The organism is Klebsiella sp. Q11 (assembly GCF_964241505.1).
GTDB lineage: Bacteria > Pseudomonadota > Gammaproteobacteria > Enterobacterales > Enterobacteriaceae > Klebsiella > Klebsiella michiganensis.
Map to the genome: position 1 here is coordinate 1 of NZ_CAXSXW010000009.1, position 56,433 is coordinate 56,433.

57 protein-coding genes, 1 tRNA gene and 2 pseudogenes (1 of these 60 only partly in view) are annotated in these 56,433 nt (G+C 55.6%); 38 read left to right on the forward strand and 22 right to left on the reverse strand.

From position 1 onward, the window contains the following. From ACESQ2_RS15890 to epd, 4 genes are all read right to left on the reverse strand, one after another. A partial coding sequence (locus tag ACESQ2_RS15890; RefSeq protein WP_373170976.1) for a transposase domain-containing protein occupies positions 1–176 on the reverse strand: 176 nt, incomplete at its 3' end. Between the two features lie 162 nt (positions 177–338). Continuing rightward, a complete protein-coding gene (gene fbaA / locus ACESQ2_RS15895; RefSeq protein WP_009654956.1) occupies positions 339–1,418 on the reverse strand; it encodes a class II fructose-bisphosphate aldolase in 1,080 nt (359 codons plus the stop codon). 97 nt (positions 1,419–1,515) lie between these two features. After that, a complete protein-coding gene (pgk, locus tag ACESQ2_RS15900) occupies positions 1,516–2,679 on the reverse strand; it encodes a phosphoglycerate kinase (RefSeq protein ID WP_014226818.1) in 1,164 nt (387 codons plus the stop codon). A gap of 51 nt (positions 2,680–2,730) precedes the next feature. After that, positions 2,731–3,750, reverse strand: coding sequence for an erythrose-4-phosphate dehydrogenase (epd, locus tag ACESQ2_RS15905; RefSeq protein ID WP_345911989.1), 1,020 nt, complete (start codon positions 3,748–3,750; stop codon positions 2,731–2,733). 376 nt (positions 3,751–4,126) lie between these two features. On the opposite strand from epd, the gene ACESQ2_RS15910 reads away from it, so the two are divergent. The 5 genes from ACESQ2_RS15910 to ACESQ2_RS15930 are packed head-to-tail and all read left to right on the forward strand — an operon-like array spanning position 4,127 to position 7,176. Continuing rightward, entirely contained in the window at positions 4,127–4,552 is a 426-nt protein-coding gene (locus tag ACESQ2_RS15910; RefSeq protein WP_042934174.1) for a PPC domain-containing DNA-binding protein, read from the forward strand. A 23-nt stretch (positions 4,553–4,575) separates the two neighbouring features. Continuing rightward, a complete protein-coding gene (locus ACESQ2_RS15915) occupies positions 4,576–5,154 on the forward strand; it encodes an ECF transporter S component (RefSeq protein WP_014226821.1) in 579 nt (192 codons plus the stop codon). Further along, positions 5,154–5,861, forward strand: coding sequence for an energy-coupling factor transporter transmembrane component T (locus ACESQ2_RS15920; RefSeq protein ID WP_046878340.1), 708 nt, complete (start codon positions 5,154–5,156; stop codon positions 5,859–5,861). Before ACESQ2_RS15915 ends, ACESQ2_RS15920 begins: the two co-directional genes overlap by 1 nt. Continuing rightward, positions 5,849–6,526, forward strand: coding sequence for an ABC transporter ATP-binding protein (locus ACESQ2_RS15925; RefSeq protein ID WP_046878339.1), 678 nt, complete (start codon positions 5,849–5,851; stop codon positions 6,524–6,526). Before ACESQ2_RS15920 ends, ACESQ2_RS15925 begins: the two co-directional genes overlap by 13 nt. Next, positions 6,520–7,176 (forward strand): ABC transporter ATP-binding protein, encoded by a 657-nt coding sequence (locus ACESQ2_RS15930; protein WP_046878338.1) that lies wholly within the window; start codon positions 6,520–6,522, stop codon positions 7,174–7,176. The genes ACESQ2_RS15925 and ACESQ2_RS15930 overlap by 7 nt, the downstream gene beginning before the upstream one ends. Positions 7,177–7,305: 129 nt before the next feature. Here the strand turns inward: ACESQ2_RS15930 and tkt are convergent, their stop codons facing one another. Next, the gene (gene tkt / locus ACESQ2_RS15935) at positions 7,306–9,297 is read right to left on the reverse strand and encodes a transketolase (protein ID WP_154924424.1); all 1,992 of its coding nucleotides are present in this window, start codon (positions 9,295–9,297) and stop codon (positions 7,306–7,308) included. Positions 9,298–9,575: 278 nt separating this feature from the next. On the opposite strand from tkt, the gene ACESQ2_RS15940 reads away from it, so the two are divergent. Next, positions 9,576–10,334, forward strand: coding sequence for a M48 family metallopeptidase (locus tag ACESQ2_RS15940; protein WP_014226826.1), 759 nt, complete (start codon positions 9,576–9,578; stop codon positions 10,332–10,334). A gap of 167 nt (positions 10,335–10,501) precedes the next feature. On the opposite strand, the gene speB is transcribed toward ACESQ2_RS15940, so the two are convergent. The 4 genes from speB to ACESQ2_RS15960 all read right to left on the reverse strand — a co-directional run bounded on the left by speB (position 10,502) and on the right by ACESQ2_RS15960 (position 13,984). Next, entirely contained in the window at positions 10,502–11,422 is a 921-nt protein-coding gene (gene speB / locus ACESQ2_RS15945) for an agmatinase (RefSeq protein WP_004205166.1), read from the reverse strand. Positions 11,423–11,633: 211 nt separating this feature from the next. Beyond that, positions 11,634–13,610, reverse strand: coding sequence for a biosynthetic arginine decarboxylase (gene speA / locus ACESQ2_RS15950; RefSeq protein WP_014226827.1), 1,977 nt, complete (start codon positions 13,608–13,610; stop codon positions 11,634–11,636). After that, positions 13,603–13,749, reverse strand: a complete 147-nt coding sequence (gene yqgB / locus ACESQ2_RS15955; protein ID WP_014226828.1) for an acid stress response protein YqgB — start codon at positions 13,747–13,749, stop codon at positions 13,603–13,605. Before yqgB ends, speA begins: the two co-directional genes overlap by 8 nt. An 85-nt stretch (positions 13,750–13,834) precedes the next feature. Next, positions 13,835–13,984, reverse strand: coding sequence for a hypothetical protein (locus ACESQ2_RS15960; RefSeq protein ID WP_155774231.1), 150 nt, complete (start codon positions 13,982–13,984; stop codon positions 13,835–13,837). A gap of 467 nt (positions 13,985–14,451) precedes the next feature. On the opposite strand from ACESQ2_RS15960, the gene metK reads away from it, so the two are divergent. The 8 genes from metK to ruvX all read left to right on the forward strand — a co-directional run bounded on the left by metK (position 14,452) and on the right by ruvX (position 21,704). Further along, positions 14,452–15,606 (forward strand): methionine adenosyltransferase, encoded by a 1,155-nt coding sequence (gene metK / locus ACESQ2_RS15965; RefSeq protein WP_014226830.1) that lies wholly within the window; start codon positions 14,452–14,454, stop codon positions 15,604–15,606. A 378-nt stretch (positions 15,607–15,984) separates the two neighbouring features. Beyond that, positions 15,985–17,379, forward strand: a complete 1,395-nt coding sequence (locus ACESQ2_RS15970) for a sugar porter family MFS transporter (RefSeq protein ID WP_004854145.1) — start codon at positions 15,985–15,987, stop codon at positions 17,377–17,379. Positions 17,380–17,454: 75 nt separating this feature from the next. After that, on the forward strand, positions 17,455–17,955 hold the full coding sequence (locus tag ACESQ2_RS15975) for a SprT family zinc-dependent metalloprotease (RefSeq protein ID WP_373170869.1): 501 nt from the start codon (positions 17,455–17,457) through the stop codon (positions 17,953–17,955). Positions 17,956–18,049: 94 nt separating this feature from the next. After that, a complete protein-coding gene (gene endA / locus ACESQ2_RS15980) occupies positions 18,050–18,757 on the forward strand; it encodes a deoxyribonuclease I (RefSeq protein ID WP_014226832.1) in 708 nt (235 codons plus the stop codon). A gap of 91 nt (positions 18,758–18,848) precedes the next feature. Continuing rightward, positions 18,849–19,580, forward strand: coding sequence for a 16S rRNA (uracil(1498)-N(3))-methyltransferase (gene rsmE, locus ACESQ2_RS15985; protein ID WP_046877686.1), 732 nt, complete (start codon positions 18,849–18,851; stop codon positions 19,578–19,580). A gap of 20 nt (positions 19,581–19,600) precedes the next feature. After that, entirely contained in the window at positions 19,601–20,548 is a 948-nt protein-coding gene (gene gshB, locus ACESQ2_RS15990; protein WP_014226834.1) for a glutathione synthase, read from the forward strand. Between the two features lie 176 nt (positions 20,549–20,724). After that, positions 20,725–21,288 (forward strand): YqgE/AlgH family protein, encoded by a 564-nt coding sequence (locus tag ACESQ2_RS15995; RefSeq protein WP_014226835.1) that lies wholly within the window; start codon positions 20,725–20,727, stop codon positions 21,286–21,288. Beyond that, complete coding sequence (gene ruvX, locus ACESQ2_RS16000; protein ID WP_014226836.1) at positions 21,288–21,704, forward strand: Holliday junction resolvase RuvX; 417 nt, start codon at positions 21,288–21,290, stop codon at positions 21,702–21,704. The genes ACESQ2_RS15995 and ruvX overlap by 1 nt, the downstream gene beginning before the upstream one ends. A gap of 55 nt (positions 21,705–21,759) precedes the next feature. Here the strand turns inward: ruvX and ACESQ2_RS16005 are convergent, their stop codons facing one another. Next, complete coding sequence (locus ACESQ2_RS16005; RefSeq protein WP_014226837.1) at positions 21,760–22,413, reverse strand: LuxR C-terminal-related transcriptional regulator; 654 nt, start codon at positions 22,411–22,413, stop codon at positions 21,760–21,762. A gap of 348 nt (positions 22,414–22,761) precedes the next feature. Further along, positions 22,762–23,742: a type IV pilus twitching motility protein PilT gene (locus ACESQ2_RS16010; RefSeq protein ID WP_368762426.1), complete on the reverse strand. Its 981-nt coding sequence runs from the start codon at positions 23,740–23,742 to the stop codon at positions 22,762–22,764. Positions 23,743–23,758: 16 nt separating this feature from the next. On the opposite strand from ACESQ2_RS16010, the gene ACESQ2_RS16015 reads away from it, so the two are divergent. The 8 genes from ACESQ2_RS16015 (at position 23,759) to ACESQ2_RS16050 (ending at position 30,211) form a co-directional block, all read left to right on the forward strand. Beyond that, positions 23,759–24,463: a YggS family pyridoxal phosphate-dependent enzyme gene (locus ACESQ2_RS16015; protein ID WP_014226839.1), complete on the forward strand. Its 705-nt coding sequence runs from the start codon at positions 23,759–23,761 to the stop codon at positions 24,461–24,463. 17 nt (positions 24,464–24,480) lie between these two features. After that, positions 24,481–25,047: a YggT family protein gene (locus ACESQ2_RS16020; RefSeq protein WP_004105714.1), complete on the forward strand. Its 567-nt coding sequence runs from the start codon at positions 24,481–24,483 to the stop codon at positions 25,045–25,047. Next, positions 25,044–25,334 carry a DUF167 family protein YggU gene (gene yggU / locus ACESQ2_RS16025; RefSeq protein ID WP_004854155.1) on the forward strand — a complete coding sequence of 97 codons (291 nt, stop codon included), beginning with the start codon at positions 25,044–25,046 and terminating at the stop codon, positions 25,332–25,334. Before ACESQ2_RS16020 ends, yggU begins: the two co-directional genes overlap by 4 nt. Before the next feature lie 12 nt (positions 25,335–25,346). Then, the gene (locus ACESQ2_RS16030) at positions 25,347–25,940 is read left to right on the forward strand and encodes an XTP/dITP diphosphatase (RefSeq protein ID WP_004854157.1); all 594 of its coding nucleotides are present in this window, start codon (positions 25,347–25,349) and stop codon (positions 25,938–25,940) included. Next, positions 25,933–27,069 carry a radical SAM family heme chaperone HemW gene (gene hemW, locus ACESQ2_RS16035; protein ID WP_014226840.1) on the forward strand — a complete coding sequence of 379 codons (1,137 nt, stop codon included), beginning with the start codon at positions 25,933–25,935 and terminating at the stop codon, positions 27,067–27,069. Before ACESQ2_RS16030 ends, hemW begins: the two co-directional genes overlap by 8 nt. 304 nt (positions 27,070–27,373) lie before the next feature. Then, entirely contained in the window at positions 27,374–28,360 is a 987-nt protein-coding gene (locus tag ACESQ2_RS16040; RefSeq protein WP_014839537.1) for a TRAP transporter substrate-binding protein, read from the forward strand. A 46-nt stretch (positions 28,361–28,406) separates the two neighbouring features. Further along, positions 28,407–28,910, forward strand: a complete 504-nt coding sequence (locus tag ACESQ2_RS16045) for a TRAP transporter small permease (protein ID WP_373170978.1) — start codon at positions 28,407–28,409, stop codon at positions 28,908–28,910. Continuing rightward, positions 28,910–30,211, forward strand: coding sequence for a TRAP transporter large permease (locus ACESQ2_RS16050; RefSeq protein WP_373170873.1), 1,302 nt, complete (start codon positions 28,910–28,912; stop codon positions 30,209–30,211). Before ACESQ2_RS16045 ends, ACESQ2_RS16050 begins: the two co-directional genes overlap by 1 nt. Positions 30,212–30,259: 48 nt before the next feature. On the opposite strand, the gene ACESQ2_RS16055 is transcribed toward ACESQ2_RS16050, so the two are convergent. From ACESQ2_RS16055 to trmB, 3 genes are read right to left on the reverse strand one after another with little or no spacing between them, the layout of a single operon-like run. After that, positions 30,260–30,979 carry a DUF2884 domain-containing protein gene (locus ACESQ2_RS16055; protein WP_009651812.1) on the reverse strand — a complete coding sequence of 240 codons (720 nt, stop codon included), beginning with the start codon at positions 30,977–30,979 and terminating at the stop codon, positions 30,260–30,262. A gap of 50 nt (positions 30,980–31,029) precedes the next feature. Continuing rightward, the gene (locus tag ACESQ2_RS16060) at positions 31,030–31,356 is read right to left on the reverse strand and encodes a YggL family protein (RefSeq protein WP_004854168.1); all 327 of its coding nucleotides are present in this window, start codon (positions 31,354–31,356) and stop codon (positions 31,030–31,032) included. After that, entirely contained in the window at positions 31,356–32,075 is a 720-nt protein-coding gene (gene trmB / locus ACESQ2_RS16065; protein WP_004854170.1) for a tRNA (guanosine(46)-N7)-methyltransferase TrmB, read from the reverse strand. Before trmB ends, ACESQ2_RS16060 begins: the two co-directional genes overlap by 1 nt. Before the next feature lie 136 nt (positions 32,076–32,211). On the opposite strand from trmB, the gene mutY reads away from it, so the two are divergent. From mutY to ACESQ2_RS16085, 4 genes are all read left to right on the forward strand, one after another. Further along, positions 32,212–33,270, forward strand: a complete 1,059-nt coding sequence (gene mutY / locus ACESQ2_RS16070) for an A/G-specific adenine glycosylase (protein WP_004854172.1) — start codon at positions 32,212–32,214, stop codon at positions 33,268–33,270. A gap of 27 nt (positions 33,271–33,297) precedes the next feature. After that, the gene (locus ACESQ2_RS16075; protein WP_004854175.1) at positions 33,298–33,573 is read left to right on the forward strand and encodes an oxidative damage protection protein; all 276 of its coding nucleotides are present in this window, start codon (positions 33,298–33,300) and stop codon (positions 33,571–33,573) included. Positions 33,574–33,623: 50 nt separating this feature from the next. Then, the gene (mltC, locus tag ACESQ2_RS16080; RefSeq protein ID WP_014226844.1) at positions 33,624–34,706 is read left to right on the forward strand and encodes a membrane-bound lytic murein transglycosylase MltC; all 1,083 of its coding nucleotides are present in this window, start codon (positions 33,624–33,626) and stop codon (positions 34,704–34,706) included. 193 nt (positions 34,707–34,899) lie between these two features. Continuing rightward, entirely contained in the window at positions 34,900–36,156 is a 1,257-nt protein-coding gene (locus tag ACESQ2_RS16085) for a nucleoside permease (RefSeq protein ID WP_009651814.1), read from the forward strand. Between the two features lie 67 nt (positions 36,157–36,223). Here ACESQ2_RS16085 and ACESQ2_RS16090 read toward each other — a convergent pair whose 3' ends face one another. After that, positions 36,224–38,362, reverse strand: a complete 2,139-nt coding sequence (locus ACESQ2_RS16090) for an ornithine decarboxylase (protein ID WP_046877684.1) — start codon at positions 38,360–38,362, stop codon at positions 36,224–36,226. A gap of 437 nt (positions 38,363–38,799) precedes the next feature. Here ACESQ2_RS16090 and ACESQ2_RS16095 point away from each other — a divergent pair, with 437 nt between their 5' ends. From ACESQ2_RS16095 to ACESQ2_RS16105, 3 genes are all read left to right on the forward strand, one after another. Continuing rightward, entirely contained in the window at positions 38,800–39,516 is a 717-nt protein-coding gene (locus tag ACESQ2_RS16095; RefSeq protein WP_004135818.1) for a DUF554 domain-containing protein, read from the forward strand. Positions 39,517–39,621: 105 nt separating this feature from the next. Continuing rightward, a tRNA-Phe gene (locus ACESQ2_RS16100) sits at positions 39,622–39,697 on the forward strand. 547 nt (positions 39,698–40,244) lie between these two features. Then, positions 40,245–41,156, forward strand: a complete 912-nt coding sequence (locus ACESQ2_RS16105; RefSeq protein WP_373170875.1) for an alpha/beta hydrolase — start codon at positions 40,245–40,247, stop codon at positions 41,154–41,156. A 21-nt stretch (positions 41,157–41,177) separates the two neighbouring features. Here the strand turns inward: ACESQ2_RS16105 and ACESQ2_RS16110 are convergent. After that, positions 41,178–41,368 (reverse strand): annotated as a pseudogene (locus tag ACESQ2_RS16110) (IS256 family transposase); the annotation flags it as partial. A gap of 52 nt (positions 41,369–41,420) precedes the next feature. On the opposite strand from ACESQ2_RS16110, the pseudogene ACESQ2_RS16115 reads away from it, so the two are divergent. The 3 genes and pseudogenes from ACESQ2_RS16115 to ACESQ2_RS16125 all read left to right on the forward strand — a co-directional run. After that, a pseudogene (locus tag ACESQ2_RS16115) lies at positions 41,421–41,720 on the forward strand (transposase); the annotation flags it as partial. A gap of 184 nt (positions 41,721–41,904) precedes the next feature. Further along, positions 41,905–42,687 carry a type IV toxin-antitoxin system AbiEi family antitoxin domain-containing protein gene (locus ACESQ2_RS16120; protein WP_048260431.1) on the forward strand — a complete coding sequence of 261 codons (783 nt, stop codon included), beginning with the start codon at positions 41,905–41,907 and terminating at the stop codon, positions 42,685–42,687. Continuing rightward, complete coding sequence (locus ACESQ2_RS16125; protein ID WP_373170878.1) at positions 42,674–43,363, forward strand: nucleotidyl transferase AbiEii/AbiGii toxin family protein; 690 nt, start codon at positions 42,674–42,676, stop codon at positions 43,361–43,363. Before ACESQ2_RS16120 ends, ACESQ2_RS16125 begins: the two co-directional genes overlap by 14 nt. Before the next feature lie 37 nt (positions 43,364–43,400). Here ACESQ2_RS16125 and ACESQ2_RS16130 read toward each other — a convergent pair whose 3' ends face one another. Beyond that, positions 43,401–44,789, reverse strand: coding sequence for a DASS family sodium-coupled anion symporter (locus ACESQ2_RS16130; protein WP_373170879.1), 1,389 nt, complete (start codon positions 44,787–44,789; stop codon positions 43,401–43,403). Positions 44,790–45,058: 269 nt separating this feature from the next. Further along, positions 45,059–45,301, reverse strand: coding sequence for a hypothetical protein (locus tag ACESQ2_RS16135; protein WP_014226848.1), 243 nt, complete (start codon positions 45,299–45,301; stop codon positions 45,059–45,061). Between the two features lie 33 nt (positions 45,302–45,334). Between ACESQ2_RS16135 and ACESQ2_RS16140 the strand changes: the two genes are divergently transcribed. Together ACESQ2_RS16140 and ACESQ2_RS16145 are read left to right on the forward strand one after the other, a co-directional pair. Further along, positions 45,335–46,705: a cystathionine beta-synthase gene (locus ACESQ2_RS16140; protein WP_224292955.1), complete on the forward strand. Its 1,371-nt coding sequence runs from the start codon at positions 45,335–45,337 to the stop codon at positions 46,703–46,705. A 10-nt stretch (positions 46,706–46,715) separates the two neighbouring features. Further along, positions 46,716–47,861, forward strand: coding sequence for a PLP-dependent aspartate aminotransferase family protein (locus tag ACESQ2_RS16145; RefSeq protein ID WP_004854188.1), 1,146 nt, complete (start codon positions 46,716–46,718; stop codon positions 47,859–47,861). A gap of 79 nt (positions 47,862–47,940) precedes the next feature. Here the strand turns inward: ACESQ2_RS16145 and ACESQ2_RS16150 are convergent, their stop codons facing one another. After that, positions 47,941–48,840 carry a LysR substrate-binding domain-containing protein gene (locus ACESQ2_RS16150; RefSeq protein ID WP_373170882.1) on the reverse strand — a complete coding sequence of 300 codons (900 nt, stop codon included), beginning with the start codon at positions 48,838–48,840 and terminating at the stop codon, positions 47,941–47,943. 98 nt (positions 48,841–48,938) lie between these two features. Between ACESQ2_RS16150 and ACESQ2_RS16155 the strand changes: the two genes are divergently transcribed. The 4 genes from ACESQ2_RS16155 to ACESQ2_RS16170 all read left to right on the forward strand — a co-directional run bounded on the left by ACESQ2_RS16155 (position 48,939) and on the right by ACESQ2_RS16170 (position 52,627). Beyond that, positions 48,939–49,541 carry a short chain dehydrogenase gene (locus ACESQ2_RS16155; protein WP_025105932.1) on the forward strand — a complete coding sequence of 201 codons (603 nt, stop codon included), beginning with the start codon at positions 48,939–48,941 and terminating at the stop codon, positions 49,539–49,541. 106 nt (positions 49,542–49,647) lie between these two features. Next, entirely contained in the window at positions 49,648–49,986 is a 339-nt protein-coding gene (locus ACESQ2_RS16160) for a hypothetical protein (protein ID WP_046877675.1), read from the forward strand. Positions 49,987–50,248: 262 nt separating this feature from the next. Further along, positions 50,249–52,168, forward strand: coding sequence for a tyrosine-protein phosphatase (locus tag ACESQ2_RS16165; RefSeq protein WP_109240674.1), 1,920 nt, complete (start codon positions 50,249–50,251; stop codon positions 52,166–52,168). Positions 52,169–52,438: 270 nt separating this feature from the next. Continuing rightward, on the forward strand, positions 52,439–52,627 hold the full coding sequence (locus ACESQ2_RS16170; RefSeq protein WP_014226855.1) for a hypothetical protein: 189 nt from the start codon (positions 52,439–52,441) through the stop codon (positions 52,625–52,627). Between the two features lie 334 nt (positions 52,628–52,961). Here the strand turns inward: ACESQ2_RS16170 and ACESQ2_RS16175 are convergent, their stop codons facing one another. The 3 genes from ACESQ2_RS16175 to ACESQ2_RS16185 form a co-directional block, all read right to left on the reverse strand. Next, positions 52,962–54,143 carry a PLP-dependent aminotransferase family protein gene (locus ACESQ2_RS16175; RefSeq protein ID WP_014226856.1) on the reverse strand — a complete coding sequence of 394 codons (1,182 nt, stop codon included), beginning with the start codon at positions 54,141–54,143 and terminating at the stop codon, positions 52,962–52,964. A gap of 240 nt (positions 54,144–54,383) precedes the next feature. After that, positions 54,384–56,255, reverse strand: coding sequence for a bifunctional glutathionylspermidine amidase/synthase (gss, locus tag ACESQ2_RS16180; RefSeq protein WP_009654105.1), 1,872 nt, complete (start codon positions 56,253–56,255; stop codon positions 54,384–54,386). Between the two features lie 76 nt (positions 56,256–56,331). Continuing rightward, positions 56,332–56,433 carry the 3' portion of a hypothetical protein gene (locus tag ACESQ2_RS16185; protein WP_305955792.1) on the reverse strand. Its footprint extends 42 nt past the window's final position, so 102 of the gene's 144 nt are visible here — the last part of the coding sequence; the start codon falls outside the window, past its right edge; the stop codon is at positions 56,332–56,334.

The following is a 56,433-nucleotide window of genomic DNA, read 5'->3' on the forward strand; positions in this document are numbered from 1 at the left end:
ACAATGCACCAGACCATCATTTCCAGAGGAAGGCGCCGTTTGCGTAACGTGACAGTGCCGGACTCTTCAAGGCAGCGGGAAATCAGTTCCGGGTCAAGATAATCGCCCAGAGAAGCCAGAGGGTTACGCAGAGAATCGTAACGGGATACCAGATCAAGAGCCTGTCCAATGTGCATAAAAAAATCCGGAAAAGGGTAAGCATTTCCGGATTTTTACACAGCCACTGGATCGATCAACCGATCCTTAACTGATCGGCATTACTTCCCGTAGGAAGCCATTTTTATACCGGCCAGGAAGGAAAACGCCGTTTTCCTTCCTTACGCTAGCAGCATGCGAAATTACAGAACGTCGATCGCGTTCAGCTCTTTAAATGCCTGCTCCAGACGGGTCACCATGGACGTCTGTGCAGCGCGCAGCCATACGCGCGGATCGTAGTATTTCTTGTTCGGCTGGTCTTCGCCTTTCGGGTTGCCCAGCTGGCCCTGCAGGTAAGCTTCGTTAGTTTTGTAGTACTGCAGGATACCGTCCCAGGTTGCCCATTGGGTATCGGTATCGATGTTCATTTTGATCACGCCGTAGCTTACGGAGTCTTTGATTTCCTGAGCGGAAGAACCGGAACCACCGTGGAATACGAAGTTCAGGCTGTTGTGCGGCAGGTTGTGTTTCTTAGAAACGTATTCCTGAGAGTCGCGCAGGATAGTCGGGGTCAGTACCACGTTGCCCGGCTTGTAAACGCCGTGTACGTTACCGAAGGAAGCGGCGATGGTGAAACGCGGGCTGATTTTGCTCAGCTCGGTGTACGCGTAATCAACGTCTTCCGGCTGGGTGTACAGAGCAGAAGCGTCCATGTGGCTGTTGTCCACGCCGTCTTCTTCGCCGCCGGTGCAGCCCAGTTCGATTTCCAGAGTCATGTCCATTTTGGCCATACGCGCCAGGTACTTAGAACAGATCTCGATGTTTTCGTGCAGGGACTCTTCAGACAGGTCGATCATGTGAGAAGAGAACAGCGGTTTGCCGGTTGCGGCGAAGTGTTTTTCACCCGCGTCGAGCAGACCGTCGATCCACGGCAGCAGTTTCTTAGCGCAGTGGTCAGTGTGCAGGATAACCGGAACACCGTAGTGCTCAGCCATCTGATGCACGTGATGCGCGCCAGAGATAGCGCCCAGGATGGCTGCGCCCTGAGGAACGTCAGTTTTCACGCCTTTGCCCGCGATGAACGCAGCGCCGCCGTTAGAGAACTGAACGATAACCGGAGAACGAACTTTTGCAGCTGCTTCCAGAACGGCGTTGATGGAATCAGTACCCACGCAGTTTACCGCTGGCAGAGCAAAGTTGTTTTCTTTAGCTACCTGGAACACTTTCTGAACGTCGTCGCCAGTGATGACGCCCGGTTTTACGAAATCAAAAATTTTAGACATGTTACGTAGTCCTGTATCTGTATCTTCGACCGTTGAAGAAGGTTCGCGAGCTTTTACGCGCGCTGAAAAACAGGCGGGTCTCCCCGCCTGAACTGAATTACTGCTTAGCGCGCTCTTCGAGCATGGCTACTGCCGGCAGAACTTTACCTTCCACGAATTCGAGGAATGCGCCGCCGCCGGTGGAGATGTAGGAGATTTTGTCAGCAATGCCGAACAGGTCGATTGCTGCCAGGGTGTCGCCGCCGCCTGCGATGGAGAACGCTTCGCTGTCTGCGATGGCGTTAGCCACGATTTCAGTACCTTTGCGGAAGTTCGGGAATTCGAACACGCCGACCGGGCCGTTCCACAGGATGGTTTTCGCGTTTTTCAGAATTTCAGCCAGTTTCTCTGCGGAAGCATCGCCCAGGTCCAGAATCTGCTCTTCATCTTTGATGTCGTTAACAGATTTCAGGGTAGCGGTTGCGGTTTCAGAGAACTCGGTTGCCACGCGAACGTCAGTCGGAACCGGGATATCGCAGGTAGTCAGCAGGCGTTTCGCTTCGTCAACCAGATCGGCTTCGTACAGGGACTTACCGACGTTGTGGCCCTGAGCGGCAACGAAGGTGTTGGCGATGCCGCCGCCGACGATCAGCTGGTCAGCGATTTTAGACAGGGAGTCCAGAACGGTCAGTTTGGTAGAAACTTTAGAACCACCCACGATAGCGACCATCGGACGAGCCGGTTCTTTTAGCGCTTTACCCAGGGCGTCCAGCTCAGCGGCCAGCAGCGGACCTGCACAAGCGACGTCAGCGAATTTGCCGATACCGTGAGTAGAAGCCTGCGCGCGGTGAGCGGTACCGAACGCGTCCATGACGAATACATCGCACAGCGCAGCGTATTTTTTCGCCAGCGCTTCGTCGTCTTTCTTCTCGCCTTTGTTAAAGCGAACGTTTTCCAGAACCACCAGCTCACCGGCAGCGACTTCAACGCCGTCCAGGTAATCTTTAACCAGACGTACCGGGTTAGACAGTTTGTCTTTCAGATAGTTAACAACCGGCAGCAGAGAGAATTCTTCGTTGTACTCGCCTTCGGTAGGACGACCCAGGTGGGAAGTGACCATCACTTTCGCACCCTGTTTCAGGGCCAGTTCGATGGTCGGCAGAGAAGCACGGATACGCGCGTCGCTGGTTACTTTCCCTTCTTTAACCGGTACGTTCAGATCCGCACGGATAAAAACGCGTTTACCAGCCAGATCCAGATCGGTCATCTTAATTACAGACATGGTGAATCCTCTCGTTGATTCTTGATAAAGTTTTGCAGGCGCCGGAGCGCCTTACCTGAAACCTTGTGCGGCCATCGCTAACGTGCTGTCGAGCATCCGGTTAGCAAAGCCCCATTCGTTATCGCACCAGACCAGCGTTTTGATCAAATGCGCGCCACTTACCCGCGTTTGCGTGCCATCGACAATGGCGCTATGGGGATCGTGGTTGAAATCTATCGAGACTAACGGCAATTCCGTATAGTCAACTATACCATGAAATGCACCCAGTGCTGCTTTTTGCAGCAACTGGTTGACTTCACTTGCTTTTACCGGTTTTTTCACCGTTACGCTAAGGTCGATCGCCGTCACATTAATCGTCGGTACACGAACCGCGATCGCTTCAAAGCGATCGTTAAACTGAGGGAAAAAACGCGTGATCCCCGCAGCAAGCTTAGTATCAACCGGGATGATTGATTGGCTGGCCGCTCGCGTCCTGCGTAAATCCGGATGCCAGGAATCAATGACCTGCTGATCGTTCATTGATGAGTGGATCGTGGTTACCGTTCCTGACTCTATGCCGTAGGCATCATCTAACAGCTTAATGACCGGAATAATGCAGTTGGTGGTGCAGGAGGCGTTGGAGACGATACGGTGCTCGGTTCTGAGCTCAGCATGGTTTACGCCAAAAACGATCGTCGCGTCGAGGTCGTTACCGCCAGGGTGTGAAAAAAGCACTTTTCTGGCGCCGGCCTGAAGATGGGCTTCGCCATGCTCGCGGCTGCCGTAAACGCCGGTACAGTCAAGCACCACATCAACCGCCAGTTCCCGCCAGGGCAACGCCTCAAGGGAAGATTCATGCAGAAGACGAATGGCATCGTCGCCAACAAACAGCTGCTCTCTCTCCTGACGTACATCCCAGGCAAAGCGCCCATGGCTGGTGTCATATTTCAATAAATGCGCGATGCCGGCAGCATCCGCCAGTTCATTGATTGCCACCACGGTAATTTCCGCACGACGCCCGGATTCATACAAAGCACGAACCACGTTACGCCCGATGCGACCGAAGCCATTAATCGCAATGCGTATGGTCATAGGTCTCCTGCAAGGCTATCCATGATATGAGGTGGCTGACAGAGTAATGCAGCAACGCTCTAAGGGAAACCTTACCTGTCGCAAACTGCGACTGATTGATTAATTGTCGAACATTTAGACGACTGAAACGCTTCAGCTAGAATAAGCCAAACAAGGAATAAAAGGAATGATTGTCCAGCCGGAGAAACCATTTATCTGACTTACATCACACTTTTACCCTCTCTGCCGCGGAATTTATTCCCTATTCCACAATGACGAATAAGCGTAGCAAAATCTTTTCGTTGCCGGGCGGCAAACACTGATTTATATCAGAAACTATACCGTATAGCGGCGATATGATGACCGTTACGTCCGAGTCTCGGAGTCCCTCGAAAAAATGACAATCCCCCACTTGCAGCCCTCTGCGGCTCGTTACTATGCGCTTCGCTTACTTCCGGGCGATGAGGTTTTTTCACGCCTGCGCGCCTTCATACAAGAGCAACAGATTCAGGCTGCCTGGATAGCCGGCTGTACCGGCAGCTTAAGCCATGCGGCATTACGTTTTGCCGGCCAGGATGAAACCACTTTTTTGACCGGAACCTATGAGGTTATCTCCCTGAACGGCACGCTGGAATGGCAAGGTGAACATCTCCATTTAGCGATATCCGATCCGCAAGGCGCCATGCTCGGCGGCCATATGATGCCCGGCTGTACCGTCCGCACCACCCTTGAGCTGGTGATAGGCGAACTGACCTCCCTGGCGTTTAGCCGTCAGCCGTGCGCGGTTTCCGGCTATGACGAACTGGTCATTTCATCCCGATAAATTTTCCCCTTAAAGAGGTTTCTATGGCTCGTCGCCAATTTACCAGCCAGTCCCTGGTGCTGATTGCGATCGCCGTCGCCATCAATATGATCGGCGGACAGCTCATCAGTCTGTTAAAGCTTCCCATCTTTCTCGATTCGATCGGCACCTTAATCAGCGCGGTTTTACTCGGCCCGGTCATTGGCATGTTGACCGGGTTACTGACCAACCTCCTGTGGGGGCTGCTGACCGATCCGATTGCCGCCGCCTTTGCGCCGGTGGCGATGGTGATTGGTCTGGTCGCCGGATGGCTGGCGCGCGCGGGATGGTTCCGCACCTTACCGAAGGTGGTCATTAGCGGCGTTGTCATTACCCTCGCCGTGACCGCGGTCGCCGTACCGCTGCGTACGGCGCTGTTCGGCGGCGTGACGGGCAGCGGCGCGGATCTGTTCGTCGCCTGGATCCATTCGGCAGGTCAGAATCTGCTGGAATCGGTGGCGATTACCGTCTTAGGCGCTAATCTGGTGGATAAAATCCTTACCGCAATTATCGTCTGGATCCTGCTGCGCCAGCTGCCGCTGCGCACGCTGCGTCAGTTTCCTGCGATGTCTGCCGTACGCTAATGCACCCTTTTACGTCATTAACCCTCTGGGCGCTGGCGGCGGCGACTACGCTGCTGCTGCCCTCAGAGACGGCGCTGCCGGTTTATAGCGCAGCGGCGTTTCTCAGCTTGCTGCTGTTCAGGGCGACGCGGCGGCGGGCAAAATACGTCGCCTGGCTCCTCTTCTCGCTGGGCATTGGCCTGTGGCTGGTCCACGGCGGCTGGTTTACCCAGTGGCTGAGCGGCCACCCCCGCGACCCGCAGCGCTGGGCCAGCGCCATCACGCTGTGGCTGAGAATTCTGGCGATTGTTTCAACGTCACAGCTGTGGATGGAGTACGTACCGGTACAGCGCTTTATTCGCGCCCTGTTTGCTTCACGCCTGCCGCCGGGCGTCGCTTATCTGTTCGCTGGCCCGCTGCTGGTTGTCGAACAGCTAAAGCGCCAGCTGACGATTATCCACGAGGCCCAACGCGCCCGCGGCGTACCGCTGGACGAGAACGGCTATCAGCGGCTGCGCGCTATGCCTGCGCTCATTATCCCTCTGACCCACAACGCGCTTAACGATCTGGCGATACGCGGAGCGGCGCTGGATATGCGGGCATTTCGTTTACATCGTCGGCGCACCACGCTTTGGGCGCCGAAAGACAGCGCCTTACAACGTCTGGCGCGTTACGGCATGCTGCTGGCGATGGTTGCTGAAGCTGGAGCCTGGCTATGGTTACGTTAGAACAATTCCGCTACCACCCGACCCAGGCGGCGCGATCTGCGGCATGCTTTGATTTCCATTATTCGCAGCCCGGCATGGTGGCGATTTTTGGCGATAGCGGCAGCGGGAAAAGCACTCTGGCGCAGATTATGGCGGGCTGGTATCCGGATTTTCTGCCCGGCGATATCGAAGGTAAAGGCACCCTGCTTGGTATCCCCATCGGCCAGCAATCGCTGGTCGAACGGGCGCAGACCATCCAGCTGGTCCAGCAATCACCCTATCTCCAGCTTTCCGGCTGTACCTTCAGCGTCGAAGAAGAGGTCGCTTTTGGCCCTGAAAATCTCTGCCTCAGCGAAGAGGAGATTATGCGCCGTATTGACGAAGCACTGACGCTGACGGCATGCCAGACGTTACGACATCGCCACCCCTCCACCCTATCCGGGGGAGAAACCCAGCGGGTGGCGATCGCCTGCGCGCTGGCTATGCAGCCAACGCTACTGATCCTTGACGAAGCCTTTAGCCGCCTGACGGCACAGGCAAGCGCTATGCTTCTGGAGCGTCTGGGGCACTGGGCGCTGGCGCAGCGTTCGTTGATTATCCTTTTTGAACGCCCCCCTTCGCCTTTTCTTGCCTGGTGTCAGCAAGGATGGCGACTGCACGATGGAGCGCTTTCCCCGCTATGCTAACGTTGAATCAGGTGACCTGGCGCTGGCCCGGCGCGACGGCTGACTGTTTGCAAAATATCTCGCTGGCGCTCGGCCAGGGGGAATGGCTGGCGCTCACCGGCGATAACGGCGCGGGGAAATCCACCCTGCTGCGGGTGATGGCCGGACTGCTACCCGCCACGTCCGGTAGCGTCAATTTGCTGGATAAGCCGATTGCGCAATACAAAAACCGTCAACGCGCCAATATCATCGGCGTGCTGTTTCAGGAGGCCGAAAATCAGCTCTTCCACAGCAAAGTCGCGGAAGAGGTCGCCTTTGGGCTGCGGCTCCAGAAATTGCCTCCTGCGGAGGTTGCGCAACGCACCGCGGCGGCGCTGAAATTATGCCGGCTGGAGAGCGTAGCCGACGCGCATCCGCTGGATTTACATACCGCCCAACGCAGGATGGTCGCCGTCGCCTCTCTGGAAGCCATGGCGCCAGAAATATTGCTGCTTGACGAACCCAGCCGCGATTTTGACCAGCACTGGCTGGCAATATTTGAAGCGTGGCTGGCGGTTTGCCGCAAAAGAGGGACCAGCGTAGTGGCCATCAGCCACGATGAGGCGTTTACACGGCGGCACTTTTCCCGCCGGGTGCTTCTGGAAAAAGGCAGGGTGCTGAGGATGGTCTGAAAAAGAAACGGGCCGCCAGAGCGACCCGTTTTTTACGGCGGTAGCCAGAGTTTTTACCCGGAGGCGGTGCTACGCACCTGTCCGGGCTACCCGACCGCGCTGGCCCGTAGCCCGGAGGCGGTAAAAGAACTACAGCAGTGCTTTCGCTTTCGCGACCACGTTGTCCACGGTGAAGCCAAACTCTTCAAACAGCTGCTCCGCCGGCGCAGACTCACCGAAGGTGGTCATGCCAACGATCGCGCCGTTCAGGCCCACGTATTTGAACCAGTAGTCGGCGATACCCGCTTCGATGGCCACGCGCGCAGAGACGGCTTTCGGCAGCACGGCTTCACGGTAAGCGGCATCCTGCTTGTCGAACGCGTCGGTGGACGGCATGGAAACCACGCGCGCCTTCACGCCTTCGGCAGTCAGTTTTTCGTAAGCGGCAACCGCCAGCTCCACTTCAGAACCGGTGGCGATGAAGATCAGCTCCGGCTGTCCCGCGCAGTCTTTCAGCACGTAGCCGCCGCGGGCGACGTTCGCCAGCTGCTCTTCGGTACGCTCCTGCTGCGCCAGGTTCTGACGGGAGAGGATCAGCGCGGTCGGGCCGTCCTGACGCTCTACGCCGTATTTCCACGCGATGGCGGATTCTACCTGGTCGCACGGACGCCATGTGGACATGTTCGGCGTGACGCGCAGGGAAGCCACCTGCTCAACCGGCTGGTGCGTCGGGCCGTCTTCGCCCAGACCGATGGAGTCGTGGGTGTAGACCATCACCTGACGCTGTTTCATCAGCGCCGCCATACGTACCGCGTTACGCGCGTACTCGACGAACATCAGGAAGGTGGAGGTGTACGGCAGGAAACCGCCGTGCAGGGCGATGCCGTTGGCAATCGCGGTCATACCGAATTCACGCACGCCGTAGTGGATATAGTTACCGGCAGCGTCTTCGTTGATGGCCTTAGAGCCGGACCACAGGGTCAGGTTACTTGGCGCCAGGTCAGCGGAGCCGCCGAGGAACTCAGGCAGCAGCGGGCCGAAAGCTTCAATGGCGTTCTGGGACGCTTTACGGCTGGCGATTTTCGCCGGGTTAGCCTGCAGCTTCGCGATGAATTCGTTCGCTTTCGCGTCGAAATCAGCCGGCATCTCGCCTTTCATACGGCGGGTAAACTCGGCAGCTTCCTGCGGGAAGGCTCTGGCGTAGGCAGCGAATTTCTCGTTCCACGCGGACTCTTTCGCCTGGCCGGCTTCTTTGGCATCCCACTGGGCATAGATTTCAGACGGGATTTCAAACGCCGGGTGTTTCCAGCCGAGCGCTTCGCGGGTCAGCGCGATTTCCGCGTCGCCCAGCGGCGCGCCGTGGGAGTCGTGGGTACCGGCTTTGTTCGGCGAACCGAAACCGATGATGGTTTTGCACATCAGCAGGGACGGTTTGTCGGTGACCGCACGCGCTTCTTCTACCGCGCGTTTAATCGAGTCAGCATCGTGACCGTCAACGCCGCGCACCACGTGCCAGCCGTAGGCTTCAAAACGCTTCGCGGTGTCATCGGTGAACCAGCCTTCCACGTGACCGTCGATAGAGATGCCGTTGTCGTCATAGAACGCCACCAGCTTGCCCAGTTTCAGGGTACCGGCCAGGGAGCATACCTCGTGAGAGATACCTTCCATCATGCAGCCGTCGCCCATGAACGCGTAGGTGAAGTGGTCAACAATGTCGTGGCCCGGGCGGTTGAACTGCGCCGCCAGAGTTTTCTCCGCGATGGCCATACCAACCGCATTCGCAATACCCTGCCCCAGCGGACCGGTGGTGGTTTCCACGCCCGCGGTGTAGCCGACTTCCGGGTGACCCGGGGTTTTAGAGTGCAGCTGACGGAAGTTCTTCAGCTCTTCAATCGGCAGATCATAACCGGTGAGGTGCAGCAGGCTGTAAATCAGCATGGAACCGTGGCCGTTGGACAGGACAAAACGGTCGCGGTCGGCCCAGGACGGGTTCTGCGGGTTATGATTCAGGAAATCACGCCACAGGACTTCGGCAATGTCAGCCATACCCATCGGGGCACCCGGGTGACCGGATTTGGCTTTCTGTACTGCGTCCATGCTCAGCGCACGAATAGCGTTAGCAAGCTCTTTACGTGAGGACATTTTGACTCCAGATCGGATAATGAAGGCCATGCCCGCAACGACTTGACGACAGCGCGTTTTGGGCTACGCCGGAAAAAAGTGTGAACAATGTAACCTAAGCGGCAAAGCATGTACATGGAGCATCCTTTTGCCGTTTAAGAAATCTCTGGAACACGTTGTGCTACGGCGTAATCCTCTCGCCCGCATTCTCATATAGTATTTATAATTTGCACAGGATACGGCAGGCAGCCATCGCCGTTTTTTCGGATAAATAACCATAAGATTGTGGAAGATAAAAAATGAAAATTCGCTCAGCTCTTCTTGCCCTTGGGATCGCAGCCACGCTTACCGGATGCCAGAACATGGATTCCAACGGCCTGCTTAGCTCCGGCGCGGAGGCTTTCCAGGCTTATTCACTCAGCGACGAGCAGGTGAAAGCCTTAAGCGACAAAGCCTGTCAGGAGATGGATGCGAAAGCGACTATCGCGCCTGCCAGCAGTGAATACAGCAAACGCCTGAGTAAAATCGCCGCCGCGCTGGGGGACAACATCAACGGCCAGCCGGTGAACTACAAGGTGTATCAAACTAAAGACGTTAACGCCTTCGCCATGGCTAACGGCTGCATCCGCGTTTACAGCGGGCTGATGGATTTGATGAATGATAATGAAGTCGAAGCGGTTATCGGCCACGAAATGGGTCACGTCGCGCTGGGCCACGTGAAGAAAGGGATGCAGGTAGCGCTGGGCACCAACGCGGTACGCGCGGCGGCGGCCTCCGCGGGCGGCATCGTCGGCAGCCTGTCGCAGTCGCAGCTGGGCGATCTGGGCGAGAAGCTGGTGAACTCGCAGTTCTCCCAGCGTCAGGAATCGGAAGCGGACGACTACTCGTACGATCTGCTGCGCAAGCGCGGCATTAATCCGGCAGGACTTGCCACCAGCTTCGAGAAGCTGGCGCAGCTGGAAGCCGGACGCCAAAGCTCCATGTTTGATGACCACCCGGCATCGGAAGCCCGCGCTCAGCATATCCGCGATCGCATGAAGGCCGACGGGATTAAGTAAGCCCCGGCTCCCCAAGTGGCATAACAAACAGAATTGGGGGAGCTTATCGGTATGCCGGGTAGCGGCTCACACCTTACCCGGCAACACAACCTGCACTTATTCTTAGGCCGGTGCAAGCACTGCGCCTCCAGGTCGTTCGAGGAAAACGCACGCTGTGAGCGACCTGATTACTCGCCTTTTTTCGCCGCCTGAATGTAGAGCATTTCCAGCGCTAGCGTCGCCGCCGCCAGGGCGGTGATTTCGGACTGGTCGTAGGCCGGAGCGACTTCCACCACGTCCATGCCGACGATGTTCAGATCCTTCAGGCCGCGCACCAGCTTGATCGCACGATCGGAAGTCAGGCCGCCAATCACCGGCGTACCGGTACCCGGGGCAAACGCCGGATCCAGGCAGTCGATATCAAAGGTCAGGTACACCGGCATATCGCCGACGATCTGTTTCACCTGCGCAATCACATCGTCAACGCTGCGATCGTTAACCTGGCCCGCATCCAGCACCGTGAAGCCGTTGTCTTTATCAAACTCGGTACGGATACCGATCTGCACCGAATGATTCGGATCGATCAGGCCTTCGTTCGGCGCGGTGTAGAACATGGTGCCGTGGTCAAATTCGCAGCCATTGGCGTAGGTATCGGTATGGGCGTCGAAATGCACCAGCGCCATTTTGCCAAAGTGCTTCGCGTGAGCGCGCAGCAGCGGCAGCGTCACAAAATGGTCGCCGCCAAAAGAGAGCATGCGTTTTCCTGCCGCCAGCAGTTTTTCCGCGTGGGCCTGCAGCTTTTCACTCATTTCACGCGCGTCGCCGAAGGCGTAAACCAGATCGCCGCAGTCCACGACGTTCAGGCGCTCGCGCATGTCAAAATTCCACGGGAAGCGGTTGTGCTCCCACGCAAGGTTCGTCGACACCTGGCGGATTGCCGCCGGGCCATGACGGCCGCCCGCGCGTCCGGAGGTCGCCATATCAAACGGTACGCCGGTGATGACCCAGTCCGCATCGCTGTCGTACGGCATGAAATTCATCGGTAGACGCAGAAAACCAAATGCGTTGGATACCAGGGAGTTATCGTATTGATGACCTAAGGTGCTCATGGGTATGACCTCTTTTACAGTCGTTGTATTGAAATACAAATATAAAAAAACCCTTCCGCGTCGTTAGGCCCGACGAGGAAGGGTTTGAATGAGTTTACTGCTTAGTTGGGCGAATTATCGCCGTAAATGTCTACGCGTTCAAGTGAGTCTGGCAAGTGGTGAACCAGGCCTCTCTCTCCCTCTTCCCTCTCCGCTACGGAGAGGGCATAGATCACTCGTCTTCCAGATAAGTGTAGCCGTATAAACCGGCCTCGAACTCTTCAAGGAACTGCTGCTGCAGGTCAGCGTCGAGATCGGTCTTTTTCACCTGATCGCGGAACTGGGTCAACAGCGTGTTCGGATCGAGCTGCACGTACTGCAGCATATCCGCGACGGTATCCCCTTCATCAGACAGCTCCACTTCGACGCTGCCGTCAGGGAAGACAAACACGTCGACGGCTTCCGTATCGCCGAACAGGTTGTGCATATTGCCGAGGATCTCCTGATAGGCGCCTACCATAAAGAAGCCCAGCATCGGCGGGTTATCCGGATCGTATTCCGGCATCGGCATGGTGGTCGCAATACCGTCGCCATCCACATAGTGGTCAATCGCGCCGTCGGAGTCGCAGGTGATATCCAGCAGCACCGCGCGGCGTTCCGGCACCATATTCAGCCCTTCCAGCGGCATCACCGGGAATAGCTGATCGATACCCCAGGCGTCCGGCATCGACTGGAACAGGGAGAAGTTGACGTAGATCTTATCCGCCATACGCTCCTGCAGTTCGTCGATAATCGGGCGATGCGCGCGGTTGCTGGGATCGAGCTGTTTCTGCACTTCATGGCACATATTGAGATACAGCTGCTCGGCCCAGGCGCGCTCCTGAAGATTAAAGGTGCCGGAGGAGTAGCCGATATGAATATCGTGCAGATCCATCTGGCTGTCGTGCAGCCATTCGCGCAGCGAGCGGCGATTGCCGGTTTCCTGCATCTCCTGCCAGGTTTCCCACATGCTTTGCAGCGGACGCGCGGCGTCTTCCGCGGGCGGGGTCGCCTCGGTATATTCGTTACGCTCAACGCCGATAATATTCGATACCAGCACGGTGTGGTGCGCCGTGACCGCGCGGCCGGATTCGGTGATCACCGTCGGGTGCGGCAGGCCGTTCTCTTCACAGGCATCGCCAATCGCCCAGATGATGTTGTTGGCGTATTCGTTCAGGCCATAGTTCACCGAGCAGTCGGACTGCGAACGGGTCCCTTCATAGTCGACGCCGAGACCGCCGCCAACGTCGAAGCACTGAATATTCACGCCCAGCTTGTGCAGCTCAACGTAGAAACGCGACGATTCACGCACGCCGGTGGCGATATCGCGAATATTGGCCATCTGCGAGCCAAGGTGGAAGTGCAGCAGCTGCAGGCTGTCCAGATGCCCGGCTGAGCGCAGAATTTCAACCAGCTGCAGAACCTGGGTCGCCGCGAGGCCAAATTTGGACTTTTCGCCGCCGGAGGACTGCCACTTACCGGAGCCCTGCGAAGCCAGACGCGCGCGCACGCCGAGACGCGGCACCACGTTCAGCCGCTCGGCCTCTTCCAGCACGATGGCGATTTCGGACATTTTCTCGATGACCAGATAGACCTTGTGGCCCATCTTTTCGCCCACCAGCGCCAGGCGGATATATTCACGGTCTTTATAACCGTTACAGACAATCACGCTGCGGGTCATACCGGCGTGCGCCAGTACCGCCATCAGCTCGGCCTTGGAGCCGGCTTCCAGGCCCAGCGGCTCGCCGGAGTGGATCAGCGATTCAATCACGCGACGATGCTGGTTAACCTTGATCGGATAAACCAGGAAGTAGTCACCGTTATAGCCATAAGATTCGCGCGCGCGTTTAAAGGCGGCGTTAATCGAACGCAGGCGGTGCTGCAAAATCTGCGGGAAGCAGAACAGCGCAGGCAGGCGCTGCCCCTGAGCTTCACGCGCTTTCACCAGCTCGGCAAGGTCAACGCGCGCTTCCGGGACGTCAGGATCCGGGCAGACGCTAATATGGCCCAGTTCGTTAACGTCGTAGTAGTTATTACCCCACCAGGCAATATTGTAAGTACGTAGCATCTTGCTGGCTTCCTGGGAGCTCATCGCAACCTCCTGCATGGAACGTAGTACACCGTGATCGCCTGCTGACGAAGGCGAAGATAAAGACATGTCGTCAGACATAGCGAACCTCAAATTTAGTAACAAGTGTAAAACAGTTGACTACTATCGCAATCCGAAGAAGCGATAACAACCCATAAACAGTCCGAAATCCCAGTAGATAGTGCTGGTCTTGCGGCTGAGCGACCGGTTTCTTATTCATATCATCGTAAAACACGTACCCGAACGGAGTATGACAGTCCGGAGAAACCACGAGAAAACCCTTGCTATCGCAAGAGCGCCCTTGTTCAGTTTTCCAGCAGCCTGCCGGCCCGGGAATCCTGAGAAGCGCCGAGATGGGTAGAACATCGGCTGGTTTGCATGAGAGAGATGCGGATTGAGGAGTAGTGACGCGCGACGGAACGACGCGACGAATCAGGCGAAAAACGTGGGTTCATTATCTGGTATCACCTCCACACTGCCCCGAGTCGGGCCAGCGACAAGCCAAAGCTATAGGTTCCGGACAGCCAGCGAAAACGCCGCTGCGGGACTCTGTCAATAGAGACTGCTTAACCCGGCTGGAAGTGGCGTCACGAGGTGAGTGCTCGTACGCTGTTTTAATGAGCCGCGCGCGGCGTTTTATACCGAGAAGCGGGGTAAAAAGCAAAATAAAAATATGCGCGTTGCCGGGTATTGTCAGGAAAAATTGCCACCGCCCTTTTTCTATAAATGCGACGAATATCAAAAAAGGCTGGAAATGGGGTCAAGAACTGCCCTAAAATAGCCGTCCAGAAGTTAATCCATCTATACTGATTAACACTCAGACTGCTCGTGTCACTACCTGCAAGCTTTGGTAGAGTCATCCGTCAAAGCCATTCTACACAACAGTATGAGCTACCCGAATCGTCCACAGGTGAAATAAAACATGGCAAAACACCTCTTTACGTCAGAGTCCGTATCAGAAGGGCATCCCGACAAAATTGCTGACCAAATCTCCGACGCCGTGCTGGATGCGATCCTCGAACAGGATCCGAAAGCGCGCGTAGCATGTGAAACCTACGTCAAAACCGGTATGGTTCTGGTCGGTGGTGAAATCACCACCAGCGCATGGGTTGATATCGAAGAGATCACCCGCAACACGGTCCGTGAAATTGGCTACGTGCATTCCGATATGGGCTTTGACGCCAACTCCTGCGCGGTGCTGAGCGCCATCGGTAAACAGTCTCCGGACATCAACCAGGGCGTTGACCGTGCCGATCCGCTGGAACAGGGCGCGGGCGACCAGGGCCTGATGTTTGGCTACGCCACTAACGAAACCGACGTGCTGATGCCTGCGCCGATCACCTATGCGCACCGTCTGGTGCAGCGTCAGGCTGAAGTGCGTAAAAACGGCACCCTGCCGTGGCTGCGCCCGGATGCGAAAAGCCAGGTCACCTTCCAGTACGACGACGGCAAAGTTGTCGGTATTGATGCGGTCGTTCTCTCCACACAGCACGCCGAGAGCATCGATCAGAAATCGCTGCAGGAAGCGGTGATGGAAGAGATCATCAAACCGGTTCTGCCGACCGAGTGGCTGAACAGCGCAACCAAATTCTTTATCAACCCAACCGGCCGTTTTGTTATCGGCGGCCCCATGGGCGACTGCGGCCTGACCGGGCGTAAAATCATCGTTGATACCTACGGCGGCATGGCTCGTCACGGCGGCGGCGCGTTCTCCGGTAAAGATCCGTCTAAAGTGGACCGTTCTGCGGCCTACGCGGCGCGCTATGTGGCGAAAAACATCGTTGCCGCCGGCCTGGCCGATCGTTGCGAAATCCAGGTTTCCTACGCCATCGGCGTGGCGGAGCCAACTTCAATCATGGTTGAAACCTTCGGTACCGAAAAAGTGCCTTCTGAGCAGCTGACCCTGCTGGTGCGCGAGTTCTTTGACCTGCGTCCGTATGGCCTGATTCAGATGCTGGATCTGCTGCACCCGATCTACAAAGAGACGGCGGCATACGGCCACTTTGGCCGCGAGCATTTCCCGTGGGAAAAAACCGACAAAGCGGCCCAGCTGCGCGAAGCGTCCGGTCTGAAATAAGACGCCGCTCTCCCCGCTTTCAAGGCCAGCCTCGCGCTGGCCTTTTTATTTTACGCCCCTCAGCCGCCCGGCATACCGCCTGCAACATGCCTATTATGGAAGCGATTACATCATATGCAGAGCAAACCTTTTCCGTTATTGCATGCAAAATGTAATAAGACTTCACTTTGTTACACAATATTTCAGTAAAGTCCGATTAGCGCTTTTAATTTCTTGAGCTAAACTTAATTAATATACTGATTTAAATGCGTTTATAGTCATTACGTTTCTTTACTCTAGTGTAACCGATTACACAGCCGTGATTACTATCACATTTTTTTACGACGTATTTACCTACCCTACGCATCGACAAGATCAATAACTCAACCGGAGGGCGTTATGCCTGACAACAAAAAACAAGGGCGTTCCAACAAGACGATGACGTTCTTTGTCTGTTTCCTCGCCGCACTGGCTGGCCTGCTGTTCGGCCTTGATATCGGTGTTATTGCGGGTGCCTTACCCTTTATTGCCAACGAGTTCCAGATAAGCGCCCACACTCAGGAGTGGGTGGTCAGCTCTATGATGTTCGGCGCCGCCGTCGGCGCGGTGGGCAGCGGCTGGCTCTCCTTCAAACTCGGGCGTAAAAAAAGCCTGATGATTGGCGCCATCCTGTTCGTTGCCGGCTCGCTGTTCTCCGCCGCCGCACCGAACGTGGAAGTGCTGCTGCTCTCTCGCGTGCTGCTCGGCCTTGCCGTGGGCGTCGCCTCCTACACCGCCCCGCTGTATCTGTCTGAAATCGCCCCGGAAAAAATCCGCGGCAGCATGATTTCGATGTATCAGCTGATGATTACCATTGGTATTCTCGGCGCCTATCTTTCCGATACGGCATTCAGCTACAGCGGCGCCTGGCGCTGGATGCTCGGGGTGATTATTATCCCGGCGGTGCTGTTGCTGATTGGCGTGGTTTTCCTGCCTGACAGCCCGCGCTGGTTTGCCGCTAAGCGCCGCTTTGTCGACGCCGAACGCGTCCTGCTGCGCCTGCGCGACACCAGCGCTGAAGCGAAACGCGAGCTGGATGAGATCCGCGAAAGCCTGAAGGTAAAACAGTCCGGCTGGTCGCTGTTTAAAGAAAATAGTAACTTCCGCCGTGCGGTATTCCTCGGCGTCCTGCTGCAGGTGATGCAACAGTTCACCGGTATGAACGTCATCATGTACTACGCGCCGAAGATTTTTGAACTGGCGGGCTATACCAACACCACCGAACAGATGTGGGGAACCGTCATCGTGGGGCTGACCAACGTTCTGGCGACCTTTATCGCCATCGGACTGGTTGACCGCTGGGGCCGTAAGCCGACGCTGATCCTCGGCTTTATCGTTATGGCGCTCGGCATGGGCGTACTGGGCAGCATGATGCATATCGGCATTCACTCCGCCACGGCGCAGTACTTTGCCGTCCTGATGCTGCTGATGTTTATCGTTGGCTTTGCGATGAGCGCCGGCCCGCTGATTTGGGTGCTGTGCTCCGAAATCCAGCCGCTGAAAGGGCGTGATTTCGGTATCACCTGCTCAACGGCCACCAACTGGATTGCCAACATGATCGTCGGCGCGACCTTCCTGACCATGCTGAACTCGCTGGGCAGCGCCAACACCTTCTGGGTCTATGGCGGCCTGAACATCCTGTTCATCTTCCTGACCCTGTGGCTGATCCCGGAAACCAAAAACGTTTCGCTGGAACATATCGAACGTAACCTGATGAAAGGCCGTAAGCTGCGCGAAATCGGCGCGCGCGACTAGACTAACCCGCTTCCTCCCTCCCGGGAGGAAGCTTCTTCTTGCTCTCCTCATCCCGCCGCACTATCCTCTGGCGCTATGAAAACACCCCGAATTCCCATTGCCCTCCAACAGGCCGTTATGCGCAGCCTGCGGGAAAATCTTGCCAAAGCGAACCTCAAGCTGGGACGACATTACCCTGAACCGGTGCTGGTTTATCAGCAGCGGGGAACCTCCGCCGGTACCGCCTGGCTGGAGAAAAATGAAATCCGCCTTAACCCGGTGCTGCTGCTGGAAAACCAGCAGGCGTTTATTGATGAAGTCGTGCCGCACGAGCTGGCCCACCTGCTGGTATGGAAGCATTTTGGCCGCGTGGCGCCGCACGGCAAAGAGTGGAAATGGATGATGGAAAGCGTGCTGGGCGTTCCTGCTCTGCGCACCCATCGTTTCGAACTCGATTCAGTGCGTAAAAATACCTTCCCCTACCGCTGCCAGTGCCAGCAGCACAAGCTTACCGTCCGCCGCCATAATCGCGTGATGCGCGGGGAGGCCACCTATCGCTGCGTGCGCTGCGGAGATGTTCTGGTGGCGGAAAAGTAATCTCCGGAAATAACTGGAAATTTTCTGATCTGACTGATTGCGTCTGGCAATCACATTCGATACGTTGCGGGCTCGTTTTGACACGGAGTTAACGATGTCCCGTATTCATATTTTTGCTGCCGCGTTTCTCAGCGCGGCGGTATGCGCCCCGCTTGCAGCGGAAGGAATCAACAGTTTTTCTCAGGCCAAGACCGCTGGGGTCAAGGTCAATGCCGACGCCCCCGGCGATTTCTACTGCGGCTGTAAAATCAACTGGCAGGGAAAAAAGGGGGTTATCGACCTGGAATCTTGTGGCTATAAAGTGCGTAAAAATGAAAATCGCGCCAGCCGGGTCGAGTGGGAGCATGTGGTTCCCGCATGGCAGTTTGGCCATCAGCGTCAGTGCTGGCAGGACGGCGGGCGCAAAAACTGCGCTAAAGATCCGGAATACCGCAAGATGGAAAGCGACATGCATAACCTGCAGCCGGCGGTCGGCGAGGTCAACGGCGACCGCGCCAACTTTATGTACAGCCAGTGGAACGGTGGCGAAGGCCAGTACGGCCAGTGCGCGATGAAGGTTGATTTTAAAGATAAAGTTGCCGAGCCGCCGGCTCGCGCCCGGGGCGCTATCGCCAGAACCTACTTCTATATGCGCGACCGCTACCAGCTCAATCTTTCCCGCCAGCAAACCCAGCTGTTTACCGCCTGGGATAAGCTGTATCCGGTAACAACCTGGGAGTGCGAACGCGACGCGCGTATTGCAAAAGTTCAGGGCAACCATAATCCTTACGTCCTGCAGGCTTGCCAGGCGCAAAAGAGCTAACCTACACTAGCGGCAATTGTTAATTTGCAGCTTCACTCCTTCCCCTGTCATGGGGGAGGAGAATATCTGCGCAAAGAACGGAATATCAAGCATGCGCATTCCTCGCATCCATCACCCGGAACCGATTACCACGGGTAGCCAGATAGCTCTTTCCGACGACGCGGCCAACCACGTCGGTCGCGTTTTACGCATGGGCAAAGGCCAGACAATTGAGCTTTTTGACGGCAGCAATCAGGTCTTCGAGGCGGTCATTGTCGAGGCAGGTAAGAAAAACGTTCTGGTTGACGTTCAGAGCTGCAAAATGGATAACCGTGAATCCCCGCTGCATATCCATTTAGGCCAGGTGATGTCCCGCGGCGAAAAAATGGAATTCACCATCCAGAAATCGATCGAACTTGGCGTAAGCCTCATAACGCCACTGTTTTCCGAGCGCTGTGGCGTTAAACTGGACGCCGAACGTTTGCAGAAGAAGATCCAGCAGTGGCAAAAAATCGCCATTGCCGCCTGCGAGCAAAGCGGCCGCAACGTGGTGCCGGAGATCCGCCCCGCCATGCAGCTTGAAGCCTGGTGCGCGGAGCAGGACGAGGGCCTGAAGCTTAATTTGCACCCTCGCGCCAGCGCCAGCATTAATACGCTGCCGCTGCCGGTCGAACGTATCCGGCTGCTGATTGGCCCGGAAGGCGGGCTTTCGGCAGAAGAGATAGCGATGACCGCTCGCTACCGGTTTACTGATATCCTGTTGGGACCGCGCGTTCTGCGTACAGAGACAACTGCGCTCACTGCTATTACCGCCCTGCAGGTGCGTTTTGGCGACTTAGGTTGAAGCGTTAACGGAGAAGAACAATGATTAAGCTCGGCATCGTGATGGACCCCATCGCAACCATCAACATCAAGAAAGACACCAGCTTCGCCATGTTGCTGGAGGCGCAGCGTCGCGGCTATGAACTCCATTATATGGAGATGAACGATCTGTACTTAATCAACGGCGAAGCCCGCGCTCGTACGCGTAAGCTGAGCGTCGAGCAGAACTACGATAAATGGTACGCGTTCAACGGCGAACAGGATCTGCCTCTGGCGGACCTTGACGTCATTCTGATGCGTAAAGATCCGCCGTTCGATACCGAGTTTATCTACGCGACCTACATCCTCGAACGCGCCGAAGAGCAAGGCACGCTGATCGTCAATAAGCCGCAGAGCCTGCGCGACTGTAACGAAAAGCTGTTTACCGCCTGGTTCTCCGAGCTGACTCCGGAAACGCTGGTCACCCGTAATAAAGCCCAGCTGAAAGCCTTCTGGGAAAAACATGGCGATGTCATTCTCAAACCACTGGACGGTATGGGCGGCACCTCCATTTTCCGCGTTAAAGAGGGTGACCCCAACCTCGGCGTGATTACCGAGACGCTAACCGAGCTGGGCAGCCGCTACTGCATGGCGCAGAACTATCTGCCGGCCATTAAAGATGGCGATAAGCGCGTGCTGGTGGTTGACGGCGAGCCGGTTCCTTACTGCCTGGCCCGTATCCCACAGGGCGGCGAAACCCGCGGTAACCTTGCGGCCGGTGGTCGTGGCGAAGCGCGCCCGCTGACCGAAAGCGACTGGGCCATCGCCCGCCGCGTGGGCCCGACGCTGAAGGCCAAAGGCTTAATCTTCGTCGGTCTGGATATCATTGGCGATCGCCTGACGGAGATTAACGTCACCAGCCCCACCTGCGTACGTGAAATCGAAGCCGCCTTCCCGATTTCCATTACCGGGATGCTGATGGATGCCATCGAGAAGCGCCTCAATAAATAAAGCGCTTATTCAGGCTACAGGCCAGCGCCTGTAGCCTGGAGCCAGCTCAGGAGATTCACGCTCAGGTTCATACCGACAACGCGCCTTGAGCCTGCAAGATAAAGTGAATCGACACTCCCTTGCTTTACCCGCATACTGGGTGCTGCTTTTTTGAACCAGGAACAGAACCTCTGACAATGAATTTACAGCATCACTTTCTAATTGCCATGCCTGCTCTCCAGGACCCGATGTTCCGTCGCTCCGTAGTCTATATCTGCGAGTATAACGATGACGGTGCCATGGGCATCATCATCAATAAGCCGATGGAAAATCTGCAGGTTGAAGGGATCCTGGAGAAGTTAAAAATCACGCCTGAACCGCGCAATCCCGAGATTCGCCTGGATAAACCGGTGATGGTTGGCGGCCCGCTGGCCGAGGATCGGGGTTTTATACTGCATTCGCCGCCTTCCGACTTTTCTTCCAGCATTCGTATTTCCGATAACACGGTGATCACCACCTCCCGCGACGTGCTCGAAACGCTGGGTACGGATAAACAGCCGGACAACGTGCTGGTTGCGCTGGGCTATGCCTCCTGGGAGAAAGGCCAGCTGGAGCAAGAGATTCTGGATAACGCCTGGCTCACCGCGCCGGCCGATCGGAATATTTTGTTCAGCACGCCGATAGCTGACCGCTGGCGCGATGCTGCGAAGCTCATTGGCATCGATATCGTGACGATGCCAGCCGAAGCGGGGCATGCGTAATGAGCGGCACTTTTTTAGGCTTTGATTTTGGCACCAAAAGCATTGGCGTCGCCGTAGGGCAGCGCATCACAGGCACTGCCCGCCCCCTTCCCGCGTTGAAAGCGCAGGACGGTAAGCCTGACTGGAATATTATCGAAAAGCTGCTGAAAGAGTGGCAGCCCGAAGCCGTGATTGTCGGCCTGCCGCTGAATATGGACGGTACGGAACAGCCCCTCACCGCGCGCGCGCGCAACTTCGCGAATAAAATCCACGGCCGCTTCGGCGTGCAAATAACCCTGCATGATGAACGTCTGAGCACGGTTGAAGCCAGAGCCGGGCTATTCGAACACGGTGGATTCCGGGCGCTCAATAAAGGCAGCGTGGATTCCGCTTCTGCAGTCATTATTCTGGAAAGCTACTTCGAGCAAAGTTTCTGAACATCAATGATGGCGCCCTACCGCAGCGGCAGGCGCCATCATCCTGATTTCATTTTTAGTGGCGCAAATGCTCATTCGCCCAGCTGACCGCCTGAGTCCGGTTCTTCACGCTTAGCTTACGGAACACGTTGTACAGATGGGTACGCACCGTGTTTTCACTGATAAACAGCGCGCGGGCAATATCCAGATTGGTCGCCCCGCAGCGAAGTTCATTCAGGATTTCACATTCACGCTCGGTCAGCGGTGAATTTTCCGCAGGCGCCGATACATGATCCGCAGCATACATCGCCGGGTGCATCACGCTCAATTCAGCCGTCTGTTCGCCGTTCAGCACAGCCTTAACGCCCTCAATTAAGCGCGATTCATCATCGTCATGACGGAAAACGCCGTACAGCGCTGGCCACTGCGCCATTTCGTAGAGCTCATACTTTTGCGCGCTATTGATAATCAATAAACGGGGGTTATCCGCCTGCAGACGAATAATGTCACGCCATACGCTATTCAACTTTTTATTTGAAACTGCAATATCAAATAATATTACAGAATCTTTCAAAAGACGCTGCGCGAGGGGTTTGTTAATATTTTGCAGAACGACTGATGCAGATAACTTCTCAGCCAGCCAGGTTGCGAATGCTTTGCTTTGAATAGAGGGGTGAGTAATAAAAGTAACCTGGTGAGAAAAAGCCGAATTCTCAGATAAATTAATCACTTAAAACTCTCCTTAGTTGATTCCCGCCTTCATAGCGGTTAAATGAATTAACAAGAATACGATCGCTGGTGTATTTATAAATTCAAACCAAACTTACACCTTGAAACATTATTCCATGGGAATTTTCCTATCCCTGTAAACAGCATAAATCGAATGCCTTAAGAGAGTCAAAAGATTATCAAACTTTTTTCCTGGTTATGGGAGGTTTATGTCAATTCGTTTTTCATAGCGTGCATTATTCGGCTTAATTTTAGGTACTTATTTGTAATATAAAATAATGATACCAAACATTAATAAAACATTATCATAACAAGCCATTGGTATGATGTCTGAATATAAAAGATGCAGCTATAAAAGACCCGCAGCCGTACGTTGCTGAAAGCTTTGCGTAAAAGTTTGCATCCCGAATTGCTGCCCGGTTTGCATCACGCCGGGCAGCTGATGCGTTTTCCCCTCGCGGATCAAATTCGCCACCGCCGGGATATTAACCAAAAGCTCGTATAGCGCAACTCTTCCGCCAGCAGTATCCGGAAACAATTTTTGTGCCAGCACCGCGCATAAACTTCCCGCCAGCTGGCTACGAACCTGCTCTTTCTCCTGAGCGGGAAAAACATCCACCAGCCTTTCAACCGCCTGTGCCGCACCGCGCGTATGCAGCGTCGCCATAACCAGATGTCCGGTCTCCGCCGCGGTCAATGCCAGGCGGATCGTTTCGCTGTCACGCAGTTCCCCTAGCAGAATGACATCCGGGTCCTGACGCAGCGCAGCGCGCAGGGCCGCGGCAAATGAGGGGCAGTGACGACCGATTTCCCGCTGCTGGATCAGGCAGCGCTCGCTGTGATGAATAAACTCAACCGGATCTTCCAGCGTCAGGATATGGCCATTGAGGCGCTGATTAAGATAGCCCACCATCGCCGCCAGGGTGGTGGATTTCCCGCTACCGGTGGCGCCCGTGACCAGGATAAGCCCGCTCTCCTCATTGAGCAGCTCCGTTAAGGCGGCCGGCGCGCCGAGATCCGCCAGCTGCGGACAGGTTTCCGCCAGCAGACGCAGGGCCAGCGACAGGCCGCGGTTGTGGACAAATGCGCTGGCGCGCAGGCGCGGGCCGCCGGCCGGAGTCAGCGCGAAATCAACCTGCCCGCAGGCCTGCCACTGGGCGAGCTGCTCGGCGTTGAGCCAATCAGCGAGTATCTTGCCAATATCCGGAGAGGTAAAAGGCGCGGGCTCCAGCTTGCCCTGGCGACGCCAGCGCGGCGTTGAAGCATTGCACAGGTGTAGATCGGAGACGTTATGCTTTACACTAAGGGCCACTATTTCTTCCAGTTCCATAACTCATCCTCGGTATATGAACGATATTGCGCATAACCTGGCACAGGTCCGGGACAAAATCTCAGCCGCTGCCGCACGCTGCGGCCGTGCTCCAGAAGAAGTTACGCTGCTTGCAGTCAGTAAAACGAAACCTGCGAGCGCTATCGAAGAAGCGATGGCCGCAGGCCAGGTCGCGTTTGGCGAAAACTATGTTCAGGAAGGGGTGGAGAAAATCCGCTACTTTCAAGAGACCGGGGCAAGCGGGCTACAGTGGCACTTTATCGGGCCGCTGCAGTCCAATAAAAGCCGCCTGGTGGCCGAGCATTTTGACTGGTGCCATACCGTCGATCGACTCAAAATCGCCGCTCGCCTCAGTGAACAGCGCCCTGCTCACATGCCGCCACTCAACGTGCTGATTCAAATCAACATTAGCGATGAGCAGAGCAAGTCGGGCATTCCCGTTGACGAGCTGGACGCGCTGGCGGCAGAGATCGCGAAACTGCCGAATCTGCAGCTGCGCGGTTTAATGGCCATTCCCGCGCCAGAGTCAGAATATGTAAGGCAGTTTGCCGTCGCCCAACAAATGGCGGTAGCATTTGCGCGGCTAAAAACGCACTACCCTACCGTCGATACGTTGTCGCTGGGAATGTCGGATGATATGGAAGCCGCCATCGCGGCGGGAAGCACTATGGTGCGCATCGGAACCGCAATTTTCGGCGCGCGCGACTACAGCAAAAAATAAGGAATCTGAGGAACGCCATGAAGACGTTGACTTTCCTGCTCTCAACGGTCATTGAGCTTTACACAATGGTCGTGTTGTTACGCGTCTGGATGCAGTGGGCGCGCTGCGACTTTTATAACCCGTTTTCGCAGTTCGTGGTCAAGGCTACGCAGCCTGTCGTTGGGCCGCTGCGCCGCATTATCCCGGCGATGGGGCCGCTCGACAGCGCCTCCCTGCTGGTCGCCTTTATTCTCTGCGTCGTGAAAGCTATCGTGCTGTTTATGGTCGTCACCTTCCAGCCGATTATCTGGATCTCCGCGCTGCTGATCCTCATTAAAACCGTCGGCTCGCTGATCTTCTGGGTTCTCCTGCTCATGGCAATCATGAGCTGGGTAAGCCAGGGACGCAGCCCGGTGGAATATGTCCTGATGCAGTTGGCCGATCCGCTGCTGCGTCCGATCCGCAGACTGCTGCCATCGATGGGCGGCATTGATTTCTCGCCGATGGTGCTGGTTCTGCTGCTGTACGTGATCAACATGGGTATCGCCGAACTGTTGCAGGCTACCGGCAACGTTCTGCTTCCGGGGCTGTGGATGGCGCTATGAGTGCCGTCGAAGCCTGCGCTGATGGCTTGGTCTTACGGCTGTATATTCAGCCTAAGGCCAGCCGCGACAGCATCGTTGGTTTACATGGCGACGAGCTTAAAGTCGCCATTACCGCGCCTCCCGTTGACGGCCAGGCCAACGCCCATCTGGTAAAATTCCTCGCCAAACAGTTTCGCGTAGCGAAAAGCCAGGTGCTTATTGAGAAAGGCGAACTGGGCCGCCACAAACAGATAAAAATCATTCATCCGCAGCAGATCCCCGATGGGGTCGCCGCCCTGAAAGAATAAACAGGATCTCATATGCAAAAAGTTGTTCTCGCCACCGGCAATCCCGGGAAAGTGCGCGAGCTGGCCTCGCTGCTGGCAGATTTTGGCCTCGATATCGTGGCGCAAACCGAACTGGGCGTGGATTCCGCAGAGGAAACCGGCCTGACCTTTATCGAAAACGCCATTCTGAAAGCGCGTCATGCCGCGCAGATTACCGGCCTCCCGGCCATCGCCGATGACTCAGGTCTGGCCGTCGATGCGTTAGGCGGCGCGCCCGGCATCTATTCCGCCCGCTATTCCGGCGAAGACGCGACCGACCAGCGCAATCTCGAAAAGCTGCTCGACGCGCTGCGCGACGTGCCTGACGATCGGCGCCAGGCGCAATTCCACTGCGTGCTGGTCTATCTGCGCCATGCGGAAGATCCCACCCCGCTGGTTTGCCACGGCAGCTGGCCGGGCATCATCGCTCGCGAAGCCGCAGGCAGCGGCGGCTTTGGTTACGACCCGATATTTTTTGTTCCGACGGAAGGTAAAACCGCAGCGGAGCTGAGCCGTGAAGAAAAGAGCGCCATTTCCCACCGCGGACGCGCGCTCAAACTGTTACTGGAAGCCTTACGTAATGGCTAATTTGCCGCCCCTGAGCCTCTATATTCACATCCCGTGGTGCGTGCAAAAATGCCCGTACTGCGATTTCAACTCGCATGCGTTGAAGGGCGAGGTACCGCACGACGACTACGTTCAGCATCTGCTGAACGATCTGCGGGCCGACGCCCACTATGCGCAGGGACGTGAAATCGGGACTATTTTCATCGGCGGCGGTACGCCGAGCCTGCTCTCAGGCCCGGCGATGCAAACCCTGCTCGACGGCGTGCGGGAAGCTCTTCCCCTGGCGGACAACGCGGAAATCACGATGGAAGCCAACCCCGGCACCGTAGAAGCGGATCGTTTTGTCGAGTATCAGCGCGCAGGTATTAATCGCATCTCCATCGGCGTACAGAGCTTTAGCGAACAAAAGCTCCAGCGTCTCGGGCGCATCCACGGGCCGCAGGAAGCCAAACGCGCGGCAAACCTGGCAAGCGGTCTGGGACTGCGCAGCTTTAACCTCGATTTAATGCACGGTCTGCCGGATCAGTCTCTGGAAGAGGCGCTGGACGACCTGCGTCAGGCGATTGCGCTCAATCCGCCGCATCTCTCCTGGTACCAGTTGACCATTGAGCCAAACACCCTGTTTGGCTCGCGCCCGCCGACCCTGCCGGACGACGACGCGCTGTGGGATATTTATGAGCAGGGGCACAGCCTGCTCAGCGCGGCGGGCTATCAACAATATGAAACCTCCGCCTACGCTAAGCCGGGGTATCAGTGCCAGCATAACCTGAACTACTGGCGCTTTGGCGACTACCTGGGCATTGGCTGCGGCGCGCACGGCAAAGTGACCTTCCCGGACGGGCGCATTCTGCGGACGGCGAAAACCCGCCACCCGCGCGGCTATATGGAAGGCCGTTATCTGGAGCGCCAGCATGATGTGGAAGATGCGGATAAGCCGTTCGAGTTCTTTATGAACCGTTTCCGCCTGCTGGAAGCGGCGCCGCGAGATGAATTCAGCCGCTACACCGGGCTTGATGAGCGTACAATCCGTCCGCAAATCGATGCCGCCATTGCTGAGGGCTATCTGACGGAAGATGAGCGCTGCTGGCAGATTACCGAGCACGGTAAGCTCTTTTTGAACTCCCTTCTCGAATTATTCCTCAGCGAATAAACCTCGCTATGCTTATCCCGTTATAACAATAACGGGATAATTAATTATTCGCTTTTCCCGAAATATCAATATCGCTATTTCCGAATCATCTCAATTCAACATTTCCAATAAAAATAAATTCACATTCATTTATTAAAAATAAATATAACCTACCGCACAAAAATACGTATTTGATCGCCTGATTGCGAAAAAGTGTGAGTCAGACAGCTTAAAGATGTACGACAACAAGAATAATATGTCATACAGAAACAAGGAATACCCTTTAAGATATTGACCAATTACCCTAAGTGCATGGAGCCGACTCATGAAAAAACTCTCTTTTTCTCGTTCTCTGGCGTGTGTATCTCTGCTTGCCCTGCTCGCTTCCGGCGCCAGCGCAGCTGAAAAAGTCACGTTAAAACTGGCACATAACCTCGAACGTAGCCACGTTGTCCATCAGGCCTTTGAGGCGATGTCCAAAGAGGTTAACCAACTTTCCAACGGTGATATGAAGATTCGTATATATCCCAGTAGCCAGATGGGCAGCGCGCGCGAAACGATGGAGCTATTACAAAACGGCGCGCTGGATATGACCAAAGGTTCCGCCAGCGATCTGGAATCATTCGATAACGTCTACGCGATATATAATTTACCGTTCCTGTTTAAAGATCAGAATCACTTCAATAAAGTCGTCTTTGGTGACGTGGGCAAGGAAATTATGGAGTCCACGAAAGATAAAGGATTCTTTGCGCTTTCCGCCTATGTTGCCGGGACCCGCAGTTTTTACGCCAAAAAGCCCATCACTAAACCGGAAGATTTAAAAGGATTGAAGATCCGCGTCCAGGCCAGCCCGACAACCTTAAAAATGGTCGAATTAATGGGCGGTTCGCCAACCCCTATTTCCTTTGGTGAAGTTTATACCGCCATGCAGCAGGGCGTGGTGGACGGCGCGGAGAACAACGTGCCTTCCTGGGTGCAAACGCGCCATATCGAAATCGCGAAAGTGTTCTCAGAAGATGAACATGCCTCCATCCCGGATTTCCTCGTTATCTCCAGTAAAACCTGGGACAAACTGACGCCGGATCAGCAGCAAATCCTGATCAAGGCGGCGAAAGCTTCCGAAGCGTATCAGCAAAAACTGTGGGACAAGATCGACGCCGACACCCGCGCGCAGGCCAAAGCCATGGGCGGCGAAATTATCAAAGTGGATAAAGCGCCGTTCCGCGCCGCCGTGCAGCCGCTGTTTGATGAGTTCAAAAAAGATCCGAAGCAGGCCGCCCTGCTGGCCAAATTTGAAGCTGCCGCCGAATAACACTTAGCGGGCCAGCCGCTGGCCCGCTTTCATCGGGAAAACAATGATGATACTTAACCGCATAAAGCTGGCGGTGGACCGCACGATCGCCGCATTCTCCGTCGCCGTTATGATTGCGCTGGTTGTTTGCGTCGTCTGGCAGGTGTTCAGCCGCTATGTACTCAACCAGCCCAGCACCCTGACCGACGAGCTGGCGCGCTTTTTGATGATCTGGGTCGGGCTACTGGGTGCGGCATATACCGTCGGCGCCCAGCGTCATCTGGCTATCGACTTACTGGCGATGACGCTCCCTCCCCGCAGGCAGGCGCTGCTCAGCGTCATCATTAATCTGCTGATCTTTATTTTTGCCGGATCGGTGATTATGACCGGCGGCGTGAAGCTGATTGAAAAAACGCTGTCGACCTCCCAGGTCTCAGCGGCAATGCAGATCCCCATGGGCTACGTCTATCTGATCCTGCCGTTAACCGGCCTCATTATGATGTTTTACGCAGTATGTTTTGTCAGCAACGGGCTAAAAAACATGAAGCACGCTGAAGCGGGGGCAAATTGATGGACAGCTATATCGCACTGATGCTATTTGGCTCTTTCTTTATTCTGGTTTTTATTGGCGTACCTATCTCCTTCTCCATCGGCATCGCCACCGTCGGTTCAATGCTGCTGATGTTCCCGTGGGATATCGCGGTGATTACCGTTTCACAGCGCCTCGCGAACGGCCTCGATAACTTCGCCCTGCTGGCCATTCCCTTCTTTATCTTTGCCGGTACGCTGATGAACAGCGGCGGGATTGCCATACGCTTAATCAATCTGGCTCAGGTGATGGTCGGACGCGTACCGGGCTCTCTGGGCCACGTCAACGTGCTGGCAAACATGATGTTCGGCTCGATTTCAGGCTCGGCGGTCGCCGCCGCCGCCGCGGTAGGGGGCACGCTGAACCCCATTCAGACCCAGAAAGGCTACGATCCGGCTTTCTCCACGGCGGTGAACGTCTCGTCGTGCATCACGGGCCTGCTTATTCCGCCGTCAAACGTGCTGATCGTCTTTTCCCTGACGGCGGGCGGCGTGTCGGTCGCGTCGCTGTTTATGGCCGGCTATCTGCCGGGCATTCTGATGGGCCTGGCTATTATGGTGGTCTGTGCCGTCATTGCTAAACGTCGCGGCTATCCGGTTTCTGAACGCCCCACCTGCGCCCAGGCGGCAAAAGCGTTTTTCGCCGCCCTGCCCAGCCTGCTGCTGGTGATTATTGTGATGGGCGGGATCCTCGGCGGCATTTTTACCGCTACCGAAGCGTCGGCTATCGCCGTGGTCTACACCTTTATCCTGTCGGTGCTCATTTATCGGGAAGTGAAATGGCGCGATCTGCCGAAGCTGATCCTTGAATCGGTGGTGATGACCTCTATCGTGCTGCTGCTGATCGGCTTTTCCGTCGGCATGTCGTGGGCGATGACCAACGCCGACATTCCCTACATGATAAGCGATGCGCTAATGGGGGTGTCAGAAAACCCGGTGGTGATTCTGCTGCTGATTAATATCGTGCTGTTAATCGTTGGGATCTTTATGGACATGACCCCGGCGGTGCTGATTTTCACGCCGATATTCCTGCCCATCGCGCAGGATTTAGGGATGGACCCGGTGCATTTCGGCATCATGATGGTCGCCAACCTGTGCATCGGTCTGCTGACGCCGCCGGTAGGCAGCGCGCTGTTCGTTGGCTGCTCCATTTCCGGCGTGAAAATTCAGCAGCTCATCAAACCGCTGCTGCCGTTCTACGCCGCCCTGCTGATCGCGCTGATGATGATTGTCTATATCCCGCAGATCTCGCTGTTTATTCCGCAGCTGCTGGGGCTGATGTGATCGACTAACCATAATCGCTACCTGCGAACGCAGGTAGCGAAATAAAACTTACTTTAACGACCCTACCAGCGCTTTGCGGCTCTCTTCGAGGGAGACCACGCGGCTGCAGACATCCTTACCAAACTGCTGGAAATCGGCTTCCTGGTTTTTCCATTCATCCTGAATGGCCGTTTGCAGGCCGCCAAGGCTGCCGAGGATCCCCTGCAGCGGGTTACCGCCGCCTTTAAGAACCGCCTTCGCCCCCATCTCGTTGATGCTATCCTGCAGAATGCCGCCCATCGCCTGATTTACCAGCTGCTGGCCGTCGGCGCGCACCTGATCGATGGCTTTATAGTGAAAGGTCAGGCCATCGTTACGATGTTCAATTATGCGGCTCATTTGCGCTTTCAGCTGCGCATCAAGCTTGGTCAGGCGGCTATGCATGCTGCTGCTGGCCCCCACCTGTTCGGTAATAATTTTATCCAGCGCGGCGCGGCCTTTTTCTACCCGCGTGCGGGCGCCTTCATCAATCCACGGCAGGCTGCTGCGCAGGCCAGCCTGATAGTCCTGAGCCTGCTCGCGCTGAGCGGCGTTCAGGGAATACGCTTTACCGTTAAAGGTCAGGTTGCCGTCCGGCTTAATCACCAGATCGCCGTTTTCGCCTTTTACCTGCACCTGCTGCGGGCTGAGGATGACATCGTCACGCGGCGTGACGCTACACTGGTAGTCCGCATGCGCGGACAAAGCGGTGACGGAAAGCGCCAATGCCAACAGCGTTTTGCGCATCATTTAACTCCCTTCAGACAAAACGGGCCGGCAGTTGCCGACCCTTGTCAAACTTAGTCCCACCAGATATCAAAAAGTTCGCTGGTGCGTACATCGGCAAGCCCGCGGTCTTCCAGCCATTTACGTACGATGGCCTGGTGTTCCTCGGTGCATTTGCCGATTTCCTGCAGGCAGATCAGGCCTTCCCAGGAAAGATAACCGCTGCCGTCAAAGGCCAGCTTATTAGGCTCAATCACTTCATCAATCAGATCGTTAACGGTCTGGTCGATCTGCTCTTCGCTGGTTCCATCCGCGAAACGCCACGCGACGGAAAAACCCACTTCCTGAAACTCGTCGATATGCATCTTTTTACGCAGACGACGGCTACGATTCGTTGCCATTATTTCACCCTCTCGAACATTAAGTCCCATACGCCGTGGCCAAGACGATGGCCACGCTGTTCAAATTTGGTTACCGGGCGCGATTCCGGGCGCGGCACATAGTCGTTGCTTTCAGACCGGTTACGATACCCTTCAAGCGAGGACATCACCTCCAGCATATGCTCGGCATATTGCTCCCAGTCGGTCGCCATATGGAAGACGCCGCCCAGCTTCAGTTTACTTTTCACCAGTTCGGCAAAAGGCGGCTGAACGATACGGCGCTTATTATGACGCGCTTTGTGCCACGGGTCAGGGAAAAACAGCTGCACCATGCTCAGGGAGTTATCCGGAATCATCGTATGCAGCACTTCCACCGCATCGTGGCACATGACGCGCAGGTTCTGCACGCCCTCTTCTTCGGCGGACGCCAGGCAGGCGCCGACGCCCGGCGAGTGCACTTCAATGCCGAGGAAATTCTGCTGCGGCTTCTCTTTCGCCATCGCCACCAGCGAAGCGCCCATACCGAAACCGATCTCCAGCGTGACCGGCGCCTCACGGCCAAACAGCGCGGCGAAATCGAGTGGCGCATCGTTAAATTCAACGCCCATCACCGGCCAAATATTGTCCAGCGCATGCTGCTGACCTTTGGTCAGGCGGCCCTGACGACGGACGAAGCTGCGAATACGGCGCAGCGGACGGCCGTTTTCATCGAATTCCGGAGATATGACGTCGTTTTTCATAAAAGTTAAGTCTGCTTGTGAGAGTGTTCGGAAAACGGGCATTATCCAAAGTTACCCGGCGGATGCAAGGGTTTACAGCCTCTCGCCCTTGTGCTGCAATCTGCCACCTTATAATCGCTATCCCGGAGCCGTAGCTTTGACTTTTCCCGCCGCGCAATTTTCAGCCCAGGTGCTGGACTGGTACGACAAATACGGGCGTAAAACCCTGCCCTGGCAAATCGGCAAGACGCCCTACAAAGTATGGCTCTCCGAGGTGATGTTGCAACAAACACAAGTGGCGACGGTCATCCCCTATTTTGAACGCTTTATGGCGCGTTTCCCAACGATTACCGACCTGGCGAACGCGCCCCTTGATGAAGTCCTGCATCTGTGGACCGGCCTGGGCTATTACGCCCGCGCGCGCAATTTACATAAAGCGGCGCAGCAGGTGGCCACCCTGCACGACGGCAAATTCCCGCAGACCTTCGATGAAGTCGCCGCGCTGCCGGGCGTGGGCCGCTCTACCGCCGGCGCGATTTTATCCCTTTCTCTCGGTCAGCATTATCCGATTCTCGACGGTAACGTGAAGCGCGTGCTCGCGCGCTGCTATGCTGTCAGCGGTTGGCCGGGGAAAAAAGAGGTTGAGAAACGCCTGTGGGAGATCGGCGAGGACGTCACGCCGGCCAAAGGCGTCGAGCGTTTTAACCAGGCCATGATGGACCTCGGGGCGATGGTGTGTACCCGCTCTAAACCAAAATGCGAGCTCTGTCCGCTGAATAACGGCTGCGTGGCCTACGCAAATCATTCATGGGCTCAATACCCAGGCAAAAAACCGAAACAGACGATCCCCGAGCGTACCGGCTATTTCCTGCTGATGCAGCACGGTGACGAGGTGTTCCTCTCCCAGCGCCCGCCGGTGGGCTTATGGGGCGGTTTGTTCTGCTTCCCGCAGTTTGAGGATGAAGATGCGCTGCGGGCGTGGTTGGCCCAGCGTCAGATTAAGACCGATAATCTGACGCAATTAACCGCGTTCCGCCACACTTTCAGCCATTTCCATCTGGATATTGTGCCGATGTGGCTTACAGTGCACTCATCCGGCGCATGCATGGATGAAGGGGGCGCACTCTGGTATAACTTAGCGCAGCCGCCGTCCGTCGGTCTGGCGGCTCCCGTGGAGCGCTTGTTGCAACAGTTAAAAGCCGGAGCACCGGTTTAGCTTTCTGGCGATTAAAGAGGATTAAGAATGAGCAGAACGATTTTTTGTACTTTCCTGCAGCGTGAAGCCGAGGGCCAGGATTTTCAGCTGTACCCGGGCGAGCTGGGCAAACGCATCTATAACGAAATCTCCAAAGAAGCCTGGGCCCAGTGGCAGCATAAGCAGACGATGCTGATCAACGAGAAAAAACTCAGCATGATGAACCCGGAGCATCGCAAACTGCTGGAGCAGGAGATGGTTCAGTTCCTGTTTGAAGGTAAAGACGTGCACATCGAAGGCTACACGCCGCCAGAAAAACAGTAAGGGCCTGACGGCCCTTTACAACAATAAACACAACACGCACTCCCGGAATGATGAAAAAATACTTAGCGCTAGCGCTGATTGCGCCTTTGCTCGTTTCGTGTTCCAGCTCAACCAAAAAAGGCGCCGAGTACAACGAGGCGTGGGTGAAGGACACCAACGGCTTTGACATTCTGATGGGCCAGTTCGCCCATAACATCGAGAATATTTGGGGTTATAACGAAGTTCTGCTCGCCGGGCCGAAGGACTACGTCAAATACACCGACCAGTATCAGACCCGTAGCCATATCAACTTTGATGCGGGGACGATTACCGTCGAAACCATCGCCGGGACCGACCCGGCCGGTCGCCTGCGCCAGGCGATTATTAAAACCCTGCTGATGGGCGACGACCCGAACTCCATCGACCTCTATTCCGACGTCGATGATATTCAGATTTCAAAAGAGCCGTTCCTGTACGGTCAGGTGGTGGATAACACCGGCGAGTCGATTCGCTGGGAGTGGCGCGCCTCGCGCTTCGCCGACTATCTGCTGCAAACGCGCTTGAAAAGCCGCAGCAACGGCCCGCGCATGATCTACAGCATCACCATCAACCTGGTGCCGAACCACCTCGACAAACGCGCGCATAAATACATTGGCATGGTCCGTCAGGCATCGCGCAAATACGGCGTTGATGAATCGCTGATCCTGGCAATTATGCAAACCGAATCTTCCTTTAACCCCTATGCGGTCAGCCACGCCGACGCGCTGGGGCTGATGCAGGTGGTGCAGCACAGCGCCGGGAAGGACGTGTTCCGTTCGCAGGGCAAATCAGGCCTGCCGAGCCGCAGCTATCTGTTCGATCCGGTCAATAACATCGACACCGGCACCGCCTATCTGGCGATGCTGAACAACGTCTATTTGTCCGGCATCACCAACCCGACCTCGCGTCGCTATGCGGTCATCACCGCCTATAACGGCGGCGCGGGCAGCGTGCTGCGGGTCTTCTCCAGCGATAAGGTTCAGGCGGCGAATATCATCAACAACATGACGCCGGGCGATGTTTATCAAACCATCACCAGCCGTCACCCCTCCGCCGAGTCGCGCCGCTATCTGTACAAGGTTAACTCTGCACAGAAAGGCTACCGCCGCAGGTAATCCCCCTTCAGCGCCCCTGTTTCCTCCGGGGCGCCTTCCTTCTGCTATACACAATAGAGTTGCGCAACTGTTTTGCGATTTTCTGCGGCAGTTAACAAAAGCATCCATCGCATAAATGATAGAATCCAACCAAAATAACGCCATAAATGTTATTTAAAACACAAAACAATTCTATATCCGTGAGGATCAAAACATGAATCTTAAGCTGCAGCTCAAAGTACTGTCGTTCCTGCAGTTCTGCCTCTGGGGAAGCTGGCTGACCACGCTCGGCTCGTATATGTTCGTCACCCTCAAGTTCGACGGTGCGGCCATCGGAGCGGTCTATAGCTCACTCGGTATCGCCGCGGTGTTTATGCCGACGCTGCTTGGTATCGTTGCCGATAAATGGATCAGCGCCAAGTGGGTTTATGCCATTTGCCATCTGGTCGGCGCGCTGACGCTGTGGCTCGCCGCCCAGGTCACCACGCCGGGCGAAATGTTCCTCGTCATCCTGCTCAACTCGCTGGCCTATATGCCAACTCTGGGGCTGATTAACACCATTTCGTACTACCGCCTGCAGTCTGCGGATATGGATATCGTGACCGATTTCCCGCCGATTCGTATCTGGGGCACCATTGGTTTTATCCTCGCCATGTGGGGCGTCAGCTTCTCCGGCTTTGAACTGAGCCATATGCAGCTCTATATCGGCGCGGCGCTCTCCTTGCTGCTGGTGCTCTTCACCCTGACGCTGCCGCATATTCCGGTGGCCAATCAGCAGAAAAACCAGAGCTGGACCGCCATGCTGGGCCTTGATGCCTTCGCGCTGTTTAAAAACAAACGTATGGCGATCTTCTTTATTTTCTCGATGATGCTGGGCGCCGAACTGCAAATCACCAATATGTTCGGCAACACCTTCCTGCACAGCTTTGATAAAGATCCGCTGTTCGCCAGCAGCTTTATCGTGCAGCACGCCTCGGTGATGATGTCGATTTCGCAGATCTCGGAAACCCTGTTCATCCTGACCATCCCGTTCTTCCTCAGCCGCTACGGCATCAAAAACGTGATGCTGATTAGTATCGTGGCGTGGATGCTGCGCTTCGGCCTGTTCGCTTACGGCGACCCGACCCCGTTCGGCACCGTGCTGCTGGTACTGTCGATGATCGTTTATGGCTGCGCCTTCGACTTCTTCAACATTTCGGGTTCGGTGTTTGTGGAAAAAGAGGTTCGCCCGGAAATCCGCGCCAGCGCGCAGGGGATGTTCCTGATGATGACCAACGGCTTCGGCTGCATACTTGGCGGGATGGTAAGCGGCAAAGTGGTGGAGCACTTTACCGTCGAAGGGATTACCGACTGGCAAACCGTCTGGCTGATTTTCGCCGGCTATTCGCTGGTTCTGGCTTTTGCCTTTGTGGCGCTGTTTAAGTACAAGCACGTCCGCGTACCAACCGGGGCGCAGACCGTCGCACATTAAATAAACGGCTTACCCCAGATTTACGAATAAAAAAACGCGCCCCGCTGATAACACCGGGGCGCGTTTTTTATGCTTTCAGCACATAGCCATATAGCCGCTTAATGCCGTCAGGGTCCGTTTCGCTGTAGACCCCCTGGAGCTCCGGCGAGAAGCCCGGCAGCATATTGACGCCTTCCTCCAGCGCCAGGAAATAGCGCAGCACCGCCCCGCCCCAGATTTCGCCAGGCACGACGCACAGCACGCCCGGTGGATACGGCAGCGCGCCCTCCGCCGCAATGCGCCCTTCGGCTTCGCTTAAGCGCACCAGCTCAACGTTACCGCGTATAAATTCGCGGTTGGCGTCCTGCGGGTTCATCACCGCGCGCGGGAAGCTCCTCTTGCGGAACATCTCTTTTTGCAAATCCTTCACGTCAAAGCTGACGTACAGGTTATGCATCTCCTGGCACAGCTCGCGGATGGTGTAATCCCGATAGCGCACCGGATATTTATTAAAGATGGTCGGCAGAACGTCGGCCAGCGGGGTGTCGGATTCAATATGCTGCTCAAACTGGGCGAGCATCGCCACCAGCTGCGCCAGCTTCTCGGCGCTCTCTGCGGGCGTCAGCAGGAACAGAATGGAGTTCAGATCGCACTTCTCCGGCACGATGCCGTTTTCGCGCAGGTAGTGGGCCAGAATGGTCGCCGGGATGCCAAAATCGGTATATTTTCCGCTCTCCGCATCGATCCCCGGCGTCGTCAGCAGCAGTTTACAGGGGTCAACGAAGTACTGTTCGCTGGCATAGCCTTCGAAGCCGTGCCAGCGCGCGCCCGGCTCAAAGCTAAAGAAGCGCCGTTCGCGGGCGATGGCTTCAGTGGGATGATCCTGCCACGGACGCCCCGCCACCACCGGTGGAATAAACGGCTGGATCATTTTGCAGTTGGCGATAATCGCCTTGCGCGCGTCAATACCCAGCGCCACGCACTCAGCCCACAGGCGGCGCCCGCTCTCTCCTTCATGAATTTTAGCATTCACGTCCAGAGCGGCGAACAGCGGATAAAACGGGCTGGTCGAGGCGTGCAGCATAAAGGCGTTGTTGAGCCGCTTATGCGGGCAAAAACGTTCCTGTCCGCGCAGGTGGTTATCTTTTTTATGGATCTGCGACGTTTGCGAAAAACCGGCCTGCTGTTTGTGCACCGACTGAGTGACAAAAATGCCCGGGTCGTCCGGCGTCAGGTCCAGCAGCAGCGGCGAACAGTCGGCCATCATCGGGATAAACTGCTCGTAGCCGACCCAGGCCGAGTCAAACAGGATGTAGTCGCACAGACCGCCGATTTTATCGACCACCTGGCGGGCGTTGTACACCGTCCCATCATAAGTACCTAGCTGAATCACCGCCAGGCGGAACGGGCGCGGCGCATCGGCTTTTTCCGGCGCCGTCTCGCGTATCAGTTCGCGCAGGTATTTCTCATCGAAGCAGCGATCGTCGATACCGCCAATAAAACCAAACGGATTACGCGACGCTTCGAGATAAACCGGCGTTGCCCCGGCCTGAATCAGCGCGCCATGATGATTGGATTTATGGTTGTTACGGTCAAACAGTACCAGATCGCCGCGCGTCAGCAGCGCGTTGGTCACCACTTTGTTCGCCGCAGAGGTGCCGTTAAGGACGAAGTAGGTTTTATCGGCGTTGAAGACCTTCGCCGCAAACTTCTGCGCGTGTTTGGCAGACCCTTCATGAATCAGCAGATCGCCAAGCTTAACGTCGGCGTTGCACATGTCGGCGCGAAAGACGTTTTCACCAAAGAAGTCGAAAAACTGCCTCCCCGCTGGATGCTTCTTAAAGAAGGCGCCGTGCTGATGGCCCGGGCACGCGAAGGTGCTGTTATCCATCTCAACGTATTGGGTCAGCGTATCGAAGAACGGCGGCAGCAGGTTCTCTTCATAGCCGCAGGCGGCGGCTTCCAGTTCGAGCCACTCCTGCTCTTTGCCGCTAACGATGGCCGTCACGCCTTCTGGTTTTTCGTGGTCAGCTTCGCTGAACAGATAAACCGGCAGGTTGAACCCGGTGCGTTTCAGTAACGCAAGGATGCCGCTGCGGCTGTCCGCTACGGTAATGACGACTGCCGCCACATCGGTAAAATCTGTACTGTCCAGGGCCACCACGCGACGGTGGGTGGACAGGCGGGATACCAGCTCGCAGCTGGCGGCAATGTGCATTGATTTCATGAGCGCGAATACCCGTTTCCGGAGAGTAAAAGGCTTCGGCCAGGGCGTCTGAGCTCTGGCCAACGAAATGTCAGGGTCTGGCTGGATCCCAGCTCCGACCGCCAGACATCAGTAAAAGCAGACCGCGTCCGATCTTACTGTTGTCCTGCAGTGAGCCTGCGTTACGCTCACCGCATGGTGGGCAGAAGTTGCAGTGTAAGGGTAGCAAGACGAGGCTGCCTGCGCATCTGTACGCAGCGGCAACGGCGATGTAGCGGCGATGTCGTCATCACGGCGGCCTCATTCAGGGGAGGAGAAAATTCGCGCAATCATGTCACCTTTAAATGTACCGTGCAAGATGAATTACGTATGCAGCCATACCACGGATGCGCAAGCCTTTTGGCCCGTTTAGCGTCATAATAATGCAGTCATTAGGGATAATTAACAGGAGTCATGCTGTGGTTACAGGGCCATTTATTAACGCCGGCGCGGTCCTTTTGGGCGGCGTACTCGGCGCACTCTTAAGTCAAAGATTGCCGGAACGGATTCGTACATCAATGACCTCTATTTTTGGCCTCGCGTCGCTGGGCATCGGCATTCTGCTGGTGATCAAATGCGCCAACCTGCCGGTGATGGTGCTTTCAACGCTGGTGGGCGCGCTGCTCGGCGAAGTGTGCAACATGGAGAAAGGCATTAATACGCTGGTCAGTAAGCTCCAGCAGCTGCTTTCGCCCAAAAAGGGGCAGAAAAAGGTCTCAGCGCATGAGTCCTATATTCAAAGCTACGTCGCGATAATCGTGCTGTTCTGCGCCAGCGGAACCGGGATTTTCGGCGCGATGCGCGAAGGAATGACCGGCGACGCCAGCATTCTTATTGCCAAAGCGTTTCTCGACTTCTTTACCGCCACTATCTTCGCCTGCACCCTGGGGCTGGCCGTCTCGGCCATTTGCGTACCGATGCTGGCCATCCAGCTGGCGCTGGCGGCCTGCGCGTCGCTGATTATGCCGTTAACCACGCCGATGATGATGGCGGATTTCACCGCCGTCGGCGGTATGCTGCTGGTCGCGACCGGTCTGCGCATCTGCGGAATTAAAATGTTCGCCGTGGTGAATATGCTGCCGGCCCTGGTGCTGGCGATGCCGATTTCAGTGGCCTGGACGGCGTTTTTCGCCTGAAGATGCGTGCTTTTGACGCAATGTGGTGATAGATTGTTCAGTCTGCTGCGAAACAGATAAATTTCGTTGACGAGGTGCGGTGAATCAGGTTTAATGCGCCCCGTTGCCCGGATAGCTCAGTCGGTAGAGCAGGGGATTGAAAATCCCCGTGTCCTTGGTTCGATTCCGAGTCCGGGCACCACTATTTAAAGAACCCGCCCAAAAGGCGGGTTTTTGCTTTTCTGCGGCCGGACTCTCCATCGAACTCCGTTCGATTATTCGCCGCACGGCGGCTCACCCCTTCGGGGCCAGCGCGACAAGCGCGCTGTTCAACGCCTGCGGCGTTAGTCCGAATCCGGGCACCACTATTTAAAGAACCCGCCCAAAAGGCGGGTTTTTGCTTTTGGGGAACTAGCACTAGCTTCCCGTCAAAGTCCCCTCACCCTCTCCGCCAGAAAAAAATCATTGCCAGGGATTTTGCCTGCCCCACGCTCTCTTGCATCACTTGCCTGAGCGCAGGTCTGCTTGTTTTGCGGGAAAACCCTTATCACCAGCGTCGTTGAAAAAGTAAGCTATTTGTCAGTTAGTAGAGAAAGATAAAAAAAAGCTGAACAATTTTAATAAACTTATAATGTGGCGTATTTCTCAGATTGTGTATGAATGAGTAAATAAATTAATGCCTATTAAAATGTAAAAAAAAGCACTACCGACAATTATTATTTCTGGCGTAAGCAGCTAAAGGAATGAACATGCTGAGTAACGGAGCAAAATATTATAAAGCGAAACTGTTTGAAAATCATGATGAGAATATTCATTTTCTTTTGCATACCCCACTCTCCATTCAGCGCCAGGTCTGGGAGTCTGCAGCCATAAAGGCAACGCTACCTGCAGGTGTATGTATCGAAACTGTTAACGATACAGAGGTGACCGCGGAGTGGATTTCATATCCAGATTCGATAAATACCAGGATTATTCTCTATTTCCACGGAGGTGGAAATTCTCAGGGTTCGTGTCTGACTCACAGAAAACTCGCTGCCTATCTCGCACAATATTCTGGTTGCCGAACTCTGGTACTGGAATATCCTCTGGCGCCAGAAAATCGATTTCCTGCGGCCTTATTAAATTGTCATCAGGCCTATTTATGGCTGCTTGCTAATGGTTATTCAGCAGAGGACATTATCCTCGCGGGAGACTCCAGTGGTGGTGGTCTGGTCATGTCGCTTTTACTCCTGTTAAAACAGCATCAAGATCCTTTGCCGGACTCGTCTGTTCTGCTATCACCCATGTTGGATTTCACACTTTCAGGTAAGAGCATAACGCTGTGTAAGGATCTTGATCCGCTGCTTTGCATAGAAGACCTGATAATGACCGTGAAATACTACTGTTCGGACAGTGAACGAAGCGATCCTCTTGTCTCTCCCCTGTTTGGTGATTTGTCTGGACTTCCTCCCGTATTTATTCAGGTGGGAAGCGAGGAGTTATTGCGCGATGATGCATTACGCCTCTCCCGATATGCTAAAAAGGCTGGGATGCAAGTTGAGATTGAGATATGGGACGGGCTCTGGCATGTATTTCAGTCATCGGTGGGAAAGATACCTGAAGCGGATGCGGCGTTACAAGCCGTTGCTAAATTTATCCGAAGCAGAAGAGCCTGTCTGTAATTCTGTGTAACTGCCACTATATTAAAGGTGATCGCTCAGGTGGTCACCGAACTCGATAATAAAACGACTCATCGCCAGCCGCCAGTTCTGGATCGGCATACTCCATTTTTTGACGCATCTTTGATCGCCAGATAAACCACTTTCCGTACCGAGTCGTCTGTCGGGAACACTTTGCGTTTCTTAATCGCAGCACGGATCACGCTGTCCGACGAGATCGAACGCAAGATTATTCGCCTGTTCGCACTGGGGATGAGTTACCAGATCAAAGCGGTTTATACCGTTCTGGCGCTGAATCTGGAAGGCAAAAAAGAAGTTCTGGGCCTGTATCTGTCAGAAAGTGAAGACGCTAACTTCTGGCTATCCGTATTGAGTGACCTGCAAAACCGTGGCGTTGAAGACATCCTGATTGCCTGCGTGGACGGGCTGACTGGCCTCCCGGAGGCAATAAACAGCATTTATCCGCAGACAGAGGTGCAGTTGTGCGTCATTCACCAGATCCGTAACACGATTAAATACGTGGCCTCAAAGCACCATAAAGCCTTCATGACCGACATGAAACCGGTATAGCATTTGTTGCTCATATACCATACAAATCCATAAAGATAAAATTTAAACAAAGAAAACAAAAAGTTATAGAAATGCTTTGGATATCACTATTCAAAATGATTCCAAAATCACCTGTACTAGCGAGAGTATGAGAACCATAATGGTTTAATAATTATCGAAATTGTCTATCAAGAGACGACATTTGCCAAACTATCTAAACTGGCTGATGCAAAACACCCTACCTGGTCAGGTGTTGCTCCAGTCATGGCTCACTCGTAACGGCATAGATCGTAAGCTCTCTTACCTCTATGTGCAGAATGGCTGGCTCAGGCGGATCGCGCACGGCGTATACTGCCGGACGGGCCGTGAGCCGGACTGGGTGGACGCGGTTTATTGCCTGCAAACGCAGTGGGAAAAACCGGTTCGCGTGGCGGGACTGACCAGCGTTGCGCTACAGGGCTATGCTCACTATACCGAGCCGGGCAGGCAGCAAATCTGGCTCACGCTTCCGGCTTACGTCAAGCTGCCGGGATGGTTTGTCGTCTTTGAACCATCCGCGATGTTTGTCACGCTGTATACCTCTGGCCTCACCGTTGATATACCGTCATTCACGACACAACTTAAAATCGGCGACCGACAGTTAGTGGGCAGCGTACCGGAACTGGCCGCGTATGAGATCGCCTGCGGCGTTCCTTCCTTGATCTCGTTCGAACATGCCGATGCTCTGTTTCAGGGGATGAATCTTCTTAGCCCGCGTAAATTACAGGCGCTGCTCTTCGCCAGTCATTCGGTTAAAACCAACCGCGTGATGCTCTACCTTGCCCGACGCAATGAGCATCCTTACTTTCAGTACCTCGATCAAAGCGGTATAGAAACAGGCTCGGGAAAACGGCAAATCGTTCCCGGCGGTTGGCTGGAGCCGGATTATCAAATCACCGTTCCCCGCGCATTTAAACCGGAAGGAGTCGAAGATGGATCTGCGTGATAGTTATGCCCGACAGGTCAGGCTATTAATGACTGCCCTGCCGCATGTGGCGAAGGAGTCCTGTTTCGCCCTGAAAGGCGGCACGGCAATCAACTTATTTGTACAAGATTTCCCTCGCCTGTCGGTGGATATCGATCTGGCGTATAAGACCTTTACTGATCGCGATACCGATCTGGCGGTCATCAATGACGCCTTGATGCGTATTACTGAATCGCTGAACGGCAGACCGGGGATCACGGCTATCCGACAGGAGAATAAAGCGGATGAAAAGCGCATCATAGTTAACACCGCTGATGCGAAGATAAAGATTGAAGTTTGTCACGCGGTTAAATGCGGACCTCGAATCATTATGTGTGGAGTTCCATCCGCTATATGTGAACCTCAGACCGTTATGTGTGGACCTGACTCCACACATAACGAAGCCTCTCTCCTTAAACACCGATTTTTCGTGATACCTCTCACCAAACCAAAGCGATTTTATGTAGGGGCCTTCATGGGGGTGCTGTTTGCAAGCAATATCAACAAAACCAATAACAAACAGCACGTTAATCGTAGGTATGATTCCGAGTCCGGGCACCACTATTTAAAGAACCCGCCCAAAAGGCGGGTTTTTGCTTTTCTGCGACCGGACTCTCCATCGAACTGCGTTCGATTATTCGCCGCACAGCAGTCTTAATTTGCAAGATATTGGGTGGAAACTCGCTTATCAGAAGTTATACCCAAAACAACATACTAAATCCGGTCAAAACGACGATACAAGCGACATTCAAAAACAGGCCGGCGCGCATCATCTCCTGCTGCTTGATATGGCCGGTGGCGAAAACGATAGCGTTTGGCGGCGTCGCCACGGGCAGCATAAAAGCGCATGAAGCCGCAATGGCAATCAATACCGACAGAATTACAGGCGACATGCCGAACGCTTCGGCCACTGAGGCAAATACGGGAATGAGCAAAGCGGCGCTGGCCGTATTACTGGCAAACTCGGTCAGAAACACCACGAATGTTGCAATCACCAGGATAATAATAAATATCCCCATATGAGCCACCATCCCGCTAATCTGGTTTGCCAGGAACAGGCTGGTGCCCGTCTCTTTCAACACATTACTTAAGCAGATACCGCCGCCGAATAATAACAGCACGCCCCAGTCAGCCGTTTTCTCTATATCCTTCCAGTGAACCACCCGGGCGAAATTGACTAATATAATGGCGCCTAAAGCCACGATGGTATCGAAGGATTTAAAACCGCCCAGCAGATCGTTAATGGGTCCGCTGAAAATCCAGAAGAATACGGTAAGGCCAAAAATAGCCAGGGTGACTATTTTGCCTTTATCCCAATCGACCTGTTCACTATTCGTTTCGAAGGTCCCCTTAAGTTCCGGCCTGAACACGAGGTAAAGAATCGCAATAGCGACTGGCAGTAAGACGATCATTGCCGGGAAACCGAACTTCATCCAGTCAAAGAAGGAGAGCCCCACCTCGGCGGCAGCAATCGCATTCGGTGGACTGCCGACGATGGTCGCCATTCCGCCAATGCTGGCGCTATAGGCAATACCGAGGAGCACAAACACATAGGTCGAAAGGCGGTTTTTGCCATCGACTTTACTCAGGATCCCCAATACCAGCGGCATCATCATTGCGGCCGTCGCCGTATTACTGATCCACATTGACAGCAGCGCCGTCACGCCAAATAGCATAAAGACCGCGAGGCGCATTTTGCCCCTCGCCATCGCTAATACCTTATCGGCAATGACTTTATCCAGCCCCTGTACATGCATCGCCGCCGCCAGAGCAAAACCGCCGAGGAAAAGGAATATCGTTGAGTTGGCGAAACTGTTTAGCGCCGCCTGGGTATTAAATACCCCCAGCAGCACGGCCATGACGGGAACCATGATTGCCGTAACGGTCACGTGCAACGCTTCCGTTAACCATAATACGGCGATAAAAGCGAGCATACTCAGCCCCATGACCACCTTCGGCTCATAGGGTAGCGTGTTGTAGAGAACGATAAACAGAATAATATCGAGCAAAATGATGATGCTGTTACGATTAAAAAACCACTCGTGGGTATTGGTGGGTAAAGGACTCATGTCGTTTTTATTCATAGTAGCTTCCTTGTAACTGGTTACGACTGAATCATTACATGTATATGTCTTTCAGGTATAAATTATGTTCCAGTTCTGTTAACTGGATCGTACCAGACAATTTCCCGGCTGAATGACACCCAGGTCAGGATATTTCCGGAAAGAGGTTCCTGATATAGACGATTTATTGAAGCGAGCAGGCCGACTTTATTAGCTTTAATTTCCTTCATCTGAATTTCTGTCTTTGGCTGCCGCGCCGGTATACGCGGCGTTGATAGTTTCACCAACACCTAAAATAGCCCCAAAGAACCATCGATTATTTTCGGCAATCCATTTCTGAAATAGAGATAAAGCAGCGCGTAAAAACGGATAATTCGGTGAAAAACCGGGCAAAAGCGCGCTATTCTGGAAATCAACACGCCCAGGCGGCTAACAACCTTTCCCTCCGGACGGCTAAAAAGCATCTTATATTCCTTTTTGCTCTTAGCGGCAGACAAAAGTTCTTTAAAATGCCAATTTTGCAGCCCTACCATTCAAATCATCTCGATACGAATGGGCAAAATGTTATGTCAGTTTTTCATTCCGTTAGCGACCTGATTGGTCATACTCCCCTGCTGCAGCTTCATAAGCTGGATACCGGCCCCTGCAGCCTGTTTCTAAAACTGGAAAATCAAAATCCCGGCGGCTCGATAAAAGACCGCGTCGCGCTATCCATGATTACGCAGGCAGAGCGCAAAGGGAAATTAAAACCCGGCGGCACGATTATCGAAGCCACCGCCGGCAATACCGGCCTCGGTCTGGCGCTGATCGCCGCGCAGAAAAATTATCGCCTGATTCTGGTGGTGCCGGACAAAATGAGCCGCGAGAAGATTTTCCATCTGCGCGCGCTGGGAGCGCAGGTGCAGCTTACCCGATCGGACGTTAACAAAGGCCATCCCGCCTACTATCAGGACTACGCCCGGCGCCTTGCCGACGAAACGCCAGGTGCCTTTTATATCGACCAGTTTAATAACGAGGCTAACCCGCTGGCGCATGCCACCACCACTGCCCCGGAGATCTTCCAGCAGCTGGATGGCGATATTGACGCAATCGTCGTCGGCGTCGGCTCCGGCGGAACGCTCGGCGGGCTTCAGGCCTGGTTTGCTGAGCACTCTCCTGAAACGGAATTTATCCTCGCCGATCCGGCGGGCTCCATTCTGGCGGACCAGGTCGAAACCGGGCGCTACGGCGAAACCGGCTCCTGGCTGGTGGAAGGGATCGGCGAAGACTTTATTCCGCCGCTGGCCCATCTTGAAGGCGTCCGCAGCGCATACCGCGTCACCGATAGCGAAGCTTTCGCCACCGCCCGCCAACTGCTGCAGGTTGAAGGCATTCTGGCAGGCTCCTCTACCGGAACGCTGCTCACCGCCGCCCTGCGCTACTGCCGGGCGCAGACATCCCCTAAACGCGTGGTGACCTTCGCCTGCGACAGCGGCAATAAATATCTATCAAAGATGTTTAACGATGACTGGATGCGCCAGCAGGGCTTTTTAAGCCGTCCATCGCGCGGCGATCTCAGCGATTTTATCGCTCTGCGCCACGACGAAGGAGCAACCGTCACCGCCGCGCCGGACGATACCCTGGCGGCCATCCTCGCGCGTATGCGCCTCTACGACATCTCGCAGCTGCCGGTGCTGGAAAACGGCCGCGTCGTCGGCATCGTCGACGAATGGGATCTGATTAGCCACGTCCAGGGCGACAGTCAGCGCTTTTCTCTGCCGGTCAGGGAAGCGATGACCCGTAACGTGGAGACCCTGGATAAGCACGCGCCGGAAAGCGCGCTGAAGGCCATTTTCGATCGCGGCCTGGTGGCCGTTATCGCCGACAACGATCGTTTTCTTGGCCTCATTACCCGCAGCGATGTGCTGACCACCTGGCGTAACCGACTCGAACAGTAAGGACTTCTCAATGACAAATTTGCATACCCTGAGCGTACATAGCGGCACATTTACCGATGAACACGGCGCGGTGATGCCGCCTATTTATGCCACCTCCACCTTTGCTCAGCCCGCGCCGGGCCAGCATACCGGGTACGAATATTCGCGCAGCGGCAACCCGACCCGTCACGCGCTGGAGACGGCGATTGCCGACCTGGAAAGCGGCACGCGCGGCTACGCCTTTGCTTCCGGCCTTGCGGCCATCTCAACCGTGCTGGAGCTGCTGGATAAAGACAGCCACCTGGTCGCCGTCGACGACGTCTACGGCGGCACATACCGGCTGATTGAAAACGTTCGCCGCCGCAGCGCCGGCCTGCGGGTGAGCTGGGTGAAGCCCGACGATCTGGCGGCCATCGAAGCGGCCATCCGACCCGACACGCGCATGATCTGGGTTGAAACGCCGACCAACCCGCTGCTTAAGCTGGCCGACCTCAGCGCCATCGCCGCCATTGCGCGGCGGCATAATATTATCAGCGTCACCGACAACACCTTCGCCTCGCCGGCTATCCATCGTCCGCTGGAGCTGGGCTTTGATATCGTGGTGCATTCGGCGACCAAATACCTTAACGGCCACTCCGATGTGGTCGCCGGGCTGGCGGTGGTCGGCGACAACGCCGCGCTGGCGGAAAAGCTGGGCTACCTGCAAAACGCGGTCGGCGGCGTCCTCGACCCGTTCAGCAGTTTCCTGACGCTGCGCGGTATTCGTACCCTGGCGCTGCGTATGGAGCGCCACAGCAGCAATGCGCTGCTGCTTGCCGAGTGGCTGGAGCAGCAGCCGCAGGTCGAAAGGGTCTGGTTCCCGTGGCTGGCCTCGCATCCGCATCATCAGCTGGCGCGCAGGCAGATGGCGCTTCCCGGCGGAATGATCTCCGTGGTGGTCAAAGGCGACGATGGCTACGCCGAGCGGATTATTCGTAAGCTGAAGCTGTTTACCCTCGCGGAGAGCCTCGGCGGCGTGGAAAGCCTCGTGAGCCAGCCGTTTAGCATGACTCACGCGTCGATCCCGCTGGAGCAGCGTTTAGCCAACGGCATTACTCCGCAGCTGATTCGGCTGTCGGTAGGCATTGAAGATCCGCAGGATCTGATCGCCGACTGGCGCCACGCGCTGCGCGACTAAGCAGATTGCCCGGCGGCGGCTAACGCCTTGCCGGGCGACAAGATCCCCTATCACATCAGGCCCGCCGCCCGGCAGAGAATTAAGCAGTCTGCCCGTTCTGGCCCTGCCCCTGCAGAAGATGCTCAACAAAGCGCGTCAGCTTCGGCAGCGGCCGCAGATCCTGCCGCCAGAGCAGGTGAATCGGCCTCGGCTGCGGGGTATACGCCTCGAGCACGCGCACCAGTTTGCCGCACTCGAGCGCATCCGCCAGCAGCACTTCCGGCTGCAGCAGCAGCCCGGCGCCGGCGATCGCCGCCGTTCGCAGCGCATAGCCATCATTACAGCGCAGAACAGCGTCGCGCTTCCAGCGTACGCCCTCCTCCGCGCCCGGCAGCTTCCACTCATTGCGCGCGGTCCACACCGTATGCGACAAACAGAGATGATCGGCCAGGTCCGCAGGCGTTGTCGGCGTACCGTGGCGGGCTAAATACCCGGGCGCGGCGCAGATCGTCATCCGGTAGGGCGCGAGATATTTTGCCACCAGATCGTTATTGCGGATCTCGCCGATGCGGATCGCCAGATCGATGCCCTCATCCACCAGATCGACCATCCGGTTGGTCAGATCCAGCTCCACGCGCACGTCGGGCCAGGCCTGCAGAAACGTGGCGGTCAGCGGGGCAATCACGCAGGCGCCAAACGACGTCGGCGCGCTTATCCGCAGCGTGCCCGCGGGCGCGACCCGTAGTCTCTCCACTGAACTTTCGGCGATGGAGACCTGCTCCAGGACGCGTTTCGCCTCGTCAAAATAGACCCGCCCGGCGTCGGTCAGGCTCTGGCGGCGGGTATTGCGCTCAAGAAGACGGGTATTAAGCTGCCGCTCGATCAGCGCGATATATTTCCCGACCATCACCGCCGACATCTCGAGCCGCGCTGCGGCGTCGGTAAAGCTGCCGCACTCCACGACCGCAATAAAGGTCTCCATCGCCCGCAGCTTATCCATATTACAAACCCCTGGTTAGCAATCATTTAACTTTTAGCCAGTTTATCCGATATTTGTTTTATTAAAGAATAGCCTCTCACCCGAGAGAGGAACCTGCTATGAAAATCATCATTATTGGCGCCAGCGGTACCGTTGGCCGCGCGGTTGCGCAAGAATTAAACCAGCGTCATGAAGTCATTCGCGTCGGCCGCACTCAGGGCGACTATCAGGTCGATATCACCTCACAGCAGAGCGTGCAGAACCTGTTTGCGAAAACCGGTCGGGTAGACGCGATTGTTTCCGCCACCGGCAATCTCTTCTTTGGCCCGCTGGCGACCATGACCGACGGCGATTTCAACCAGGGCCTACAGGATAAACTCCTGGGGCAGATTCGCCTGGCGCTGACCGGCCAGCATTATCTGAACGACGGCGGATCTATTACGCTGATTAGCGGGATCGTCGCCCATGAGCCCATCGCTCAGGGCGTCAATGCAACCACCGTCAACGCCGGGCTGGAAGGATTCGTTCGCGCCGCCGCCTGCGAACTGCCGCGCGGAATACGTATTAACCTGATTAGCCCCACCGTATTAACGGAATCGGCGGCAGCCTACGACGGTTTCTTCCCCGGTTTTACCAGCGTCCCCGCCGCCAGCGTGGCTCAGGCCTACCGCCGTAGCGTAGAAGGCGTTCAGAGCGGACGGATCTATAAGGTCGGCTACTGACCGGCGCCGCTGCGGGCCGGAATTACGCTGCCGGCCCGCGACGGCGCTTACATCCTGTTTCATCAACGGCTACACTTATCCTTCAATTTGCCTTTTTGAATGACTCATGTTGAAGAAACTCGCTTTTATTGCCCCGCTTTTGGCGCTTATCGCTCTAATTATCTGGTGGTTCATGCCCCGCTACGCCGAAGAGGACGTCGCGTACTACCGCTCCGTCTTCTGCGTTATTGACCATCAGGACAGCCGTGCGTTTCTCCGCGATATGGAAAATATGATTGAAGGCGGTAATTCGGATTATGCGCTGCATAAGACCCACTACGTGCCCGCTCTGGGCCAACGGATGCTGGACACCTGGCAGCAGTTGACGCCGGAAGAGCAGAAAAGTATCAGCCAGGACCAGCAGCGCTGTCGCCAGCTGATGAGCGAAAAGCAGCGCCCGGATTAAGGCGTATTACTGCGCAAAATGACTCGCTGACAATAATAGAAAATAACATTCTGCTGCGACGAGCGGAATGTTAAACATAAACATGGCGAATGAATAACAGTATTTAGCGCGCACAAAAGTTATATTTAATCGATATCCTGACGTTATTACCACCCTATTTATTTAAAAAAATCGTTCTGGAAATAATTCCGTCACAATCTCCTCTTATATTTCCAAGCCTTAATAAACAGTAAATTATAACCAATAATTATCGAGGCTTATTTTGATTCGCTATATTCCCGTTTCGCTCTCTCTGGTCGCCGCCGCCGTTTCCGGCGTGCTCTACGCTGCGCCGATAAATACGCCCGTACTCGCTACGATGGATAATTTCCGCGATATCGCTGGCACGACGTCTGTTTATACCACCAGCCACGACGGCACCCTGCGCACCGGCGTTTTTTATCGTTCTAATGCTCTGGCATTATCCTCCGCGGACCAGGCAACGCTGAGCACGCTCGGTATCAGCGATGTTTATGATTTGCGCACGGCCAGCGAAATCGCCAGCAGCCCGGACGTGATGCCCGACGGGGCGAGGTATACCCATATTGATATCATCGGCAACACCGCTTCGGGCAGCAACATCACCTCAATAACGTTCAGTAGCGCCGCTGAAGCCAAAGCGATGATGCAGCAGACCAACGTCTCCTTCGTCAGCGATGCCGGGATGCGCGCCCGGTTCACCACGCTATTTAACGATCTGGCCAGCGCCGACGGCGCAGCGCTGTTCCATTGTACCGCGGGCAAGGACCGCACCGGCTGGACCGCCGCGATGCTGCTGAGCATTGCCGGCGTCGATGAGGGGACCATTATGGAAAACTACCTCGCCACCAACGACTATACCCGCCAGCGCGTCGAAGCGACCCTGGCGATGATGCCCCCCGCCATGGCGGCGATTTACGAGCCGCTGCTGGGCGTCGATGCCAGCTATCTTCAGGCCGGGCTGGATGAAATCAGCCGCGAGTACGGATCGGTGGATAACTATCTGAAGCAGGGCCTGGGGCTGTCGCAGGAGACGCTCTACGTCCTGCGCGGCAAAATGGTGCAGTACGGCCAGCTGCCGGGACAAAGCGAACTGCGGGGGAATGCGGCGCAGGGCGCTGCGCTGCTTAACGCCCTGCAAAACAGCGAGCTATCGGGCCGCTACACCGACTATAACTATTATCTGCAATCGGCCATTGATGCCGGAACCCTCGGCGGCGTGGAGACTCAGGTCGGCGGGCAGATTTACGCGGACGCCGCCAGCTACCTGCTGCGCAGCGGATCGCGATTAGACAGGGCGTTAACGCCGAATATTGATAGCCGTCAGCTGCGGGATGGGGAAGGAAAACTGTGGCTGACCGGGCTTAGCGGCTATCTTGGCACCGATGGTTCCGCCCGCGCCGCCAGCAGTAATGAGCATACCGCCGGCTCGCTGCTGGGCTATACCTGGCGGTTTAACGCGCAGCTTAGCGGCTACGGCACTCTGGGATATAGCTGGGGCTCGCTGGGCAGCGCCAGCGCCGATGCGGATGCCAACACCACTCTGCTGGGGTTCGGCGGTCGCTATGCTTTTGAGGATTTAAATCATGGCCTCTTTGCCGCCGCCGATCTTAACGCAGGCTGGATCGATTATAGCAGTACGCGCCGGCTGAATGGCGGGCTGGGTACGGCCACCGGCGATACCCATGGCCAGCTGGTTGGCGGCACGCTGCGCCTCGGCTACGTTAGTCCGCTCGATTTTGCCAGCGTTGAGTACGCCGTCGGGACCCGCCTGACCCACCTGCGGATGGACGCTTTCCGCGAAAGCGGCAGCGAGCTGGCGCTCAACGTCGACCGCGTCAGTGAAAATAACGCCAGCGGTATTGCCAATGTGAGTATCGCATTTCATTCGCAAAACGGCGGCGGCTGGCGCTTCACGCCGGCGATAAATATCGGCTATGAACACAGTTTCAGCGGCCCTTCGGTACGCACTCAGGGACAGGTTTATCACTATGAGGTCGTACAGAACGCGGCCTTCGATAGCCGTGACATGGTCAACGCCGGCGCCAGCTTGAGTATCACGCGCGGTGCGCTGAGCCTGAACCTTGGCGGCCAGGCTGACGTCGCCAGCGGCGGCGACAGCCACGGCTACAGCGGCAGCCTTAGCGTGGGCTACGCCTTTTAAACATCCCCAGCAGGCCGCCGCGGGCGGCTTGCTCTTAGCCACGAAATTGCAAAGCGGTTAAACATACACCGCCGAGGATCGGCGCATTTTTCGCCGCCATGGGCAAAACGAAACGCTGGCAGGAAAGGTAAAACAGAAATTATGTTTCAATCCGCTACTGGCAGCGGCAATCATCAATCTGATGCATGATTGTCCTTACCATAAAAAGTAGTTGATCTGGTATCGACAAGCTCTTATTTTGCTTCTCAGTTTTTAAACGAGATGAAACTGATGCCTACTATTACAGCCAGTAGTATGAAAGAAGCAAAAGAGTTAATGAATTGTGGGAAGTACAAAGAAATCGTTCTCAATTTCGATATTGATGCTGACGATTTTTTCACCCTCGCAACATCCCAGTCAGGAACAAAAGTCACCATCACAGACAGAAATAATCGCTCATCGGTCAAAGCAGAAAAATAATAAAAACCCCTGAGGCTCTTCTTATGCTGTTAGCTATTGGTACCGTCGCTGTTGCTTTTCTTTCCACGTTGATGCTGATCTGGCTTGACGATCGCATTACCGACCAGGATTAACGACCCGGGCCGGCGATAAGCCGCAAAACCGCCCGCCTCTGTGTTTCTCTCGCCCGTAGCCATCGGCTGCGGGCGATTCAAAAAACCCGCCAATCCCGTTTTCGCATTACGCACTGACGATTTTCGCCCGCCGGGCAGGTCATGCATTCGCATAAAAACAGGGGCTTAAAGAAGAAAACGAGAAGGGAGCCCCGCGCCGCCGACGGCGCGGAGCAGGGCGATTACAGCGACTTCGCCAGGCGCTCGACGGCGGTCATCAGACCCTCTGTCGACACCGTCGAGTAGGACAGGCGCAGCGTGCGGGTATCCGGGTTATCGTTATAGAACGCTTCTCCTGGTACGTAGACCACGCCATTTTCCAGCGTTTTCTTCATCCATTCCATGGTATCGAACGGATAACGGAAGCGAGCCCACAGGAACATACCGCCTTTAGGACGGCTGAACGCCAGATGCTCGCCAAGCTGCGATTCCAGCGCGTCGGCCAGCGCCACGCACTTCTTGCGGTAATCTTCGCGGATCAGGGCAATCTGGCTTTCCAGACGGTTCATGCTCAGGTATTCCGCAGTGATGACCTGCGAGAGCATATTAGTGTGCAGATCCGCCGCCTGTTTAACGATCACCGTCTGCTGCGCCAGCCAGTCCGGCATCACGATCCAGCCAATACGCATCCCCGGCGCGAGGATCTTGGAGAAGGTGGAGGTATAAACCACCTGATCTTCACAGCCCAGCTCAACCGCATACTGATACAGCGGGCGGCGTACTTCATCAGTGAAGCTGATTTCACCGTACGGATCGTCTTCGATAATGACGAAGTCGTGCTTTTTCGCCAGCTCAACCAGGCGGCGGCGGCGCGCTTCGCTCAGGGTTTTCCCGCCGGGGTTGCCAAACGTCGGCACCAGGTAAACGGCTTTCACACGCGTGGTTTCCAGCAGATCGGCCAGCTGTTCCACCAGCATGCCGTCATCGTCGGTATCCACGCTGAGAATATTGGCCTGCGCCAGCTGGAAGACCTGCAGCGCCGCCAGATAGGTCGGACGCTCAACGACAATCGCATCACCCGGATCGAGCAGGGTGCGGGCGACGATATCCAGCGACTGCTGCGAGCCGGAAGTGATATAGACATGGCTTGCCGAACAGGCCACACCGCGCGCCTGACACAGTTCGCTAACGGCCTGACGCAGCGGCGGATAACCTTCGGTCAAACCGTACTGGAACGCATCGTTAAAGCGCCCGTTCATCACCTGCTGCACCGCCAGGTTCAGGCCTTCGGTATCAAAAAGCTCCGGGGCCGGAATACCGCCGCCCAGAGAGATAACGCCGGGCAGCTTACTGTGCTTGAGGAGTTCGCGGACGGCGGAGGGCTTAAGTTCACCCGCGCGGGCGGCGAGTCGCCGATCGTGCATACTATTTTCCTTTTCTGTCTTGTTGTTGTGATGTTTTATCTGTTTTTTACCGATAATTCCCCCGGTCGCACTATGCTCACTGGGGCTACGGGTTCGTATGTTCGGTAGCCCGGACAGATGCGCAGCATCGCCTCCGGGATATTCTTCAGCATCCTGCGGCCTTCCCCCGGGGGCGGCGCGATGCGCCTTGCCCGGGCTACAAATGCCGCAGGTGACGAGAACCGCAATCCGGGGCCAAACTTAACGGCTATCTGTGTCTTTTAGCACGATTAACGGCTCAATATCGCTCTCTTTTTTAACCACCAGAGAATCATCTCCGCGCAGGCAGGTCCCGCCGTAGTTACCGCCGACGGTGAAGGTGCAAACCTGGATGTATTTGCCATCCACTTTTGGCAGGCACCACAGCTGCTGGTAGATATTTTTGCGGTCGAAAAACTGGCCGCTGGTTTTATCCAGCACTTCGTCCTGCGGGCCAATCAGGTCGATGTTGTTGCCGCAGCGGCCCGAGATAGGCTTAACCGCATATCCGCTTTCCGCCAGCTGCTCGTTGACCACAAAATCCGTATCCAGAAGATAGCGATGATTGGGGAACAGCGACCACAGCACCGGCAAAATCGCCTTGTTGCCCGGGATGACCGTCCACAGCGGCTCGAAGACTAATACTTCCGGGCGCAGCAGAACGTCTATCAGGCGCACTTCATTATTCGGGTGTCCGGTACGTATCGGCACCGCCGCGTACTCATCAGCGCTGACTTCCCGCACCTGCTCAATGGCGGTCTCCCATGCCCAGGTTTTCCAGACGCAGTTGACCAGACGCCCGTCGGCATCAATCAGCTGCCCGGCGGCATCCCAGCGCAGCTCATCCAGGCCAAACAGAATTTTGCTCTCGAAGCCGGCCTGGGTCAGCGAGCGCTGGATAAACTGCGCGTGGTAGTTCTCCTCCAGATCCTTATCCTGCATGATGTGCACGAAAGGACGCGCCCGGCTGTGCTTCCACGCTCCGGCCAGCTCATCCAGCAGATTTTCCGCCGGGTTGTGACCGGTGCCGTAGTAGCCCTGCTTCAGCCACTGCTCGAGGATCAGCCCGCCTTCGGTATGGCAGGACGCGGAATCGGCGTTGTACTCATACACCTTGAGCCCGCGCTCATCCATACAGAAATCCATGCGGCCGGTAATCATATGATGGCGACGGCGCTGCCACGAGAGGCGCAGACGCGGCCAGAGAATTTTCGGAATATCGAACAGCGCCAGCAGGCTGTCATCCTTCATCACCTTGTCGGTGGCGTGCAGGTACATCAGATGCAGCTCATTGGTGGCTTTGATAAGCTCCTGCTCGGCGCTTTCGGTGATGGTGAAATACTGGTAAGGGTCTTTATTGATGACGTGGCCGTTGGCTTCCACGTAGGCTTTTTGCAGCGAATCTTTCTCGTTGAGCCAGTTGCCGCGGTATTGGCCTTTATTTGGCAGACGCGCGCCTTTGATGGCCATCGCCTCACCCGGCAGCACCGGCTGCGGCAGGCTGTGCTCGGTATCGGCGGTTTGGATCATCCAGCCGAGGATTTCGGTATCGGCAAAGGTGTCTTTAATCGTGTAGAGGCCGTTTTTCACTTCCAGCGTCAGCTCGCGGGTCCACTGCTGGCCCTGCGGCAGCGGCGAGTGAATGACGTTCTGTTCGGCGATCCTGACCTTATTCCCTATCAGTTGCGTAATCACCGCCACGTGGCCCGTGTGCTTAAACTCGCCGCCTTTCTGCCAGATCAGCAGTGAGCCGGCGAGAGGCGGGCGGCGGGAGCCGTTGGCGAACGCCTGCAGCGGCAGAATATTGTCGTTGACCACCTCGCGGAGAAAACGCAGGGAGAAGATTTCGTAGGCCATGCCGACATCGGTGAAAACAAAACCGTAGGTGAGGAACAGAAAGCGGCGCGCGAACTCCACGCACTGCCATTTGTGCCCCATATACTCATTACCGATATAGCTGCGGAACGTGGCGTCATCCGGATAATCTTGCGGATTTAAGCTGCTGTAATTAGAAGAATAAATCGCCACGCCGCCCGGTGCGTAGCCTAATAGTGTACCAAACGGGGCGTCACTGCTTGTGGAACCTTTGCTCATTTAGCCTGACCTCAAATTAATGCAGCCCGGGCAGTTGGCGAAACAAAACTCCCTCTTCTTATCCTGCCGCAGGCACTTACCAGACAGAGGTGGAATGATGATACCACTCATTCGATTCGCTAATCGTGCCCTTAAGGAAAATAAGCCTGCGCCCCCGGGCAAAAGTGATATCGTTATT

Coding starts and splice junctions, on each gene's coding strand:
- fbaA (WP_009654956.1), bottom strand. CDS start 1,418: ATGTCTAAAATTTTTGATTTCGTAAAACCGGGCGTCATCACTGGCGAC.
- pgk (WP_014226818.1), bottom strand. CDS start 2,679: ATGTCTGTAATTAAGATGACCGATCTGGATCTGGCTGGTAAACGCGTT.
- epd (WP_345911989.1), bottom strand. CDS start 3,750: ATGACCATACGCATTGCGATTAATGGCTTCGGTCGCATCGGGCGTAAC.
- ACESQ2_RS15910 (WP_042934174.1), top strand. CDS start 4,127: ATGACAATCCCCCACTTGCAGCCCTCTGCGGCTCGTTACTATGCGCTT.
- ACESQ2_RS15915 (WP_014226821.1), top strand. CDS start 4,576: ATGGCTCGTCGCCAATTTACCAGCCAGTCCCTGGTGCTGATTGCGATC.
- ACESQ2_RS15920 (WP_046878340.1), top strand. CDS start 5,154: ATGCACCCTTTTACGTCATTAACCCTCTGGGCGCTGGCGGCGGCGACT.
- ACESQ2_RS15925 (WP_046878339.1), top strand. CDS start 5,849: ATGGTTACGTTAGAACAATTCCGCTACCACCCGACCCAGGCGGCGCGA.
- ACESQ2_RS15930 (WP_046878338.1), top strand. CDS start 6,520: ATGCTAACGTTGAATCAGGTGACCTGGCGCTGGCCCGGCGCGACGGCT.
- tkt (WP_154924424.1), bottom strand. CDS start 9,297: ATGTCCTCACGTAAAGAGCTTGCTAACGCTATTCGTGCGCTGAGCATG.
- ACESQ2_RS15940 (WP_014226826.1), top strand. CDS start 9,576: ATGAAAATTCGCTCAGCTCTTCTTGCCCTTGGGATCGCAGCCACGCTT.
- speB (WP_004205166.1), bottom strand. CDS start 11,422: ATGAGCACCTTAGGTCATCAATACGATAACTCCCTGGTATCCAACGCA.
- speA (WP_014226827.1), bottom strand. CDS start 13,610: ATGTCTGACGACATGTCTTTATCTTCGCCTTCGTCAGCAGGCGATCAC.
- yqgB (WP_014226828.1), bottom strand. CDS start 13,749: ATGAATAAGAAACCGGTCGCTCAGCCGCAAGACCAGCACTATCTACTG.
- ACESQ2_RS15960 (WP_155774231.1), bottom strand. CDS start 13,984: ATGAACCCACGTTTTTCGCCTGATTCGTCGCGTCGTTCCGTCGCGCGT.
- metK (WP_014226830.1), top strand. CDS start 14,452: ATGGCAAAACACCTCTTTACGTCAGAGTCCGTATCAGAAGGGCATCCC.
- ACESQ2_RS15970 (WP_004854145.1), top strand. CDS start 15,985: ATGCCTGACAACAAAAAACAAGGGCGTTCCAACAAGACGATGACGTTC.
- ACESQ2_RS15975 (WP_373170869.1), top strand. CDS start 17,455: ATGAAAACACCCCGAATTCCCATTGCCCTCCAACAGGCCGTTATGCGC.
- endA (WP_014226832.1), top strand. CDS start 18,050: ATGTCCCGTATTCATATTTTTGCTGCCGCGTTTCTCAGCGCGGCGGTA.
- rsmE (WP_046877686.1), top strand. CDS start 18,849: ATGCGCATTCCTCGCATCCATCACCCGGAACCGATTACCACGGGTAGC.
- gshB (WP_014226834.1), top strand. CDS start 19,601: ATGATTAAGCTCGGCATCGTGATGGACCCCATCGCAACCATCAACATC.
- ACESQ2_RS15995 (WP_014226835.1), top strand. CDS start 20,725: ATGAATTTACAGCATCACTTTCTAATTGCCATGCCTGCTCTCCAGGAC.
- ruvX (WP_014226836.1), top strand. CDS start 21,288: ATGAGCGGCACTTTTTTAGGCTTTGATTTTGGCACCAAAAGCATTGGC.
- ACESQ2_RS16010 (WP_368762426.1), bottom strand. CDS start 23,742: ATGGAACTGGAAGAAATAGTGGCCCTTAGTGTAAAGCATAACGTCTCC.
- ACESQ2_RS16015 (WP_014226839.1), top strand. CDS start 23,759: ATGAACGATATTGCGCATAACCTGGCACAGGTCCGGGACAAAATCTCA.
- ACESQ2_RS16020 (WP_004105714.1), top strand. CDS start 24,481: ATGAAGACGTTGACTTTCCTGCTCTCAACGGTCATTGAGCTTTACACA.
- yggU (WP_004854155.1), top strand. CDS start 25,044: ATGAGTGCCGTCGAAGCCTGCGCTGATGGCTTGGTCTTACGGCTGTAT.
- ACESQ2_RS16030 (WP_004854157.1), top strand. CDS start 25,347: ATGCAAAAAGTTGTTCTCGCCACCGGCAATCCCGGGAAAGTGCGCGAG.
- hemW (WP_014226840.1), top strand. CDS start 25,933: ATGGCTAATTTGCCGCCCCTGAGCCTCTATATTCACATCCCGTGGTGC.
- ACESQ2_RS16040 (WP_014839537.1), top strand. CDS start 27,374: ATGAAAAAACTCTCTTTTTCTCGTTCTCTGGCGTGTGTATCTCTGCTT.
- ACESQ2_RS16045 (WP_373170978.1), top strand. CDS start 28,407: ATGATACTTAACCGCATAAAGCTGGCGGTGGACCGCACGATCGCCGCA.
- ACESQ2_RS16050 (WP_373170873.1), top strand. CDS start 28,910: ATGGACAGCTATATCGCACTGATGCTATTTGGCTCTTTCTTTATTCTG.
- ACESQ2_RS16055 (WP_009651812.1), bottom strand. CDS start 30,979: ATGATGCGCAAAACGCTGTTGGCATTGGCGCTTTCCGTCACCGCTTTG.
- ACESQ2_RS16060 (WP_004854168.1), bottom strand. CDS start 31,356: ATGGCAACGAATCGTAGCCGTCGTCTGCGTAAAAAGATGCATATCGAC.
- trmB (WP_004854170.1), bottom strand. CDS start 32,075: ATGAAAAACGACGTCATATCTCCGGAATTCGATGAAAACGGCCGTCCG.
- ACESQ2_RS16075 (WP_004854175.1), top strand. CDS start 33,298: ATGAGCAGAACGATTTTTTGTACTTTCCTGCAGCGTGAAGCCGAGGGC.
- mltC (WP_014226844.1), top strand. CDS start 33,624: ATGAAAAAATACTTAGCGCTAGCGCTGATTGCGCCTTTGCTCGTTTCG.
- ACESQ2_RS16085 (WP_009651814.1), top strand. CDS start 34,900: ATGAATCTTAAGCTGCAGCTCAAAGTACTGTCGTTCCTGCAGTTCTGC.
- ACESQ2_RS16090 (WP_046877684.1), bottom strand. CDS start 38,362: ATGAAATCAATGCACATTGCCGCCAGCTGCGAGCTGGTATCCCGCCTG.
- ACESQ2_RS16105 (WP_373170875.1), top strand. CDS start 40,245: ATGCTGAGTAACGGAGCAAAATATTATAAAGCGAAACTGTTTGAAAAT.
- ACESQ2_RS16125 (WP_373170878.1), top strand. CDS start 42,674: ATGGATCTGCGTGATAGTTATGCCCGACAGGTCAGGCTATTAATGACT.
- ACESQ2_RS16130 (WP_373170879.1), bottom strand. CDS start 44,789: ATGAATAAAAACGACATGAGTCCTTTACCCACCAATACCCACGAGTGG.
- ACESQ2_RS16135 (WP_014226848.1), bottom strand. CDS start 45,301: ATGGTAGGGCTGCAAAATTGGCATTTTAAAGAACTTTTGTCTGCCGCT.
- ACESQ2_RS16140 (WP_224292955.1), top strand. CDS start 45,335: ATGTCAGTTTTTCATTCCGTTAGCGACCTGATTGGTCATACTCCCCTG.
- ACESQ2_RS16145 (WP_004854188.1), top strand. CDS start 46,716: ATGACAAATTTGCATACCCTGAGCGTACATAGCGGCACATTTACCGAT.
- ACESQ2_RS16150 (WP_373170882.1), bottom strand. CDS start 48,840: ATGGATAAGCTGCGGGCGATGGAGACCTTTATTGCGGTCGTGGAGTGC.
- ACESQ2_RS16155 (WP_025105932.1), top strand. CDS start 48,939: ATGAAAATCATCATTATTGGCGCCAGCGGTACCGTTGGCCGCGCGGTT.
- ACESQ2_RS16160 (WP_046877675.1), top strand. CDS start 49,648: ATGTTGAAGAAACTCGCTTTTATTGCCCCGCTTTTGGCGCTTATCGCT.
- ACESQ2_RS16170 (WP_014226855.1), top strand. CDS start 52,439: ATGCCTACTATTACAGCCAGTAGTATGAAAGAAGCAAAAGAGTTAATG.
- ACESQ2_RS16175 (WP_014226856.1), bottom strand. CDS start 54,143: ATGCACGATCGGCGACTCGCCGCCCGCGCGGGTGAACTTAAGCCCTCC.
- gss (WP_009654105.1), bottom strand. CDS start 56,255: ATGAGCAAAGGTTCCACAAGCAGTGACGCCCCGTTTGGTACACTATTA.